At 69.1% G+C, this 55799-nt stretch carries 48 protein-coding genes (1 of these 48 running past the window's edge); 22 read left to right on the top strand and 26 right to left on the bottom strand.

Going from position 1 to position 55799, the window contains the following annotated elements; all coding sequences use genetic code 11:
* Positions 1–1038, bottom strand: partial view of a Sau3AI family type II restriction endonuclease gene (locus B5F84_RS06870; protein WP_087322149.1) — the 5' portion only. 297 nt of this gene lie to the left of the window's left edge; the window shows 1038 of its 1335 coding nt (coding positions 1–1038); it begins with the start codon at positions 1036–1038; its stop codon lies off the left edge, out of view.
* A 173-nt stretch (positions 1039–1211) separates the two neighbouring features.
* On the opposite strand from B5F84_RS06870, the gene B5F84_RS06865 reads away from it, so the two are divergent.
* Positions 1212–1829 carry an HAD family phosphatase gene (locus tag B5F84_RS06865; RefSeq protein WP_087322147.1) on the top strand — a complete coding sequence of 206 codons (618 nt, stop codon included), beginning with the start codon at positions 1212–1214 and terminating at the stop codon, positions 1827–1829.
* 96 nt (positions 1830–1925) lie between these two features.
* On the opposite strand, the gene B5F84_RS06860 is transcribed toward B5F84_RS06865, so the two are convergent.
* From B5F84_RS06860 to B5F84_RS06850, 3 genes are all read right to left on the bottom strand, one after another.
* Positions 1926–3179 carry a serine/threonine-protein kinase gene (locus tag B5F84_RS06860; RefSeq protein WP_087322145.1) on the bottom strand — a complete coding sequence of 418 codons (1254 nt, stop codon included), beginning with the start codon at positions 3177–3179 and terminating at the stop codon, positions 1926–1928.
* Between the two features lie 129 nt (positions 3180–3308).
* The gene (locus tag B5F84_RS06855; RefSeq protein WP_087322143.1) at positions 3309–3728 is read right to left on the bottom strand and encodes a helix-turn-helix domain-containing protein; all 420 of its coding nucleotides are present in this window, start codon (positions 3726–3728) and stop codon (positions 3309–3311) included.
* Positions 3729–3782: 54 nt separating this feature from the next.
* The gene (locus tag B5F84_RS06850) at positions 3783–4301 is read right to left on the bottom strand and encodes a DUF5067 domain-containing protein (protein WP_087322141.1); all 519 of its coding nucleotides are present in this window, start codon (positions 4299–4301) and stop codon (positions 3783–3785) included.
* A 144-nt stretch (positions 4302–4445) separates the two neighbouring features.
* Between B5F84_RS06850 and B5F84_RS06845 the strand changes: the two genes are divergently transcribed.
* Positions 4446–5639, top strand: a complete 1194-nt coding sequence (locus B5F84_RS06845; protein WP_087322139.1) for a Wadjet anti-phage system protein JetD domain-containing protein — start codon at positions 4446–4448, stop codon at positions 5637–5639.
* Positions 5640–5760: 121 nt separating this feature from the next.
* On the opposite strand, the gene asnS is transcribed toward B5F84_RS06845, so the two are convergent.
* The gene (gene asnS / locus B5F84_RS06840) at positions 5761–7164 is read right to left on the bottom strand and encodes an asparagine--tRNA ligase (protein WP_087322137.1); all 1404 of its coding nucleotides are present in this window, start codon (positions 7162–7164) and stop codon (positions 5761–5763) included.
* A 156-nt stretch (positions 7165–7320) separates the two neighbouring features.
* Here asnS and pyrE point away from each other — a divergent pair, with 156 nt between their 5' ends.
* Entirely contained in the window at positions 7321–7983 is a 663-nt protein-coding gene (pyrE, locus tag B5F84_RS06835) for an orotate phosphoribosyltransferase (RefSeq protein WP_087322135.1), read from the top strand.
* A 318-nt stretch (positions 7984–8301) separates the two neighbouring features.
* On the opposite strand, the gene B5F84_RS06830 is transcribed toward pyrE, so the two are convergent.
* Positions 8302–9561, bottom strand: coding sequence for a polysaccharide deacetylase family protein (locus B5F84_RS06830; protein WP_087322133.1), 1260 nt, complete (start codon positions 9559–9561; stop codon positions 8302–8304).
* Positions 9562–9690: 129 nt separating this feature from the next.
* Positions 9691–10206 carry a nitroreductase family protein gene (locus B5F84_RS06825; RefSeq protein WP_087322131.1) on the bottom strand — a complete coding sequence of 172 codons (516 nt, stop codon included), beginning with the start codon at positions 10204–10206 and terminating at the stop codon, positions 9691–9693.
* A gap of 340 nt (positions 10207–10546) precedes the next feature.
* On the opposite strand from B5F84_RS06825, the gene B5F84_RS06820 reads away from it, so the two are divergent.
* The 5 genes from B5F84_RS06820 (at position 10547) to yihA (ending at position 18944) form a co-directional block, all read left to right on the top strand.
* Entirely contained in the window at positions 10547–13159 is a 2613-nt protein-coding gene (locus B5F84_RS06820; RefSeq protein WP_087322129.1) for a DEAD/DEAH box helicase, read from the top strand.
* Between the two features lie 109 nt (positions 13160–13268).
* Positions 13269–15386: a UvrD-helicase domain-containing protein gene (locus B5F84_RS06815; protein ID WP_087322127.1), complete on the top strand. Its 2118-nt coding sequence runs from the start codon at positions 13269–13271 to the stop codon at positions 15384–15386.
* 165 nt (positions 15387–15551) lie between these two features.
* Positions 15552–16793, top strand: a complete 1242-nt coding sequence (locus B5F84_RS06810) for an ATP-binding protein (protein ID WP_158094506.1) — start codon at positions 15552–15554, stop codon at positions 16791–16793.
* Between the two features lie 121 nt (positions 16794–16914).
* Entirely contained in the window at positions 16915–18111 is a 1197-nt protein-coding gene (locus tag B5F84_RS06805) for an MFS transporter (RefSeq protein WP_087322123.1), read from the top strand.
* A 242-nt stretch (positions 18112–18353) separates the two neighbouring features.
* Positions 18354–18944, top strand: coding sequence for a ribosome biogenesis GTP-binding protein YihA/YsxC (gene yihA / locus B5F84_RS06800; protein ID WP_087322121.1), 591 nt, complete (start codon positions 18354–18356; stop codon positions 18942–18944).
* A gap of 52 nt (positions 18945–18996) precedes the next feature.
* On the opposite strand, the gene B5F84_RS06795 is transcribed toward yihA, so the two are convergent.
* Complete coding sequence (locus B5F84_RS06795; protein ID WP_087322119.1) at positions 18997–19569, bottom strand: manganese efflux pump MntP family protein; 573 nt, start codon at positions 19567–19569, stop codon at positions 18997–18999.
* Positions 19570–19899: 330 nt separating this feature from the next.
* Here B5F84_RS06795 and B5F84_RS06790 point away from each other — a divergent pair, with 330 nt between their 5' ends.
* From B5F84_RS06790 to B5F84_RS06780, 3 genes are read left to right on the top strand one after another with little or no spacing between them, the layout of a single operon-like run.
* Positions 19900–20754 carry a transporter substrate-binding domain-containing protein gene (locus B5F84_RS06790; protein WP_087322116.1) on the top strand — a complete coding sequence of 285 codons (855 nt, stop codon included), beginning with the start codon at positions 19900–19902 and terminating at the stop codon, positions 20752–20754.
* Positions 20755–20812: 58 nt separating this feature from the next.
* Positions 20813–21451 carry an amino acid ABC transporter permease gene (locus tag B5F84_RS06785; RefSeq protein WP_087322161.1) on the top strand — a complete coding sequence of 213 codons (639 nt, stop codon included), beginning with the start codon at positions 20813–20815 and terminating at the stop codon, positions 21449–21451.
* On the top strand, positions 21444–22205 hold the full coding sequence (locus B5F84_RS06780; protein WP_087322114.1) for an amino acid ABC transporter ATP-binding protein: 762 nt from the start codon (positions 21444–21446) through the stop codon (positions 22203–22205). Before B5F84_RS06785 ends, B5F84_RS06780 begins: the two co-directional genes overlap by 8 nt.
* A gap of 110 nt (positions 22206–22315) precedes the next feature.
* Here B5F84_RS06780 and B5F84_RS06775 read toward each other — a convergent pair whose 3' ends face one another.
* Together B5F84_RS06775 and B5F84_RS06770 are read right to left on the bottom strand one after the other, a co-directional pair.
* Positions 22316–25885 carry an FtsX-like permease family protein gene (locus B5F84_RS06775; protein ID WP_239378301.1) on the bottom strand — a complete coding sequence of 1190 codons (3570 nt, stop codon included), beginning with the start codon at positions 25883–25885 and terminating at the stop codon, positions 22316–22318.
* 47 nt (positions 25886–25932) lie between these two features.
* Entirely contained in the window at positions 25933–26634 is a 702-nt protein-coding gene (locus B5F84_RS06770) for an ABC transporter ATP-binding protein (RefSeq protein ID WP_087322110.1), read from the bottom strand.
* A 162-nt stretch (positions 26635–26796) separates the two neighbouring features.
* Between B5F84_RS06770 and B5F84_RS06765 the strand changes: the two genes are divergently transcribed.
* Positions 26797–27342 (top strand): TetR/AcrR family transcriptional regulator, encoded by a 546-nt coding sequence (locus B5F84_RS06765; RefSeq protein ID WP_087322108.1) that lies wholly within the window; start codon positions 26797–26799, stop codon positions 27340–27342.
* On the opposite strand, the gene B5F84_RS06760 is transcribed toward B5F84_RS06765, so the two are convergent.
* The 7 genes from B5F84_RS06760 to B5F84_RS06730 all read right to left on the bottom strand — a co-directional run bounded on the left by B5F84_RS06760 (position 27330) and on the right by B5F84_RS06730 (position 33656).
* Positions 27330–28247 (bottom strand): HAMP domain-containing sensor histidine kinase, encoded by a 918-nt coding sequence (locus B5F84_RS06760; RefSeq protein WP_143786069.1) that lies wholly within the window; start codon positions 28245–28247, stop codon positions 27330–27332. The two genes, B5F84_RS06765 and B5F84_RS06760, sit on opposite strands and share 13 nt — an antisense overlap.
* A 2-nt stretch (positions 28248–28249) precedes the next feature.
* Positions 28250–29020 (bottom strand): hypothetical protein, encoded by a 771-nt coding sequence (locus B5F84_RS06755; protein WP_087322104.1) that lies wholly within the window; start codon positions 29018–29020, stop codon positions 28250–28252.
* A 10-nt stretch (positions 29021–29030) separates the two neighbouring features.
* Positions 29031–29786, bottom strand: coding sequence for a hypothetical protein (locus B5F84_RS06750; protein WP_087322102.1), 756 nt, complete (start codon positions 29784–29786; stop codon positions 29031–29033).
* Positions 29787–29791: 5 nt separating this feature from the next.
* Positions 29792–30772: an ABC transporter ATP-binding protein gene (locus B5F84_RS06745; RefSeq protein ID WP_087322100.1), complete on the bottom strand. Its 981-nt coding sequence runs from the start codon at positions 30770–30772 to the stop codon at positions 29792–29794.
* Positions 30773–30971: 199 nt separating this feature from the next.
* Positions 30972–31688 carry a response regulator transcription factor gene (locus B5F84_RS06740; RefSeq protein WP_087322098.1) on the bottom strand — a complete coding sequence of 239 codons (717 nt, stop codon included), beginning with the start codon at positions 31686–31688 and terminating at the stop codon, positions 30972–30974.
* A 358-nt stretch (positions 31689–32046) separates the two neighbouring features.
* Complete coding sequence (locus tag B5F84_RS06735) at positions 32047–32868, bottom strand: HAD family hydrolase (protein WP_087322097.1); 822 nt, start codon at positions 32866–32868, stop codon at positions 32047–32049.
* Complete coding sequence (locus B5F84_RS06730) at positions 32865–33656, bottom strand: DeoR/GlpR family DNA-binding transcription regulator (RefSeq protein ID WP_087322095.1); 792 nt, start codon at positions 33654–33656, stop codon at positions 32865–32867. Before B5F84_RS06730 ends, B5F84_RS06735 begins: the two co-directional genes overlap by 4 nt.
* A 351-nt stretch (positions 33657–34007) precedes the next feature.
* Between B5F84_RS06730 and B5F84_RS06725 the strand changes: the two genes are divergently transcribed.
* Positions 34008–34859: a class II fructose-bisphosphate aldolase gene (locus B5F84_RS06725; protein ID WP_087322093.1), complete on the top strand. Its 852-nt coding sequence runs from the start codon at positions 34008–34010 to the stop codon at positions 34857–34859.
* Positions 34860–35200: 341 nt separating this feature from the next.
* On the opposite strand, the gene B5F84_RS06720 is transcribed toward B5F84_RS06725, so the two are convergent.
* Both B5F84_RS06720 and B5F84_RS06715 read right to left on the bottom strand, forming a co-directional pair.
* Entirely contained in the window at positions 35201–35662 is a 462-nt protein-coding gene (locus B5F84_RS06720; protein WP_087322091.1) for a fructose PTS transporter subunit IIA, read from the bottom strand.
* A 99-nt stretch (positions 35663–35761) separates the two neighbouring features.
* Entirely contained in the window at positions 35762–36715 is a 954-nt protein-coding gene (locus tag B5F84_RS06715) for an ROK family protein (RefSeq protein WP_087322090.1), read from the bottom strand.
* A gap of 264 nt (positions 36716–36979) precedes the next feature.
* Here B5F84_RS06715 and B5F84_RS06710 point away from each other — a divergent pair, with 264 nt between their 5' ends.
* From B5F84_RS06710 to mscL, 3 genes are all read left to right on the top strand, one after another.
* Positions 36980–38524: a carboxypeptidase M32 gene (locus tag B5F84_RS06710; RefSeq protein WP_087322088.1), complete on the top strand. Its 1545-nt coding sequence runs from the start codon at positions 36980–36982 to the stop codon at positions 38522–38524.
* Positions 38525–38617: 93 nt separating this feature from the next.
* Entirely contained in the window at positions 38618–39091 is a 474-nt protein-coding gene (gene dtd, locus B5F84_RS06705; RefSeq protein WP_087322085.1) for a D-aminoacyl-tRNA deacylase, read from the top strand.
* Positions 39092–39154: 63 nt separating this feature from the next.
* Positions 39155–39640: a large conductance mechanosensitive channel protein MscL gene (gene mscL / locus B5F84_RS06700; protein WP_087322084.1), complete on the top strand. Its 486-nt coding sequence runs from the start codon at positions 39155–39157 to the stop codon at positions 39638–39640.
* A gap of 173 nt (positions 39641–39813) precedes the next feature.
* Here mscL and B5F84_RS06695 read toward each other — a convergent pair whose 3' ends face one another.
* Complete coding sequence (locus tag B5F84_RS06695) at positions 39814–40800, bottom strand: GH32 C-terminal domain-containing protein (RefSeq protein WP_087322082.1); 987 nt, start codon at positions 40798–40800, stop codon at positions 39814–39816.
* A 362-nt stretch (positions 40801–41162) separates the two neighbouring features.
* Positions 41163–42602: a PTS transporter subunit EIIC gene (locus tag B5F84_RS06685; RefSeq protein ID WP_204205523.1), complete on the bottom strand. Its 1440-nt coding sequence runs from the start codon at positions 42600–42602 to the stop codon at positions 41163–41165.
* Positions 42603–42888: 286 nt separating this feature from the next.
* On the opposite strand from B5F84_RS06685, the gene B5F84_RS06680 reads away from it, so the two are divergent.
* The 3 genes from B5F84_RS06680 (at position 42889) to B5F84_RS06670 (ending at position 47373) form a co-directional block, all read left to right on the top strand.
* Positions 42889–43896 carry a LacI family DNA-binding transcriptional regulator gene (locus B5F84_RS06680; protein ID WP_087322081.1) on the top strand — a complete coding sequence of 336 codons (1008 nt, stop codon included), beginning with the start codon at positions 42889–42891 and terminating at the stop codon, positions 43894–43896.
* Positions 43897–44301: 405 nt separating this feature from the next.
* Positions 44302–46449, top strand: a complete 2148-nt coding sequence (locus B5F84_RS06675) for a PTS transporter subunit IIABC (protein WP_087322079.1) — start codon at positions 44302–44304, stop codon at positions 46447–46449.
* A gap of 78 nt (positions 46450–46527) precedes the next feature.
* Positions 46528–47373 carry a PRD domain-containing protein gene (locus B5F84_RS06670; RefSeq protein WP_087322077.1) on the top strand — a complete coding sequence of 282 codons (846 nt, stop codon included), beginning with the start codon at positions 46528–46530 and terminating at the stop codon, positions 47371–47373.
* 34 nt (positions 47374–47407) lie between these two features.
* Here B5F84_RS06670 and B5F84_RS06665 read toward each other — a convergent pair whose 3' ends face one another.
* From B5F84_RS06665 to B5F84_RS06655, 3 genes are all read right to left on the bottom strand, one after another.
* On the bottom strand, positions 47408–47653 hold the full coding sequence (locus B5F84_RS06665) for a hypothetical protein (protein ID WP_087322072.1): 246 nt from the start codon (positions 47651–47653) through the stop codon (positions 47408–47410).
* A gap of 87 nt (positions 47654–47740) precedes the next feature.
* The gene (locus tag B5F84_RS06660) at positions 47741–49501 is read right to left on the bottom strand and encodes an MFS transporter (protein WP_239378300.1); all 1761 of its coding nucleotides are present in this window, start codon (positions 49499–49501) and stop codon (positions 47741–47743) included.
* Between the two features lie 144 nt (positions 49502–49645).
* Positions 49646–50725, bottom strand: coding sequence for a serine hydrolase (locus tag B5F84_RS06655; RefSeq protein WP_143786068.1), 1080 nt, complete (start codon positions 50723–50725; stop codon positions 49646–49648).
* Positions 50726–51480: 755 nt separating this feature from the next.
* Here B5F84_RS06655 and B5F84_RS06650 point away from each other — a divergent pair.
* The 3 genes from B5F84_RS06650 (at position 51481) to B5F84_RS06640 (ending at position 54029) form a co-directional block, all read left to right on the top strand.
* Positions 51481–52740, top strand: coding sequence for a site-specific integrase (locus B5F84_RS06650; protein WP_087322068.1), 1260 nt, complete (start codon positions 51481–51483; stop codon positions 52738–52740).
* A 554-nt stretch (positions 52741–53294) separates the two neighbouring features.
* On the top strand, positions 53295–53705 hold the full coding sequence (locus B5F84_RS06645; RefSeq protein WP_087322067.1) for a plasmid mobilization relaxosome protein MobC: 411 nt from the start codon (positions 53295–53297) through the stop codon (positions 53703–53705).
* Between the two features lie 18 nt (positions 53706–53723).
* Positions 53724–54029: a hypothetical protein gene (locus B5F84_RS06640; protein ID WP_087322065.1), complete on the top strand. Its 306-nt coding sequence runs from the start codon at positions 53724–53726 to the stop codon at positions 54027–54029.
* A 94-nt stretch (positions 54030–54123) separates the two neighbouring features.
* On the opposite strand, the gene B5F84_RS06635 is transcribed toward B5F84_RS06640, so the two are convergent.
* Complete coding sequence (locus B5F84_RS06635) at positions 54124–55227, bottom strand: hypothetical protein (protein ID WP_143786067.1); 1104 nt, start codon at positions 55225–55227, stop codon at positions 54124–54126.
* A gap of 23 nt (positions 55228–55250) precedes the next feature.
* Positions 55251–55691 (bottom strand): hypothetical protein, encoded by a 441-nt coding sequence (locus B5F84_RS06630; protein ID WP_087322062.1) that lies wholly within the window; start codon positions 55689–55691, stop codon positions 55251–55253.
* Positions 55692–55799 lie beyond the last annotated feature (108 nt).

Below are 55799 nucleotides of genomic sequence, written 5' to 3'. Positions count from 1 at the left end.
GAGCACGAAGAGATACTTCTGCGTGAGGTACCCAAGAAGGTCGGACTCTTCGAAGTCCCTCTCGGCAAGGCCATAGTAGTCGAAGGCCGGGAAGGACAGCGCCTCCTTGGGTCGCCCGCCCCTTTTGAGACGCAGGGTCTTGGGAACGATCCCCGCCTTGACGAACTCCTCAATCTGGGCGTCCTCGGCCACGCCAAGGATCTTCCTCGTGATGCGGGCGCAGCGGCTCTTGGACCGGGAGACGTCAAAGCGCGCGGCGAGCTCGTCCTCGGTCATGCCAAGGTAGGGGGCAAACCTCTTTCGCAGGAGCTCGAGGAGGTCGAGGTCCTTCTCGCCCTGCGCGCGGGGGATGCGCTCGAGCTCGTCGAGGATGCGACGCTGGACGGCGGTCATGTACGAGGCCTTGAGCGCCCACGCCCGCGGCTTGGCCGGGACGTCGGAGAAGGGCTGGGCGGTTCTCACGGAGGAGTCCCTAGCCTTGGTGCACGCCTCGAGGTAGAGCGTGTCGCTTCCCGAGATGTCCTCGGCATGGCCCGCGCGAACCTTGCCCACGACCGTCTCCCAGTCACGCTTGATCTGCGGGAGGTCTTCCTCGGGAAAGCCCCAGCGGACCACGGACTGGACGACGTAGTCGAGCGGGCTCGCGTCGGGCTCGTAGAGGTACGACACGAGCAGGATGCTTGCGGCCTTCTCCATGAGATGGCTGTGCTCGAAGTTCTCGTTCACAACGCTCATGTAGTTGATCTGCGAGATGACCAGGCGCTCCTTGGCAACCAGCTCGCCCTTGCGGGTGCGCCTGAGCGGGGTCGACTTGAGCTCGAGGCCAGCGCCGTCAAAGTCCGCGGTAGGCCGGCTGTTTGCGGCGAGGCCGAAGTAGGCCTCCTCGAGCGCGTTGCCGAACGCGCCGCGCCGTCGGTGCGGGTCATCGATGGAGTCCATGCCCGTCGCCTCTCGGAGGGTCTTCCCGGTAAGCCGACCCGCGTACTCGAGAATCGAGTCGGGGTCGTTCGCGTCAAAGTCGAGCCATCTTTCGTCCATGCGCGCCACCTCCCTTCCGCCACGCCGATGCCCTGACTTTACCCGATGGGCGTCCGGAAGTTTCGGGGGCGCGCCCACGGGGGCGGGCAGGGCCCCGGCCCGAACGGTCGCGGGAGCGGGCGGGGGCGGGCAGCCCCTTCGGGCTATACTCACCTCAGTCGAGAGGAGCCCTCATGGACCGCAGCGCACACACCGTCAGAAACGTCATCTTTGACATGGGCAACGTGCTCATGACGTTTGACGGGCCCGCCTTTGCCGCGCAGTTCACGGACACGTCGGAGGACGCCGCGCTGCTCCAGCGCGCGCTCTTCGGCTCGACCATGTGGAGCCTGCTCGACTCGGGCACCATCGGTCACGAGACCATGGCGCGCTACGCCCGCGCCCACCTGCCCGAGCGCCTGCACCCCAACCTCGCCGCGTGCATCGCGCGCTGGCCCGAGTGCTCCCGGCCCCTCGAGGAGGTCAACGAGCTCGGCATTCGCCTCAAGCGCGAGGGCTACGGCATCTACGTGCTCACCAACGCCAACACGCGCGTCATGGAGCAACTGGGCCACGCGCCGGTCCTGCCGTTTGTGGACGGCTACCTGGTCTCCGCCCAGGAGCGCCTCATGAAGCCCGACCCCGCAATCTTCCGGCTGCTCTGCGAGCGCTTTGGCCTCACGCCCGCCGAGTGCCTCTTCGTGGACGACAACGCGGACAACTGCGAGGGGGCCCGGGTCGCCGGGCTGCACGCGTTCCACTTCACCGGTGACGTCGCCGCACTCGCAAGGGAGGTCGAGGCCCTGGGCTGACCGGCCGGCCGCCACGGCGCCCGGGGCCAAGCCGCCCCCGGGGACGCGCCACCTTGGGCAGGGCCCTGCCGCTCGGCGAAAGGCCCGCCTTGCCCCTTACGCCAGCGCGACCACAGAAACGCACGCCCAGAGCGCAAGCAGGCCGAGCATGACGCGCAGCCCCACGCCCGTCTCGCGTGCCACGGTGACCCCCGCGAGCGCGGGGACGCGCCGACGGAGCGGCCTTCGGTCGAGCAGCAGGAAGACGCCAACGAGAAACACCGGGGCCAGAAATCCGAGGTAGGAGAAGGCAAGGTACCACGTAGGCCACCGGGCGTTCTCCGGCGTCGGGTTGGCCACCGCCCATAGGCAGCCGGCAACGAGCAGCGCCCCGACAAGCAGCACAACCGCGTTCCAGACCACCCCGACCCACCCCGGCACGCGGCCGAGCAGCACGGAGACGGCGCGCCGCACTCCGCCCAGCCGGGCGCGGGCGGCTCGCGGCTCGCGCGGCCACTCGAGCACGGGCGGGACGGGCGGGGCGGGTCGCTCGCACGGAACCTGCGCGAGCGCCTCGAGAAGCGCCGCCCCAAGCTCCCGCACCGAGGGGAAGCGCTCGGCGGGGTCGAGCCTCGTCGCGCGCGCCATGACCGCGCGGAGCGGCTCGGGCACGCCGGTGCCCGCAAAGCCCTCCTCGCGGTCGCGCGCCGTCGGCTCCCGCCCCGTCAGGCAGAAGAAGAGCAGCATCCCCAGGGCGTAGACGTCGCTCGTCACGCCGGTCTGCCCAAACCCAAACTGCTCGGGCGGGGCGTAGGCGCGCGTGCCAAAGTGCGCGGTGTCCTGCTGGGCCCCCTCCTTGTACGTCCGCGCGATGCCCAGGTCAATGAGGGTGACGCCCGAGGGCCCCACCATCACGTTGCCCGGCTTGAGGTCGCGGTGGATGATGGGCGGGGACAGGCGCTCGTGGAGCTCGCACACGGCATCGCAGAGCTCGGGAAACGCGCGGCGCACCAGGTCCAGGCGCGCCGCGGGCGAGCACAGGCCCCGCACGGCCGTCTCGAGCGTCTCTCCCCCGACGTGCTCCATCACCACGACGAGCCGGTCTCCCTGCCGGGAGCACTCGAGCAGGCGCGGGAGGTGCGGCAGGCGGACCCCGCGGCGCTGCGCTTCGAACAGCTCCTGGTAGGCCCCGCCGATCCCGGCCTCGGTCGCGATGAGCTTGCGCACAAAGGGGCCCAGCTCGGCACCGTTCTCCCCCACAAAGAAGACGCGCTCGGTGGTCTCCAGGCGCCCCTCCTTGAGGGTTGCGTCCACCCGATAGCACGACGCGCGCTCGAGCGCGCTCAGATAGTTTGAGAGCTCATCCTCCATGCGCTCATCCTAGCAAAGAGCTACTCGACGGACCCGCAAAAAAGTGCCCAACACTCGCATGTCGTGCATCCGCCAACTGGCAAAACACACAAAAACGCGCGAGTGTTGGGCGCTTTTCACAACAGTTTTCTAACAGATGGTCTGCTCCCCGAATCGGTAGAGCTCCTCGTTGACCTTCTGGAGCGAGCAGCCGCGGTCCAGGCAGAAGATGATGATCGCGTCACGCCGGTCCTTGCAGTACAGCTCGCTTGCCCCGCCCGCCGTGAGCGCGCGGTTGGTCTCGCGCAGCGAGAGCGCCATCGCAAACGCTATCTGGAGAATCTTGTCCCTGCTCGGGCGGCGCGTGCCCTGGAAGATCTGGTAGCCGAACGTGTCGTTGAGGTTGGCCATCCTCACCACGCGCGAGCGCTCGAGACCCTTCTCGGCCAGCAGCTGCCGAAGGTACTCCGCGAGCGAGGGGCTGTGGGGGTCATGCGCCTCCAGGTAGTCGTCGATGCTCGACGTTGAGAGGAGCTCGTCAAGCAGCTCCTCGGTCAGCGGCTCGCCCATGTGCCTTCCCTTCCCTCTGGGCTCCGACTCAATCCTACCGCTCGGGGCGCTCCGCTACGCAACGGAGAAGGTGGCCTCGGCGAGCAGCGCGTCGTCAAGCGAGAAGAGCTCCTCGACCTCGACGGTGATGTCGGACTCGTCGCTCAGGCTATAGGCGAGCCGCGCCGTGGTGGAGGCGCCGGGCTTGATCTCGGCCATGTAGCCGTTGCCCAGGTCGTCGGTGGTGATGGCTGTCTCAAGCTGGACGCCGTTCTGGAACACCTTGGGCGAGCACGCCACCGCAAACGACGTCGCCTTCTCCGAGTTGTTGGTGAAGGTGTAGTCCACGATCACGGCAGGGGCGCCCTGGTAGTCCGTCGTGAGCGTGGTGCCGTCGATGCTCACCGCATACTCGGACTGCACGGCCTCCGGCTCGGCCTGCGTGGCCTCCGGCTCGGCCTGCCCCGCCTGCTCGGCAGCCGCGTCGTCGGCAGACGAGCTCCCGCACCCCACGAGCGTCATCGGCGTCAGGGCCGCGGCGGCAACGGCGAGCACGACAAGCGCACGGCGCCCGACCATGATCGACTTCTTCATTTTTCATCCAATCTCTCGTTTGAAGCCCAACGAGAGCAGCCTATCAACTCCCCCCAGGCCCTTTCATTAGCTCCCAGCTAATACCCCCTCCCCGAGCCCCGGGCGCGGTATCCTGTGAGGGACATCCCCCACAGAAAGGCAACCATGGCTCAGAAACTCACCGAGCAGGAGCACGCCGCGGTCCTCTCGCTCGCCAAGGTGCTCGGCCGCCGCCTGCCCGCCGCGCAGCGCAGCGTCTCGGGCGGCATCGCCAGCAGGCTCGTCCGCCTCCGCAAGAGCCCCCTCAGCGAGAAGGACGTCGACGCCGTGCTCAGGAAGTACGACGCAGGGGACGAGACCCGTCGCGCCCTCGTCGACCTCGGGGTCCTCACGCCCGTCCCCGACGGGGGCTACGCCCTGAGCGTCAACCCGACCGTCCCCGAGGGCCCCGAGGAGGAGACCCCCGCGGCGAGCGCCCGGCCGCTCGCCCGGCGCGACGCCCGCACGCTCGCCTCGCTCGACACCGTCCGCAAGCAGACTCCCGAGCTGAACGACGTCCGTCGCCGGATCATCGACCTCGACCCGCGCCTCTGGATCAACGGCTGGCTGCTCAGCACCCCGGACGCCTTCCTCCGATACGAGCGCGAGCTCACCGCCCTCGACGGCGCGCTCGCGGGCGGCTCGGCCGTGGGCGACGGCACCCTCAGCCTGCGCGAGCTCTCCTACCAGCTCTTCGGTGACGAGAAGTTCCTCTCGCCCGACTCCGACGGCCGCAAGCTCCTGCACCTCATGGGGCTCTCCGACGCGCTCAGCACGCGCCCGCCGGTCAGGCTCGAGCTCCTCCACCACATCCCCCGCCATCACCGGCACATGCGCATCGTGGTCTCGGAGAACCTCGACCCATGGGTCAACATGCGCGCGGCCCTGTTCCTCGAGGGGCGCAAGCGCCTCTTCGGCGAGCGCGTGCACGGCGTCGTCTTTGGCAACGGCTACATCGTGGACGACCCCCACAAGCTGCCCGACCTCATCGACTCGCTCGGGGCCGAGGAGACGAGTGTGCTCTACTGGGGCGACCTCGACCGCGCGGGCCTCGCCATCCTGGACCGGCTCTCGGTCATGGCGGAGGGCCGCTTCGAGGTGACCCCGTTCGTGGCCGCCTATCGGCTCATGCTCAAGCGTGCGATGCGGCGCTTCCCCGACCCGCTGGAGAACGAGATGACCGACCAGCGGGACGTGCCCGTCCGCGGCCTTGAGCTCCTGGAGCCCCACCTCAAGGAGCGCGAGAGGGACTACCTGCGCGCCGTGCTTGACGCGGCCCGCCTCATCCCCCAGGAGATCCTCACCGTCCACGACCTCTGAGCGCCACGGCCCATCGGGACCGACAAGGTCGACGGGGCGGGCCCCATGAACCAGAGTGGCACATGACAGCCCGCCCCGTCGCCCCTTGCCCGTTATCTGGCCTGGGGGTCCCGCCGGGTCGCTAGAAGTCGGCGTTGCCCACGGTGCGCGGGTGCGGGATGACGTCGCGGATGTTGTCCACGCCGGTGAGGTACATCACCATGCGCTCGAAGCCCAGGCCAAAGCCCGCGTGCTGGCAGCCGCCATAGCGGCGCAGGTCAAGGTAGTACTTGTACTGCTCGGGCTCCATGCCGAGCTCCGCGATGCGGCGCTCGAGCACGTCCAGGCGCTCCTCGCGCTGGGAGCCGCCCACGATCTCGCCGATGCCGGGCACGAGGCAGTCCACGGCGGCCACGGTCTTGCCGTCGTCGTTCAGGCGCATGTAGAAGGCCTTGATCGCGGCCGGGTAGTCCGTCACGAAGGTCGGGCGGCGGAAGTGCTCCTCGGTGAGGTAGCGCTCGTGCTCGGTCTGGAGGTCCGAGCCCCAGTCCACCGGATACTCGAAGACGTGGCCCGCGGCCTGCGCGGCCTTCAGGACCTCAATCGCCTCGGTGTAGCTCACGCGCACAAAGTCCGAGGTGGCCACATGCGTGAGGCGCTCGACGAGGCCCTTGCCCACGAACTTGTTGAAGAACTCCATCTCGTCCGGGCAGTGCTCCATCACATAGGTGATCACGTACTTGAGCATGGCCTCGGCGCAGTCCATGTCACCGGCGAGGTCGCAGAAGGCCATCTCCGGCTCCACCATCCAGAACTCGGCCGCGTGACGGCGCGTGTTGGAGTTCTCGGCGCGGAAGGTGGGGCCAAAGGTGTAGACGTCGCCAAAGGCGAGCGCAAAGTTCTCAGCCTGGAGCTGGCCGGAGACGGTGAGGTTGGCGGAGCAGCCGAAGAAGTCCTGGGACCAGTCGACGGCACCGCTCTCGGTGCGCGGGGGGTTCTCCACGTCGAGCGTGGTCACGCGGAACATCTCGCCCGCGCCCTCGGCGTCGGAGGTGGTGATGATCGGGGTGTTCACGTAGACGAAGCCCCGCTCCTGGAAGAAGCGGTGGATGGCGTAGGCCGCCACGGAGCGCACGCGGAAGACCGCGCGGAAGAGGTTGGTGCGGCTGCGGAGGTGCTGCTGGGTGCGCAGGAACTCGCGAGTCTGGCGCTTCTTCTGCATGGGGTAGTCCGGCGCGGAGGCGCCCTCCACGCGAATCTCGGCCGCCTGGAGCTCGAAGGGCTGCGGGCGCTCGGGCGTGAGCGCAAGCGTGCCCGTGACCACGAGAGAGGCGCCCACGCCCGCCGCCGCGACCTCGTCGTAGTTGGCGAGCTCGTCGCGCTTCATGACAACCTGCAGGTCCTTGAAGCAGGAGCCGTCGTTCAGCATGACGAAGCCGAAGTTCTTCATGTCGCGGACCGAGCGGACCCAGCCGGCCACCGTGACGGTGGTGCCACCGAGCTCGTCCATGTCCGCGAAGAGCCGAGAGATATGGGTGCGTTCCACGTCTTCTCCTTTGCGTTGCGAGGGAGCATTCCTCTCGCGGTCTTTTGCCGGTCTAACTCTACCGCAACGGCCGCGCCCTCGCACGAACTCTGGCGTGCGCGCGAGCGCAGTCGGCTAGAATCATCTCAGACGCACATCGCCCTCGGAAGGAGCCCCATGGAAGCCTACAAGCGCGAGTTCATCGAGTTCATGGTCGAGTCGAACGTCCTCAAGTTCGGCGACTTCACGCTCAAGAGCGGCCGCAAGTCCCCGTTCTTCATGAACGCCGGCGCCTACGTGACGGGTCCCCAGCTCAAGCGCCTGGGCGAGTACTACGCCCGCGCCATCAACGACAACTTTGGCCTGGACTTCGACGTGCTCTTCGGGCCGGCCTACAAGGGCATCCCCCTGGCCGTCACGACCGCCATGGCGCTCCACGAGCTCTTTGGCAAGGAGGTCCGCTACTGCTCCGACCGCAAGGAGGAGAAAGATCACGGCGCGGACAAGGGCGGCTTCCTCGGCGCCGCGCTCGCCGACGGCGACCGCGTGGTCATGATCGAGGACGTCACCACCTCCGGCAAGTCCATCGACGAGACCTACCCCAAGGTGACGGGCGCGGCCAACGTGGAGGTCAAGGGCCTCATCGTCTCGCTGAACCGCATGGAGGTCGGCAAGGGCGGCAAGGTGACCGCCCAGCAGGAGATCCAGGAGAGGTACGGCTTCCCCGTGGCGAGCATCGTCAGCATGGCCGACGTGGTCGAGGCGCTGGACGGCACCGTCATCACGCCCGAGCTCAAGGCCGCCATTGACGCCTACTACGAGCAGTACGGCGTCAGGTAGCGCTCACGGGAGGGCCAACGCCAGGGCGCCCTACCGGCCGCGCAGGCCGGCGGGGCGCCTCATTTTCTGATGGGGCGCGGCCCTGGCGCCCCCTCCCGCAAGTGTTGGGCACTTTTTTCGGGCCTGCTCAAGTACTGCCTCTGCAGTGCCATTTTTCTACCTGCGGCTTTCCGAGCGAAAAATGTTGGGTACTCGCTAAGGCCGCAAAAAAGTACCCAACACTCGCAAGGGGGGTCGCCGAGCACCCCCAGAGCCGCAGGGCGCCTGCCGGCAGGCAGGCTGGCGGCCCCGACAGGGGGCGCCAGCGGGCGCTGGGCCCTAGGCGCCCGCGACGGTGGACGCCCAGACGAAGCCCTCGGGGATCGTGGCGGTGCCGGCGGCGACCTCGGGCGGAATGCGCTCGTCGGACGCCATGAGCTCGGACACCGTGACAAACTGGTAGCCCTCGCCCTGGAGCTGCTCGATGATCTTGGGCAGGGCCTCGAGGTCCTGGTCACGGTTGCCGCCACCATCGTGCATGAGGATGATGCTGCCGTTGAAGGCCCCGCTCGTGCAGTTGTGCACGATGGTGTCCGCGCCGGGGCGCTTCCAGTCGAGGCTGTCGAGGTTCCAGATCACGGACGAGGAGAGGGTGCCGGCCGAGTTGGCCCAGGACTCGGTGTTGAACGAGCCGTAGGGGGGCCTGATCACCGTGGTGGTGCCGCCGCCCGCCGTTGAGATGGCCTCGAACGCCTCTGTGATCTCCGTCTGGAGCGTGGCCGCGTCCACGGCCGTGAGCTGCTGGTGGTTCTGGGTGTGCGAGGCGACCTGCGAGCCCTGGGCCACGATGGCCTGGACGAGGCCCGGGTTTGCCGCCGCGGCAGAGCCGAGGCAGAAAAACGTCGCGTGCACGCCGTACTTGCTGAGGATGTCAAGGTAGCGCTGGGTGTACGAGCTCGGGCCGTCGTCAAAGGTGAGGGCGATGAGCTTGCGGCCGTCGCTCGGCTTGGGGTTGATGCTCTCGATCCTCACGTTCTGGGCCTCCTGGAGGACCTCGCCGGCAACCTCCTCGCCCGAGACCTCGCCAATGCGAAAGACCTGGCGGCCGACCCTGCCGTACTGCGCCACAAAGGTGACCGACCCCACGCCCGCGGGCGGCTCGAGCTGGGGCTGGACCTCGCGCTCCTCCTCGCGGGAGGGCTCGGTCACGTCCTCGCCGTCGCCGATGACGATCTGCTCGTCACCGCGCGCGCGGAAGGACTCCGTGCCCGCGCCGTCAAGCTCCCGGCCGTTGACGGTGGCCGTGAACGCCGTGCCGCCGCCCTCCTCGAGAACGTTTCCGCCCACCGAGACGAGGTTGCCCGGCTTGGGGCCGAGCCCCTTGGCGGCGATGATGTCCGTGAGGGTCGAGTCGATCTTCACGTCGGCGCGCGAGCCGTTGAGGCTCACGCTGACGCTGCGGTTGAACCACAGCCACACGCCGCCGCCCACGATCGCGGCGACGACGAGCAGGCCCACGACGGTGGAGGCGCGCCCGCGGCGACGCGGGCGCTCGGGGTGCGGGGTGGCAAAGTGCCGGGAGGTTGCGTTCCTGTCCATGGTGACATCCGTTCGGACGCTGGGGTCAGATATGGCGCCGGGGGCGCTCCCCTCAAGCCTATCAGCCGGACCGGGCAATGTCCGTGACGGCTCCGTCACTCAACCTCCGGGAAAGCTCCTCGAAACAGCCTAGACCCAGTCCACGAGCTCCGAGACCGGCAGACGCTCGAGGTGCTTGGGCGAAGGGGCGTCCCCCTCGGCGGGATAGCCCAGCGGGAAGAGCGCTATGAGGTCGTAGCCCTCGGTCTCGGGGAAGGCCTCCCGAACGGCGTTGACGTCAAAGTGGCCGACCCACGTGGTCCCAAGGCCAAGGTCGTGCGCCGCAAGCATGAGGTGGGTCCCCGCGATGGAGGCGTCGACGTCGGCAAAGGCGCGCCCGTCGTACTTGCGCACCCAGGAGCGCGCGGGGTCGGCCCCCAGCATGACGATCACGCGGGCGTCAAAGTGAAACCGGGTGCAGGCCGCAAGGCGCGCGACGGCCTCGGGCGTCTCCACGACCCAGGCGTGCCAGGGCTGCCGGTCCACGGCCGTGGGGGCGGCGACGGCGGCCTCGAGGAGCGCGTCGATCTTCTCACGCTCGACGGGTCGCTCGGAGAAGGCACGGCAGGAGTAGCGGTCGTGCGCAAGCTGCAGGAAATCGGTCATAGGGTCTCCCTTCCTGGTCCTGGCTCGAGTATACCGGGCGCGCGACGCGGCGGCGCCGGCGCGCCCGCAGGCGGCAGGGGCGACCCGGGGTCACCGGGCCGCCTCGGGGAGGGGGCTTCGCGCCCGGCCGGGACCGGGAAAGGAGGGAGGAGGGCACGGCCGTTGGGGGCGGCATGCGGCGCGAGGAGCCCCTTGCTGGCAACAGAGTACGGCCCCGGAAAGGCCCGCGGCCAACCTGTCGCAAGCCGCACGTTTTCCGGCACGTTCTGCAGGACGCGCCGCCCAGCCGGACCGCGCTAGAATGGAGGGCCCGCACGCGACCCCTTCCCGAGGAGGGCCCATGTCCGATCAGACCGTCACCGCCGCCGTCGACGAGGGACCCAACGCACCCGGCTCGCTCGGCCGCCTCATCCCCTGGCCGGACGACGAGACCTACCCCAACATCGCCGCCGAGGAGGCGCTCGACCTCTTCCTCGGCTGGGTGGAGTCGCGCGGGATCGAGCTCTGGCCGCACCAGGAGGAGGCGCTGCTGTCCCTTGCCGCCGGCGACCACCTCATCCTGGGCACGCCCACGGGCTCGGGCAAGTCGATGGTGGCCCTGGGCATGTGCTTCATGAGCGTCTGCACGGACCGGCGCGCCTACTACACCGCACCGATCAAGGCGCTGGTGAGCGAGAAGTTCTTTGACCTCGTGGAGCTCTTTGGCCGCGAGAACGTGGGCATGATCACCGGCGACGCCTCCATCAACGCGAGCGCCCCCATCATCTGCTGCACGGCGGAGATCCTTGCCAACGAGGCGCTGCGCGAGGGGGCGGGCGCCGACGTGGGCTGCGTGGCCATGGACGAGTTCCACTTCTACGCGGACCCCGACCGCGGCTGGGCGTGGCAGGTGCCGCTGCTCGCGCTGCCGCGCGCGCAGTTCCTCCTCATGAGCGCCACGCTCGGCGACACCACCGCCATCGCAGAGTCGCTCTCCCGCCACACGGGCGGCCGCACGGTGGACACGATCGCCGACGCACCGCGCCCGGTGCCGCTCTCCTACGAGTTCGTGGACACGGCGCTCGAGGGCACGGTCGAGCTCGCCCTGCGCGCGGGCGAGGCGCCGATCTACGTGGTGCACTTCTCGCAGGACGCGGCCCTCGCGAGCGCGCAGAGCCTGGCCAGCTACGGCGTCTCCACCAAGGAGCAGCGCGAGGCGATCAAGGAGGCCATCAAGGGGACGCGCTTCACCACCACCTTTGGCAAGACGCTCCAGCGCCTGCTCGGCTGCGGCGTGGGCGTGCACCACGCCGGCATGCTGCCGCGCTACCGGCTTCTGGTGGAGAAGCTCGCGCAGCAGGGCCTCCTGCCCGTCATCTGCGGCACGGACACGCTGGGCGTGGGCATCAACGTGCCCATTCACACCGTCGTGCTCACCGCGCTCTCCAAGTTCGACGGGCGGCGGATGCGCCACCTGAACGCCCGTGAGTTCCACCAGATCGTGGGCCGGGCGGGGCGCGCCGGCTTTGACACCGAGGGCCACGTCATCGCCGAGGCCACCGAGTACGACATCGAGAACGCGCGCGCCCTCGCCAAGGCGGGCGGCGACCCCAAGAAGGCCCGCAAGATCAAAACCAAGAAGCCGCCCGAGGGCTTTGTGGGCTGGAACAAGCAGACCTTCGAGCGGCTCATTGCCGCCACCCCGGAGCCGCTGCGCCCGCGCATGAAGGTCACGCACTCGATGGTGCTCGCCGAGGTGGAGCAGGGCGGCGACGCCTGGGCGCGCGTGCACGCGCTCGTGGAGGAGTCCGCCCAGCCCGAGGCCGAGAAGGCCGCGCTCGCCACGCGCGCGGACGAGATCTTTGCCACGCTGCTCGACGCGGGCGTGGTCTGCCGCGAGGAGGGCCCGAGCGGCGACGAGTGGCACACGACCGTGGACCTCCCGGACGACTTTGCGCTCGACCAGCCGCTCTCGCCGTTCCTGCTAGCGGCGCTCGAGCTCCTTGACCCGGAGTCCGAGACCTACGCCCTCGACGTCATCTCCATGGCCGAGGCCACGCTCGAGGACCCGTGGCAGATCCTGCGCGCCCAGCAGCGCGTGGCGCGCGACCGCGCGATGTCCGAGATGAAGGCCGAGGGCATAGACTACGACGAGCGCATGGAGCGCCTGCAGGAGGTCACCTGGCCCAAGCCCCTCGAGGAGCTGCTTGACGCGGCCTTTGCCGAGTACTGCGAGAAGGTCCCCTGGGCGAGCGACTTTGCCCTCTCCCCCAAGTCGGTCCTACGCGACATGGTGGAGACCGCGAGCGACTTCAAGGAGTACGTGGGCCGCTACAACATCGCGCGCTCGGAGGGACTGCTCCTGCGCTACCTCTCCGAGGCGTTCCGCGCCCTCGACCGCACCGTGCCCGTTGACAAGCGAGACGAGCGCCTGCGCGACATCGTCGCCTGGCTGGGCCTTGTGGTGCGCACCGTTGACTCCTCGCTCGTGGACGAGTGGTCCGCCGCCGGCGAGGGCTCCTCGGAGGGGCTCGACGCCGCGCCGCCCGCCGCGGACGAGGTCGTGCGCGACCGGCGCGGCCTCACGCTGCTCGTGCGCAACGCGCTCTTCCTGCGCGTGCGCCTGGCCGCGACGGGGAGCGTGGACGAGCTCGGCAAGCTCGACGCCGAGTGGGGCTGGCGCGCGCCCGTCTGGCAGCGCGCGCTCGACCGCTTCTTCGAGGAGCACGATGAGATCTGGCTGGGAGCGGACGCCCGCAGCGCCGCGTACTTCTCGATAGACGAGAAGGACGAGAAGTCCGCCCACGTCTGGCACGTGCACCAGGTCTTCCGCGACTCCGACGACGACCACGACTTTGGCATCTGGGCGGACGTCGACCTCGACGCCACCCAGGACGAGGGCGCCGTGGTCTTCTCGTCCTACCGCGTCGGCTTTGTGGACGACGAGCCGGGGATGGGCCACCGGCAGGGCTGACGGGCCAGGGCCCAGGCCCCCAGGGGCGGGCCCTTTTTCGGCCCCGCCGGCCCCGTGATGGCGTAGTATGGATAGCTCGTAACCTTGCGCGAACGGCGGGAGGAGACCGATGCCGGAGCAGACGAACGCCCAGCACGACGACCCCATCTTCCAGCAGGAGCAGGCCCACCTCTCCGAGCTCTACGCCAAGCTCCTCGAGATGCGCGACGCCATCGCGGAGGACCTGGAGAGCAACCACGCCGGCGCCAGACAGGACCTCATCGCCATGAGCGAGGAGGTGCGCCTGGACTTTGGCGGCGCGGACGAGACCATCGAGACGCTCGCCGCCATCGAGACGCTCAACTCCGTCATCGACGCCTACAACCAGTACCACGACTTCAACGTGGACAAGCTCCGCCGGCTCCTGCTGCTCCTGCGGCAGCCCTACTTTGCCAAGGTCACGCTCGAGATGCGCCCGGGGCGCCCCCCACGCGACGTCTACATAGGCGCCGCGGGCATGACCGACGAGCGCAGCCGCCCGCTCGTGGTGGACTGGCGCTCCCCCGTCGCCGAGACCTACTACAACCAGCAGATGGGCCCCACGTCCTACGACGTCGACGGCAGGACCCGCACCGTGAACCTCACGCTGCGCCGCCAGTTCGACATCGTGCGCGACCGGCTGAACATGTACTTCGACACCACGGTCGCGATCGAGGACTCGCTTTTGCTCGGCGCCCTCAAGCGCCACCACACCGAGAAGCTCCAGGCCATCACGGCCACCATCCAGCGCGAGCAGAACGAGGTGGTGCGCCACGAGGACGTGCCCGTCCTTCTTGTCAACGGCATCGCGGGCTCGGGGAAGACCTCGGTCCTGCTCCAGCGCATCGCCTACCTGCTCTACCGCGAGCGCAAGACGCTCTCCCCCGACCAGGTCTGGCTCTTCACGCCCAACGACGTCTTCGAGCACTACATCGACACGGTCCTGCCCTCCATGGGCGAGGCCAACCCCAAGACCTTCACCTGGCGCGCGTTCGTCGAGGCGCAGGGCGCCGGCGGGCGCGACCTGGGCCTCTCCACGCCGCCCTCGTCGCTCGTCCGCCTGGGCGAGGCCGTGGCGCAGACGGAGCTCGAGCCGGACGACCTGCGCGAGATTCGCCTTGGCGACGACGTCCTGCTCAAGCTCGGCCAGGTCCAGGGGGCCGTGCAGAAGTTCGCGCAGTTCCCCATCGGCCCGCGCTTCACCGCCCTCGTGAAAGACGAGCTGCACGACCGCCTCGAGCGGCGCTTTGGCCAGCTCTCCCGCAGCGACGAGCTTCAGGAGGAGCTGCTCGGCATGGACGTGGAGCGCCAGGTCGAGATCTTCGGGGAGACCATCTCCCCCGAGGGCGAGGACGAGGTCGCCGAGTACGCGCGGCGCCTCGTCGAGGCGCGCTACGCGGGCGCGCACGACCTCATCGAGCAGCTGGCCTGGCTGCGCTTCGACCGCATCGGCATGCGGCTGCTCGGCCAGGACGCCCTCTCGGCGACGGAGTGGCTCTACCTCAGGCTGCTCTTCACGGGCACGGGCGAGAAGAGCGCCCGCTTCGTCATGGTCGACGAGGTGCAGGACTACAGCGAGGCGCAGCTCATGGTGCTCGCGAGGTTCTTCTCGCGCGCGCACTTCCTGCTTCTGGGCGACGAGCACCAGGCCATCTTCGAGGGGACGGCCTCCTTTGGCCGCATCGCCGAGATCTTCCGCGCGAGCCACGGCAGCGTGGACGAGTGCCGCCTGCTCACGAGCTACCGCTCCTCGCCGGAGATCACGGCCCTCTTCTGCGGCCTGCTCGAGCGCGACGAGCGACTGCGCCTCACCTCCGTGCAGCGGGCCGGCATCGAGCCCACGATCCGCGCGTTTGACGAGAAGGACGCGTACCTCGCGGCCCTTCGCGAGGCCGTGGCGGACCCGGGCGAGGGCCTCACGGCCGTCGTCGCGGAGAGCGACGCGCGCGTGAGCTGGCTTGCCAAGCAGCTCGGCGACAGCGTGACGGTGCTCGGCAAAAGCTCGGCGCTTCCGCGCGAGGGCGTGGTGCTGCTCTCCCTGCGCGTGGCAAAGGGGCTCGAGTTTGACCACGTCATCATCCCCGACGCGCAGGCCGAGGTCTACCCGGACACCCCGCTCGCGCGCCGGCGCCTCTACACCGCGCTCTCGCGCGCGATGCACCGCGTGACCGTGCTCGCCCAGGGGCCGCTCACGCCGATGCTGAACTAGCCGTGGGGCAGCCGTGCAATGGGGACAGTCACTTTTGCACGCTACGATGTAGCGTGCAAAAGTGACTGTCCCCATTGCACGGCTGCCCCCGCTGCACGGCTCGAACGTGCTACGCTGCTGGTGACCGGCTTCATCGGCAGATCGCCGCCATCGCTTGGAGGCCCCATGTTCAGCCCGTTTCGCGATAGGCAGGGCGCGCCCAAGGCGCTCGCGGACGTGGAGTACGCCGACCTCGTGCAGCTCGCGGACTACGAGGAGGGCTTCGCCCTGGAGTTCAAGCAGTCCTTCTCGCCGAGCGTGCGCCGCAAGGTCCCCAAGATCGTGGCCTCGTTTGCCAACTCGCGCGGCGGCTGGCTCGTCATTGGCGTGTCCGACGCCGAGAAGGACGTCTGCCCGGTCCCGCGCCCCAAGGCCGACGTCAGCCAGACGATCGGCGAGCTCTGCCGGCGCCACGTCTCCCCCGCCCCGCGCTTTGACGCGCGCTTCGTGCCGGACCCCGCCGCGCCCGGACAGGGCGTCATCCTCGTGCAGGTCTTCGAGGGGGACTTTCCGCCCTACGTGGCGGACGGCATCGTGGAGATCCGCGAGGGCTCCACGTCCGGGCCCGCCGCCGGCACCGCGCTCGTCGACCTCTACGACAAGGCCACGCGCCGCCGCCTCGAGGTGCGGATGTTCTGCAAGCGGACCGTCCACTACCCCATGGGCGGCGAGGACCTGCCGCTCTTCAACCTCTACCTCTTCCGCATGGGGCGCACGACCGGAGAGTCCTTCTCGCGCGAGCGCGACGGCGAGCACGCGCGCGCCATGGGCGCCGCCTTCACCCAGCAGGGACTCGAGTGCCGCGTCCAGCATGCGCACGACAGCCTCGTCTTTCGCATCCCGGCACGCGACGAGACGGTGGTCCCGCACTCCGCGATCGAGCTCTTCCCTGACGAGTCGATGAAGCTCTCGGTGCCCGCGGTCCTGCTCGGCGGGGACGAGCGGGCCCGCGCCATCGACGTCCTGGCCGCGCGCGCCCTCTTCCCGCCCGCCGCGGACGCCCAGCTCATCGACGCGCCCGCGACCCTCGGCCGCGTGACGCGGATGGCGTCGCTGCTCGACCGCTACGCGCGCGCCCGGGGCATTGGGTGGCGCGAGTACGCCGTGGCCTACGAGCTGGAGAACATGGCGGGCGTTACCCTGTGGTCGGACGACCCGGTCTACCTCTCCTACGCCGAGCGGCACGGCGTGCTCTACTGCGCCACGACCGACTGCCTCTCCCGCGTGCGCTACCTCGACGACGGCGCGCACGACACGTTCCGGGCGCGCCAGTTTGCCGGCAGCCACTTCTTCGAGGCGTGCGGCCTGCCGCTGGGCTCGCCGGACCCGGAGGACAACGAGCTCGTCGACGCCCTCCTCAGGACCTGACAGGCCCCATAAAGATGGCGGGGTAAACTGTCATGAAGCCAAAGCCCCATGGCAGCTTACCCCGTCCGCCCGTCAACCCCGTCACGCTTGCCGGGCTCGGCCCCGCAGGAAAGGCACGCACATGAACAGAGAGCAGCGAAAGGTCGTCGTCACGCTGGGGTTCTGCGGTCTCGTGTCGGCCGCCGACAACTGGTTCGTCTCGCCGGCGCTCCCCGCGATCGCGCAGACGCTCGCCGTGGCGCCGTCCGTCGCCGCCGTGGTGCTGACGGCCTACCTCGTCCCCTATGGCATGCTGCAGCCGGTCTGCGGCGCGCTCGGCGACCGCGTGGGCCGACAGAGGCTGCTGCGCGTCATCGTGCTCGGCCTTGCCGTCAGCACCGTCGTCTGCGCGCTCGCGCCCACGCTCGAGCTGCTTGTGGCCGCGCGCATCCTCACCGGCTGCTTTGCCGCGGGGATCATCTCGGTCTCGCAGGCCCTCGTGGGCGACGTCATGGGACCCGAGGGCCGCGCGGGCGCCGTGAGCCTGCTCATGGGCATCACCTTCACGGGCCAGGGCCTCTCCGCGGGCCTCGGCGGCATCATCACGGACCTCGTGGGGTGGCGCATGGCGTTTGTCTCCTTCGGCGCGCTCGGTCTTCTCGCCTGGCTCGGGCTGCTGCGCCTGCGCGGGGTCGTCGAGCAGCTCCCGGCCGCGGACGAGGCGCGCCTCTCCCCGCTCGGCGCGGCGGGCGCCTTCCTCTCCCAGGCCCTGCGCACCTTCTTTGGGCGCGGACGCGCGGTCTTTCTCACGGCCTGCTCGACGGGCATCGTCTTTCTGGGCGTCTACGGGTTCATGGGCACGTTCCTCTCCGAGCGCTGCGGGCTCGCGCCCACGCCCGCCGGGCTGCTCATGATGTTCTACGGCCTGGCCTGCCTTGCGGGCGGGACGATCTCCGGGCGCATCGGGGCCGCACACGGGCTTGCGCGCGTGATCCAGGTGGGCGAGGCCTCCGGGCTTCTTGCCATCGCGGCGCTCGGGGTCTCCACGCTCACCGGGTCCTGGGTCCCCGCGCTCGTGGCGGCGGCGTGCCTCGGGCTCGGCTACATCCTCGTGCAGCCCACCCTCGTCTCGCTCTCCATGGACGCGGACCCCGCGCGAACCGGCCTCTGCACGGGACTTGTGGGGCTGGGCGTCTTTGCGGGCGGCGGCGTGGGCTCCACCCTCGGGCAGCTCGCCATCGGGGCCGGCGGCTACGCGCTGCTGTGGGCGTGCGCCGCGGTGGTCCTTCTCGCCCAGGCCGTCCTGAGCTCCCGCGCCCTCGCGTCGCGGCAGAGGTGAGCGGGAAGCCGTCGCGGAACTCGCCGGAGCCTGCCGCCGCACCGGCGCGGTGCCCGACGGGCGAGAAGGACGATCCGCGGCGGAATAGCATACATATTTGGGCTCGAAACTGAAAAAACCGGCTTTTTGCGGGCAACTTTGTATGGTAGCGCCCGGCGCCCCGCCCCGCGCCGCCCGCGCCGCGCCGCCCCCGCCGCGCAGCCGGTACAATGTGAGGGCGGAACAGACGAGAAAGGACCCCCATGGCCGGCAGCATCAACTACCAGACCGCTCGCTTCGAGGCGTCGTACGGCACCGTGGCGCAGCTTCCCGAGTCGACCACGCCCGAGGTCGCGGTTGCCGGCCGCTCCAACGTGGGCAAGTCGTCCCTGCTCAACAAGCTCTTCAACCGCAAGGGGCTCGTCAAGGTCTCCGCCACGCCCGGCAAGACGGCCAACATCAACTTCTTCGAGGTGGACGGCATCCGCTTCGTGGACCTGCCGGGATACGGGTTCGCGCGCGTCTCCCAGAAGGAGAAGCAGCGCTGGGCCAACCTCATCTCCGGCTACTTTGCCCAGGAGCGCAGCTTCAACCTCGTGATCGCCCTTGTCGACATCCGCCACGACGCGCAGCGCCTGGACCACGAGATGGTGGGATTCCTGCGCGAGAGCGGCCTCCCCTTTGTGGTGGCGCTCACCAAGGCGGACAAGCTCGGCCGCTCCAAGCAGGCCCAGCAGGCGGCGACCATCGCGCGCCAGCTGGGCATCGACCGCGAGCAGGTCGTGACCACCTCCTCGGAGACCGGCCAGGGCATCGACGAGCTGCGCCGCCGCATCGCCGAGGCCTGCCTGTAGACCCATCTCCAGCCATCCTCGCGGTTATGTGAATCGGGGACCGCCCCCCGGCCTACAGGACGCCGAGGTGCTCGAGAAGGACCTTGAGGCCGATCAAGATCAGCACGACGCCGCCCACGACACCCGCGGGCTTCTCGTAGCGCGCGCCGAAGAAGTGCCCCACGGCCACGCCCGCCAGCGAGAGGCAGAACGTGATGACGCCGATGAGCGTCACCGTGGGGACGATGTCCACGGAGAGCGCCGCGAACGAGATGCCCGCCGCCAGCGCGTCGATCGAGGTGGCCACCGCCAGCACGAGAAACTCCCGCAGGTCAACGTGGCTCGTGTCCTCGCAGTCGCAACAGCCCTCCTCCTCGTGGAACGCCTCCCAGAGCATCTTCCCGCCAATGAACGCGAGCAGGGCAAACGCCACCCAATGGTCGACCGGCGCGATGACCCCCATGAACTGGCTGCCGAGCGCCCAGCCGGCAAGCGGCATGAGCCCCTGGAAGCCCCCCAGGAAAAGCGCGAGCACCGCGGCCGTGCGCAGGTTGAGCCGGCGCATGCCGAGCCCCCGACAGATCGAGACGGCAAACGCGTCCATCGACAGCCCCACGGCAATGAGCAGCAGCTCCGCGATCCCCATAGCGTCCCCTCTCCCGCGCCGGTCCTGCGCAAAAAAAAGACCCGCGACCGGGTCTCCCCGTGCCGCGAGTCTCGTTGATTAAGGCGCGCCAGGCCCAGGGCCAGCATGTTGACGCGCCGCACGCCCGCTCGGCGTGCCACTACTCCCTCGTGGGTGTGGATGATACCACAGCCGCGCCCCTCTGTTTCGAGCCGGAAAACCGGCCCTCCCCCTCCTTGCGCCCCATCATGCTAAAGCGTATATTCGTCACCACGCTTTAGCGCAATAAAGTACCAGCGCCCGGGCGGCACCTCCGCGCCGGCCAAGAAGAACCTCGTGGAAGGAACTCCCATGGACAGAAGGTCTTTCATCCTCTCCTCCCTCACCGCGGCGGCACTTGCCGCCACCACGCTCGCCGGCTGCGGCGGCGCCCCCGCCGCGAGCGACGCCACCGAGCCCGCCGCTGAGGCCGGGACCGGCGCCGCGGAGACCGGCACGCTCATCGTGGGCTTTGACTCCGCCTACCCGCCCTACGGCTATGTGGGTGACGACGGCGAGTACACCGGCTTTGACCTCGAGCTCGCCCAGGAGGTCGCGGCGCGCAACGACTGGGAGGTCCAGCTCGAGCCCGTGGACTGGGACGCCAAGGACACCCTGCTCGACAGCGGCGCCATCAACTGCATCTGGAACGGATTCACCATGGAGGGCCGCGAGGGCGACTACACCTTCTCCGAGCCCTACATGCTCAACGCCCAGGTTGTCGTCGTGCGAGCCGACTCCGACATCAAGGGCCTCGACGACCTCGCCGGCAAGGCCGTGATCACGCAGGTCGACTCCGCCGCCTACAACGTGCTCGCCGGAGAGGACGCCGCGCAGGCGGAGCTTGCCGCCTCCTTCGGCAGCCTCGAGACCATCGGCGACTACAACACCGCCTTCATGCAGCTCGAGTCCGGCGCCGTGGACGCCGTGGCCTGCGACCTCTCCATCGCGGCGTACCAGCTCGCGGCCAAGCCCGACGCCTACGTCCAGATCGACGAGCCCCTCTCCGAGGAGCACTACGCCGTGGGCTTCAAGAAGGGCGACGACGCCACCGCCCAGAAGGTCACCGAGACCCTGCGCGCCATGGACGAGGACGGCTTTGTCCAGGAGCTCTGCGAGAAGTACGCGGACCAGGGCATCTCCTACGAGAACTGGTGCCTCGAGTAGCGACCCCAAGGGGCCGCGCGCTCTTGGACCCGAAAGGAGCCGTGTGGACACGCTCACCATGACGGGGATGCTCGGCGAGGGCTTCCTCGTGAGCCTTCAGATCTTCCTCCTCACCCTCGTGGGGTCGCTTCCGCTGGGGATGCTCGTCGCCTTTGCGCGCATGAGCTCGTTCAGGCCGCTCGCCCTTCTCGCCCGGCTCTACATCTCCCTCATGCGCGGCACCCCGCTCATGCTGCAGATGTTTGCCATCTACTTCGTGCCGTACTACGTCTTTGGCATCGGCCTCACCACGGACAGCAAGTGGCAGGCCACGATCGTGGCGTTCATCGTCAACTACGCCGCCTACTTCGCGGAGATCTACCGCTCGGGCATCCAGTCCATCCCGCGCGGCCAGCACGAGGCGGCCGAGGTGCTGGGGTACTCCCGCACGCAGACCTTCTGCCGCATCGTGCTGCCCCAGGTGGTCAAGCGCATCATGCCCTCCATGACCAACGAGGTGATCACGCTGGTCAAGGACACCTCGCTCGCCTTCTCCATCGGCGTCATCGAGATGTTCACCGTGGCCAAGCAGCTCGTGGCGAGCCAGGTCTCCATGCTGCCCTTTGCCATCGCGGCCGCGTTCTACTGGGTCTTCAACCTGCTCATCGACTTCGTCGCCGGGCGCATCGAGAGAAAGCTGGGCTACTACCATGACTAGCGGCACCGAAAGCGTCGTCTCCCTCGAGCACGCGCGGAAGAGCTTCGGCGACACCCCGGTGCTGCGCGACATCTCGCTCTCCGTGGCGCCTGGCGAGGTCGTGGCCGTGATCGGCCCCTCGGGCGGCGGCAAGTCCACGCTGCTGCGCTGCCTCACGCTCCTCGAGCGGCTCGACGACGGCAGCCTCTCCTACGGCGGGCTCAACGTGGCCTCGGGCGGGTCCTATGGCGAGAAGAACGTGCTCGCGCAGGCCCGCCAGCGCTTTGGCCTGGTGTTCCAGAACTACAACCTCTTCCCGCACTTTTCGGTCCTGAGAAACGTCATGGACGCGCCGGTGGTGGTGCAGGGCCGCCCGCGCGACGAGGCGGAGGCCGAGGCCCGGGCGCTCCTCGCCAAGATGGGGCTCGCGGGGAGCGAGGACAAGGTCCCCTGCCAGCTCTCCGGCGGCCAGCAGCAGCGCGCGAGCATCGCGCGGGCGCTGGCGCTCCACCCCAAGATCGTCTACTTTGACGAGCCCACGAGCGCCCTTGACCCCGAGCTCACGGCCGAGGTCCTGCGCGTCATCAAGGGCCTCGCGGCAGAGAGGATGACCATGGTCATCGTCACGCACGAGATGGGCTTTGCGCGCGAGGTCGCCGACCGCGTGGTCTTCATGGACGGCGGCGTCATCGTGGAGGAGGGGCCGGCCGAGCAGGTCATGGAGCACCCGCGCGAGGAGCGCACCCGTGCGTTCCTCCGCCAGCGCGAAGCGTAGGGGCGTGCAGAGGCGTGCAGGGGGGACAGGCACTTTTGCACGGACCTGCCGTGCAAAAGTGCCTGTCCCCCCTGAACGCCCCCCTGCACGCCTCTGCACGCCTTGCGCGCTCACTCCGCCGACTTGAGCGCCCCCACCATGTCCACGCGGTCAAGCGCGCGGTTGGTGACCACGTTCACGATGAGCGTGAAGACGAAGGCCAGTGACGCCGAGAGCACGTAGGTCAGCGGCTCGACCACCACGTCGAAGTAGAGCGACGGCATCCGCAAGATCCACGTGAGGCTGCGCGCGAGCGCGTATCCCATCGGCAGGCCCGCCGCTATGCCGATCCCCGTGAGGATGAGCGTCTCCTTGTTGATGTAGCGGTGCACCTCGGGGCGCTTGAAGCCAAGGACCTTGATCGTGGCGAGCTCGCGCTCGCGCTCGGAGATGTTGGTGTTGGAGAGCGTGAAGACCACCGTGAGCGAGAGCGCCGCCGCCAGGATGATGACCACGTACACCACGGTGTTGATGAGCGTGAACGCGCTCGAGAAGTCCCGCACGAGCTTCTGCGTGGAGAGGACGGAGAGCAGCCTGCCGTCCTGGGTGAGGCGCTCGGAGAGCGCGATCTGCTCGTCGGGGGTGCCCGAGAGGTGCGCGAGGAGCCCGTTGGCCTCGAACGCCCGGCCAAAGGCCTCCTCGTAGGCCCCCTGCGTCATGAAGATCGTGTTGCTCAGGTAGTTAAGGACGACCCCGCCCACGGCCACGGCGCCCTCGGCGAGCGTGGAGTCCTGAAGGCCCAGCTCGTCGCCCACGGCAAAGCCCATGACCTGCTCGGCGTTCTTGGTGATGAGGGCGGCGTCCCCGGGCAGGGAGAGCTCGGCGCCCGCCTCGTCGGTCAGGCGGACGTAGTCGGAGAGGCGGCTGGCCTCGCCCTCGGGCACCACCATGAGCTGCATGGTCTCCCGTCGGTCCCCAAAGCTCACCGTGAGGCTGTCGGTGTAGACGGCGAGGACGTCTTCCACCTCGGGGTCCGCGACGAGGTCGTCCGAGACGGCGGGCAGGTCGTCTGCGGAGGACACGACCATGAGGTCGTAGCGCGTCACGCCCCCGTCGCCGTACTGGCGGCCGGAGAGCGAGAGCACGGTGTCGCGGATGCCAAAGCCCGTGACGAGGAGCGCCACGCACCCGGCGATGCCAAACACCGTCATGAGGAAGCGGCGCTTGTAGCGGAAGATGTTGCGCGCCGTAACCTTGTTGAGGAAGCTCAGGCGCCGCCACACGGGCCCCACGTGCTCCAGGAAGATGCGCGACCCGGCCTTGGGCGCCTTGGGGCGCATGAGCTCGGCGGGAGACTCGTGAAGCTCGCGCCAGCAGGTGAACAGCGTCGCGCCCACGATCCCGGCGGCAAAGAGGGCCGAGGAGGCGAGCGCCCAGAGCGGGTCGAACCCAAAGGAGAACGCGGGCAGCGCGTACATGGTCGAGAAGAACGTGAAGAGGATGGCGGGCAGGGCCACGAAGCCGAGCGCGTTGCCCACGACGCCGCCGAGGGCGCAGGCGGCCAGCGCATAGAGCGCGTACTTGGACAGGACCTTGCCGCGACCGTAGCCGAGCGCCTTGTAGACGCCGATGAGCCCGCGCTCCTCCTCGACCATGCGCGTCATGGTGGTGAGGCTGATGAGCACCGCGACGGCAAAGAACACCACCGGAATCACGGCGCCGAGGGCCTCGATGGAGGAGGCGTCCGAGTCGACGGAGGCGTAGCTCGAGAGGCTCGAGCAATCCTGCACGTACCAGGTGGCGTCCGGGATGTCGGAGACCTCGGCGCGCGCGTCGGCGATCTGGGCGAGGGCGTCCTCGCGCTCCCGCTCGAGGGACTCGCGCCCCTCTTCGAGCTCCGCCTGGCCCGCGTCGAGCTCGGCGCGCCCTCCCTCGATCTGGTCCCAGCCGTCGGCGATCTGGGCGAGGGCGCTCGCGCGCTCGGAGGAGAGCTGGCTCGCGCCCGCGTCGAGCTCGGCGCGCCCCGCCTCGACCTGCTCCCAGCCGTCGGCGATCTGGTCGCGGGCCGCGGCAAGCCGGTCGTAGCCGGACCGCGCCTCGGCGAGCTGGGCCTCCCCGGACACGACCTGCGCCATGCCCGGAGCGAGCTGCGTGAGCTGCGCGACCATGTCGCGCACGCTCTGGAGCGTACCCGCCATCTGATCGGGCGTGACCGAGAGGACCTGGCGCAGCGCGTCCTGGACGCCCTCGGGCGCCTCGGCGATGAGCCCCTCGATCCGCGCGCGCACCTCCTCGGGCAGCCGTTCCCACGCGTCCTCGTAGCGCCCCATCGCCTCCTCGAACTCAGGCGAGCGGAGATAGGCCACGATCGCGTCGATCGAGGACGTCGCCTCGGCGACGAAGGGGTCGATGACGGCGCTCACCTCGGCGGCCGCGGCCTCGGCGTCGGAGGCGGTCGTGGCGGAGGAGAGGCGCGCCCAGGCGTCCGCCGGCCAGGCGCCCGCCGCCACGCCCGCGAGCATGGAGGCGCTCGCCTCGATGCTCGCGCGCGAGGAGACGAGCTGGTCGTGCGCGGACGAGAGCGCGGCGGGAATGCCGTCGACCGAGCAGCCGAGCCCCGCCGCGATCTGGGCGAGGCCGTCCGCGACCTGCGCCTCGCTCGCGCGGAGCTCGGCCTCGGCGGCGTCGAGCTCGGAGCGGCCGTTGTCGATCTGGGTCTGCGCGTCCCTCAGCTGGCGGTGCGCCTCGGCCTCCTGGGAGGAGAGCTCGGCCTCGGCGGCGTCGAGCTCGGAGCGGCCGTCGTCGATCTGGGCCTGCGCGTCCCTCAGCTCGTCCTCGGCCGCCCCGAGCTCGGAGAGGGCGTCGGCCTCCGCCTCGTCCACCTGCGCCGTGGCGTCCGCGCGCAGCCCCTCGCCGCGCGCCCGCTCCCGCTCGGCGCGGGCGTCCTCGACGCGCTGCTTCACCGCGTCCACGGTCGCCTCGTAGCCCGCCGCGTAGCACAGCGGCTCCTCCGCCCCCTCCACGCGCACGTAGGCCACGGTGTAGGCCTCCGCCGTCACGCAGTCGGGCAGGACGAAGAACGAGTACTGCGAGCTCCCCCCGGAGCGGAAGGACATCGTGCCCTCGCCCGCGTTGATCTCCATCGGGTCCAGCACGGACGCGATGATGGTGTACTCCTTGCGCTCGAAGACCTCCGCGGACGCGCCCTCGCCGGACACGTCGAGGTCCTTCTCGTCATCTGGCGCGCCGTCCCCGGAGGCGTCGTCGGCACCGCGGAAGGTGACGGTGTCCCCCAGGCAGAGGCCCGACTCCTTGAGGAAGCGCTCCGTGACGGCGACCTGGTCGTCGCGCGTGGGGAGGTGCCCCTCCAGGACCACGGGCTCGTTCAGCCCGTTGGGCGAGAGCGCCTTGACGTCGACCTTCTCGGCCGAGGACCCCACCTGGGTGTAGCAGGTCTCCGTCCAGCCTCCCTCCGCGCTCTCCACGCCCGGCAGCGCCGCGAGCGCGGCCACGTCCTCGTCCGTGAGGCCGAGCGTGGACTGCACCCGCACGTCAAAGAGCTGCTGGGCGTCAAAGAACGCGTCGGCGGACTCGCGCAGGTCGGCGCAGGCGGCGCGCAGGCCCACGAGCATGGTCACGCCAAGGGCGGTGATGGTCACCAGGGCGAAGAAGCGCTTGAGGCTCCCGAGCACCGTTCGCACGGCGCCCCTGGCAAAGGCGGATGAGATGTGGCGCCGGCCGCGCACGGCTACCACTCGATCTGGGCGATCGGGGTGGGGTCGGGGTTGACCGTCATGTCCGTCACGCGGCCGCTCTTAAAGCGGATGAGGCGGTCGGCCATGTCCGCGAGCGCCGCGTTGTGCGTCACAATGACCACCGTGATCTTCTCGGTGCGGCACATGTCCTGGAGGAGCTGGAGGATCTGCTTGCCCGTCTGGTAGTCGAGGGCGCCCGTGGGCTCGTCGCACAGCAGCAGCTTGGGGTTCTTGGCCAGCGCGCGCGCGATGGAGACGCGCTGCTGCTCGCCGCCGGAGAGTTGGGCCGGGAAGTTGTTCAGGCGCTCGGCGAGGCCCACCTTGGCCAGGGTCTCGGCCGGGTCGAGCGAGTCCGGGCAGATCTGGGTGGCCAGCTCCACGTTCTCGAGCGCCGTGAGGTTGGGCACGAGGTTGTAGAACTGAAAGACAAAGCCCACGTCCGCGCGACGATAGAGCACGAGCTCGGACTCGGTGGCGGTGCTGATGTCGCGCCCGCCCACGACCACGGTGCCCGACGTGGCGGAGTCCATGCCGCCGAGGATGTTGAGGGCCGTGGTCTTGCCCGCGCCCGACGCGCCCAGAATCACGGCGAGCTCGCCCTGCTCCACGACAAAGCTCGCGCCGTCGAGCGCGTTGATCTTGGCGCCGCCCTCGCCATAGGTGCGCACGACATCGGTGAACTCGATGTAGGGCATCGCGTCTCCCCTCCCGCCGGGCGCCCTCCGGGCGCATTGCTCGACAGCGTGTTGTCTAACAAGAAGTATACTGACGGTGGGGGCGCGGCGAGCCATCCGCTCGACACGAGGCGCGCAAGTGTCGCGCGCTCCTTGGGACCGTCACAGAGCTTGGGGGCAGGCATGAGGAAGCAGCCGCAGGTCACGGAGCAGACGCGGGCCAACCTTCGCCAGGCGTTCTGGGAGCTCTACGAGGAGCGGCCGCTGGAGAGGATCTCCGTGCGCGAGATCACGGACCGGGCCGGCTACAACCGCGCGACCTTCTACCTCTACTACCACGACGTCTACGAGCTGCTCGAGGAGATCGAGGGGCGGGTGCTCGGCGTGATCGAGCACCTGGTCAACGAGCGCCTGCTCAAGGGGGAGCGCCTCGAGTTCTCCCAGCACATGGGGCTCATCCTGCGCCTCGCCCAGAAGTCGCGCCGCTTCACCAAGGTGCTCCTGGGCGAGCACGGCGACCCCGCCTTCACGCGGCGGCTCAAGGAGATCATCTCCCCGCTCGTCGACCGCTTCTTCCTGCCGGAGGAGCCCCTCGGCGAGCAGGCGGAGCTCGTGGTCCGCGAGTTCTACCTCTCCGGCGTGGTGTCCACCATCCGCACCTGGACCGCGGAGGACGACCCCATGCCCATCGACCAGCTCATCAACCTGCTCGTGCGCTACGTGCTGTAGGCGGCGGCCGGAGCCTCGCCGAGGCTTGCCGGTGCCGGTGCCGGTGCGCCCGCCGGGCGCAGCTCAAGGCGTGCCGAGAAGAGCGGGGCGTCCCCGTCGCTCACCCCCACCAAGAGCGAGCCGCCCATGGCCTCCGCAAGCGCGCGGGCGACGGCGAGGCCGAGCCCGGTGCCGCCGGAGGCGCGCGAGGCGTCGCCCTGGTAGAAGCGCTCGGTGAGGCGCGCGGGGTCGAGCCGGGCGGCGTCCGCCGGCGCGACGGGGTTCCTCACCGTGAGCGCCGTGCCCGCCACGTGCACGAGCGGCGCGCCGGAGCCGTGCGCAAGGGCGTTTTCCAACAGGTTGTCGATCACGCGCGCAAGGGCGTCCGGTGCGGCGAGCGCAGGCGAGGTCCGGTCAAGGCGCACGTCCGGCTCCCAGCCGCGCTCGCCGAAGGCCTCGTAGCGGGCGGCAAGCGCGTCGGCAACGACCAGGGCGAGGTCGCAGGGCTTGAGCTCCGGCCGCCAGGACGGGTCTGCCGCGCGGGCGTAGGCGAAGAGGTCATCGGTGAGCGCGCGCATGGCGGCAAGGCGCTCCTCCACGCCGTCAAGGTAGCGCGCGACGCGCCCGGGGTCCGTCGTGCGACGAGCGAGCTGCAGGTAGCCCTGGGCGCCCGCGAGCGGCGTGCGGATGTCGTGGGAGAGCGCGGCGAGCTGCTCTCGGAAGCGCTCGTCGGCGCGGCGGCGAGCGAGGTCGCGCTCGAGGTCCGCGTCGAGGTGACGGTCGATCGCGCGGGCGAGCCCGGCCACGGCGGGGTCTGCGGACGTGAGGCGCGCCCGGGCGGCCGGGGCCACGGCCGCCCGGTCGAGCAGCTCTGAGAGAGCCGCGAGGTCGCGCCGCGCCGATGGCGCGAGAGGCCGGTCGCGCATGGTCACACCGCCCGCCTTGCCATGAGGGCGCGGGCCAGGGCAAAGAGGGCCGCGAGCCACACGAGCGGGACCAGGCACCCGCCCATGAACCCAACGGGCTGGACGCCCCCGGGGAACGTGACCGTGGTCACGAACGCCTGCATGGGCAGGATGTTCCTGAGCACGTCCATGACCGCCGCGACGTCGAGGTGCGGGGCGTCCAAGACGGAGAGGCACTTCGCAACGACGAGCAGGAGGGTCATGGAGAGGCGGGGGATCCCCAGCAGGAGCGCGACGAGCAGCGAGACGGCGGCCCTTCTTGCCGCCAGCCCCACAAGAAGGACGAGCTCCGCGTATGCCAGGACGGAGAGGTACTGGGCGAGCAGGCGCGAGGGCGCGTGCATGGCCGGCGCCGACACCACGAGCGAGAGCTCCGGGTGCCCCACCGCGGCCATCGCCAGGTCGGCGAGCAGCGTGACCGCAAAGACGAGCGCCGTGGAGACGGCGACGGCCAGAAAGCGCGCGGCCACGTAGCGCGCGCGGCCGTCCTGCGCGCAGGTCGCCGACCGCAGGCCGCAGGCCGCGTCGTCCTCCGCCGTCACGCCCACAGCGGCAAAGCAGCAGATGAAGGGGGTCGCAAAGAGCCCGATCAGCGAGTCCTGGCCGCCAAAGCTCGCGCCGTGCGCGCCCAGCCACGCGACGCACGCCTCCTGGGCGAGCACGAGCAGCAGGGCTATGAGGAGATAGACGTTGCGACGGAGCAGGTAGAGGGCGGACCTGATCTGGTTTGCCATGCTGATCACCTCACGCATCGCTGCGCATCACGCGCAGGTAGAAGAGGGCGGACGAAGCGGCGAGATAGACGAGGGGAAGGGCGAAGAAGCGCACGGGGTCGGTGATGGCAAAGCTCTCCACGAGGCCATGGAGCATGAGGGGGTCGAGAAGCGCCTCCGTGACGTCCACGCGCGCAAAGCCGGTGACGAGGAAGAGCACCCACTTGAGCGTGCTGCCCAGGGCGCCCCGCGTGATGAGGTAGGTCACGACGATCGTCCACCCCAGGCCGCGCCCGCCGACAGAAAAGACCAGGCAGACGACAGCGAACGCCCAGCCCACGAGCAGGCGCACAAACGTGAGGGCAAAAAGCTCGGGCAGCGGCGTCCCGTCAAAGGCGACGCCCGGCACGACCGCCACGACAAGCCCCAAAAGGCACGCCCAGAGAGTCAGGGCACAGGCGAGGACGCCCGCCAGAATGACATGGGACGCCACAAAGCCCGCGCGCCCGCCCTCGGCCACGACGCTCGCGCGCCAGCCGTGATGGTCCCACCCGTGCTGGAGCAGGCCGCTCACGGCAAACGCGGTGCCAAAGACGACGGCCGTGTCGAGGAGCCCGGCGAACGTGTACTCAAAGGTGACGGTGACGTAGCCCCTCCCCCCATCCCAGGCGTGCATGACGAGCGTGGGCAGGAGCATGAGCGCCGGCAGCGCGAGCGCGCCCTTCACGTAGGCGTCGCGCGAGGCAAGGTAGAGCGTGGCGCGGAGCTGGTTTCCGAGAGCGGTCATGGGACTCACCGGTCCTTCTCGCCCGGCGCGCCGTCGATGGCGCGCACGAGCTCGGCCTCGAGGTCGGGCCGGGAGACGGAGAGCTCCGTCACGGCGATGCCCGCGGCAAGCAGGACCTGGGAGAGCACGGCGCGGTCCGGCTCGCCGCCGCCCGGCGCGCTCACGCGCAGGGCGTCGTCGGGCAGCACGCGCACCGTGAGGCCGGGGAGCTCCTCGGCAAGCACGGCCACCGCCCGCTCCGGCGCGTCCACGCGCAGCATGAGATAGGTGGCGCAGGCGTCGGCCAGCTCTTCGGCGGTGAGGGTGCGCGTGAGGGCGCCGCCGCGCATGATGCCGTAGTGCGTGCAGATGCGCTCGAGGTGCGAGAGGACGTGCGAGCTCACGACGACGGTCACGCCGCGCTCGCGGCTGAGGCGGGCGAACAGGTCGCGCAGCTCGGCAGCCCCGGCGGGGTCGATCCCGTTGAGCGGCTCGTCCAGGAGCAGCACCTCGGGGCTGCCAAGCAGCGCCAGGGCAACGCCGAGTCGCTGGCGCTGTCCGGAGGAGAGGTCGTCCACGTAGGTGCCGCGGGGCCAGAGGAGGCGGCGACGGCCGTCTCCGGCCGTGCGCTCGTCGAGCCCGACGGCGGCGAGGGCCTCCCTGCAGGCCCGGTGCGGGTCCGGCAGGCCCAGGACCAAGGCGCGGTTCATGAGGTTCTCGAAGGCGTCGAGCCGGCCGTAAACGCCGGGCGCCTCCACGAGCACCCCGAGCCGCGGGTCGGACTCGCAGGGGCGCAGCTGGCGCCCGAGCACGCTCACGGTGCCGGCGTCCTGGCGCATGAGGCCGGAGATGAGCTTGAGCAGGGTTGACTTGCCGGCGCCGTTCTTGCCGACGAGGCCAAAGACCGAGCCCGCGGGCACCTCGAGGCTCACGTCGCGCACGGCGCGGACCGCCCCGCGTCCAAAGGACTTGCTAAGACCGGACGTCTTGATTGCGCTTGCTGCCATGGCGCCCCCCTTCCTCAGGTTGTAATCAGCGTACCCGGGAAGTGTGGGCAAACCCTTCAGAGACCTACAAGACTTCGACAAGAAGCGCGGGTGTGCAAGGGGTGTGCAGGGGGTGTGCAAGGGGGACAGTCACTTTTGCACGCGTTTCCAGCGTGCAAAAGTGACTGTCCCCCTTGCACACCGCCCCCCTTGCACAGCGCTACGCGGAGAGCTTGAAGCCGATGCCCCAGACGGTCTGAAGGTAGGCGTCGGTACCGGAGGGACGCAGCTTGGCGCGCAGGTTGCTCACGTGCGTGGCGATGGTGCGCTCCTCGGAAAGGGCCTCCTCGCCGGCAACCAGCTCAAAGAGCGCCCGCTTGGTAAAGACGCGCCCGGGCTCGGACATCATGGCGGCAAGGATGCCAAACTCGGTGCGGGTGAGCCGCAGCGGCGCGCCGTCAACGGCAAACGCTCGCGCCGCAGGGTCGAGCTCCCACCTGCCAAAGCGCAGCGTTGCGGAGCCCCGCGCGGGCGCTCCCTCGCCCCGCCCGCGCAGCTGCACCTCCACGCGAGCCAGGAGCTCGTCAAGGTCGAAGGGCTTGACCAGGTAGTCGCTCGCGCCCAGGCGCAGAAGGCCCACGCGGTCGGTCACGGCAGACTTTGCCGAGGTCACGATCACCGGCGCGCCCATGCCCGCGTCCCGCAGCCGCCCGACGAGCTCCTCGCCGGGGACGCCCGGCAACATGAGGTCCAAGATCACGAGGTCAAAGGGCTGGCTCTTCTCGCCTGCGCGCTCGGCGAGCAGCAGGGCCTCGGTGCCGGAGAACGCCGGCACGCAGGCGTAGCCCTCCCCTCCGAGAAAGTCGCAGACCACCTCGGAGAGCGCGGCGTCATCCTCGACCACGAGGACGCGGGGGCTGTCGGCGCGCGTGTCCATGGGGACAGTATAGACCCGGCCGCGCCGGGTGACGCACGGGCCGGCGGCCGAACCGTCGGGCCTCCGGGGCCGAATCGGGCGCCGCGACCGCCCCCGAAGGCTACCCGGACGAGTGTTGTGCACTTTTTTGCGGCATCCGCGAGTACCCAACTTTTTTAGGGCTCTGTTTGAGCAGGTAGAGAAATGACACCTCCCAGGCAGTACTTAAGAGGTGCCCGAAAAAGTACCCAACAGTTCATAGTGGCGGCAAAAGAGCGGCCCCGCGCGGCACCCGCGGGCCGAGCGCTGGCAATGGCGCCCGAGGAAGCCGGGCAGCTCCGCCGCGCGGGCGTGCCTGCCGCGCCGCGGGACGCGCGGGCTAGTGGTCGAACGGCCATCCGCCCGACGCAAGGGTCTCGATCGCGGCGGCGACGGCGTCGTCCTCGCAGGCGCCGACGTGCCAGCGCGCGGCGGCGGCCGCCTCGGGCGTGGCGCCCTCAACTGCCACCGCGTGCCACGCCGCTGAGAACATGGGCAGGTCGTTGTCGGCATCACCAAAGACCACGACCTCGTCAAGCCCCACGCCCAGGCGCTCGGCCACCCACCTCACCGCGGCGCCCTTGTTCCAGGCATGCGGCATGATGTTGGAGTAGGTGGGCATCGCGCGGTCCACGTCGAGCTCGGGCACCTCGGCGTTGAGGCGCGCAACGAGCTCGGCCGCGGCCGCCTCCCCCGCGCCCGTGAAGACGTTGGCCTTCACCACGGGAAAGTCGGGAAGCTCGCGCGTCACGCGGCAGCGCTCGGCGTAGGCCGGGAAGTGCGCGGCGAGCACGTCGAGCGAGCCCTCGACGAGCAGCGGCGTCGCGTCGTCAAAGCAGACCAGGCCCGCGCCCGGCGTGCCCGCCACGATGGCGCGCAGGCGCTCGAGGGCGCCCGGATCGAGCGTGCGCTCGAGCACGCACTCGCCACCCAGATAGACCTGCATGCCGTTGGTCGCGAGCGCCGTGGCGCAGCACGCCGCGTCCCCGCCAAAGAACTCCGGAATCCACGGGTAGCCGCGGCCGCTTGCGGGACCCACGTAGATGCCCGCATCGAGCGCCGCGTGAAACGCCGCCACGGTGCGCTCGGAGACCCGACGCTGGCCGCGCGACAGGATGGTGCCGTCGATGTCCGTGAGGATGAGCCGTACCGGCGCGCTCATGCCGTCCCCTCCCCCATGCCGCAGATGACGTGGCACCCAAGCTCGGACGCGTCCGCGCCCACGAGCCCCTCCGGGTCCGCGTCCATGATAACCGCCTCGACCTCCGCGAGCGTGCCAAACCAGAGGAGTCCCGGCGCGCCCACCTTGCTCCGGTCCATGAGCACGTAGGCCCTTGTCGCGCACCCCAGAAAAGCACGCTTGAGCTCGGCCATGTCCTGGTTGTTGGTCATGAGGCCGCGCCCGGGCACGTAGGAGGTGGGCGTGACGAAGGCCTTGTCCGGGTGCAGCTGCTCGAGCGTGCGCAGGGCGAGCGGGCCCGCCGTGTAGCGATGCCCCTTGCGAAGGCTCCCGCCCAGCATGATGACGTCGAGCGAGGGTGCCGAGCGGTCCACGTAGTCGGCGATCGTGAAGTCGTCCGTGACCACGGTGACCCCGCGCCGCCCCGAGATGGCGCGAACGAGCTCGAGGGCCGTCGTGCCCGAGTCCACGAGCACGGCGTCCCCGTCCTCCACAAGCGGGGCCGCAAGTCGTGCGATGGCGCGCTTGGCCTCGGCGTTCACGTTGACGCGCCGGTCCTGGACGGACACCGTGAGCGTCTTGGAGAGCGACACGGCGCCGCCGTGGGTGCGGCGGAGCTTGCCGTCGCGGGCCAGGGCGTCGAGGTCGCCGCGCACGGTGACGCGGCTCACGCCAAAGGCGTCGGCAAGCTGCGTGACCTGCACGGACGTCGCCCGGTCGAGCATGTCAAGGATGGCGGCGCGCCGTTCCTCCGGTGAGGTCGCGTCCATCGGGCCTCCGTTCTTCTTGTGCGTGGAAAGGGGACTGTCACTTTTCCACGCTCCGCAGGAGTTGTGCACGAATTGTGTTGTCTTTTCTTTCCTTTTAGACAAAATATCACAGCGTCTTTTCTTGCGTTTTGGCAAATCGTAACGTCGCGCCCGGCGCTCTCCCTCGCCGAGGGCACTCACGCGCGGCCCGTCGGGGAAAACGGCCTGCGCTTCCTTTCCTTCTGCGCCCGGCAGACCGCCGCCTGCCGCCGCTCACGCGCGCACGGAGCCGCAAACGCTCGTACAATAGGGCCTGACATGCGGTTTGAGCCGAGAGGCACCGGGCCTGTCGGCGTGTGGAAGGGAGAGCAGATGCTCGTCACCACGAAGGAAATGCTTCTTGACGCCCAGGCCAACCACTATGCGGTCGGCGCCTTCAACATCGAGAGCCTCGAGTTCGTCATGGCCGTGCTCGCGGCCGCCGAGGAGACCAAGTCCCCGGTGATCATGCAGACCACGCCCGGCACCGTGAAGTTTGCCGGCCTGGACTACTTCTACGGCATGGTCAAGGCTGCGGCCGAGCGCGCGAGCGTGCCGGTGGCCCTGCACCTCGACCACGGCGACGGCTATGACCGCTGCATGCAGGCCCTGCGCACGGGCTACACCTCCGTCATGATCGACGGCTCCCACGAGACCTTCGAGGACAACATCGCCCTCACCAAGCTCGTCGCCGACGCCGGCCGCGCCATGGGCGTGCCCGTCGAGGCCGAGCTCGGCAAGGTCGGCGGCAAGGAGGACGACGGCCCGGCGGTCGAGGGCGAGAACCCCTACACCGACCCCGACGAGGCCCGCGAGTTCGTCGAGCGCACCGGCTGCACGTCGCTCGCCATTGGCGTGGGCACCGCGCACGGCGTCTACACTGAGACCCCGCACATCGAGCAGGAGGTCGTGAAGGCCATCCGCGCCGCCGTCGACGTGCCGCTCGTGCTCCACGGCACCTCCGGCGTGCCCGACGAGCAGGTCGCCGAGGCCGTCAAGAACGGCATCTGCAAGGTCAACTACGCCACCGAGCTGCGTCAGGCCTACATGCGCGGCTTCATGGGCTACATGGCCGAGAACCCCGGCGCCTTCGATCCCAAGAAGCCGGCCAAGCCGGGCATGGCCGAGATCACCAAGATTGTCAAGATCCGCATGGAGAACCTCGGTTCTGTGGGCCGCGCGTAGCCTGAGCTCGCATCGTGCATGGGCCCCGCGGCTGCGCGGGGCCCTTTTTTGTGGCCGGCGGGCGTGCCGGGCGGGCCGGACGGGCGCGGCGGGAGAGAGGGGCGCCGGGGCACGGGCGGGAACCGCTGGCGGCGGGGGTTCTTCTCGGCCGGACCCCTGATTAACGCACAAAATCTGACTTTTCCGTAATGGCAACCTGCGGATATGTGAAACGAAAGCAGATTATGTGCGTTAATCGCAAGCGCGCGGCCCGCCGGCCACGCACCCACGCGCTCACGCGAGGGGCCCGGCGCGTCGGCGCGCCGGGCCCCGGGACGTGCGGGCATGTGGCCGCTCGGCCGCTAGGCGTTCTTCTCGAGCGCCTCGTTGAGGAGCCGCGCGATCTCTGCGGCGTCGGAGGCCGCGGAGAGCTGGTCGCGGACGGACTCGTCCATGAGCATGACCGCGACGCGCGAGAGCAGCTGGAGGTGCGTGGTCCCGGCCTGGGAGGCGGGAGTGAGCAGCGCGATGGCGCAGGTGATGGGCTTGCCGTCCATGGAGGACCAGCTCACGCCCGCCGGGAAGCGCGCCACGAGGACGCCCGCCTCACGGATGGCGTCCGACTTGGCGTGCGGGATGGCGAAGCCGCCCATGAGGCCCGTGGTGCCCTCGGCCTCGCGCGCCTTGAAGGCGTCGACGAGAGCGGCGGCATCGTCGGCGAACCCCGCCGAGACGGCCTTCTCCGCAAGGGCGGCGAGGGCCTCGTCGACCGTGGTGGCCGGGCACTCGAGCATGACGTTGGACTCGGAGACGAACGCGCTCATGATGACTCCTTACTCTGCGGCCTCTTCGCCGCGGCCTCGCGAGGCGCCGTGCCCCGCGGGAGCGTCGGACTTTCAGGAACAGGATACCACCGACGGCCCCTAGCCGACGCTCTCCCCGCGCAGGCGAAGCGCCTCGTACGCACAGCCGTACATGGCCGCCCGGTTGCCGAGGCTCGCGGCCTCGATCCTCACGTCCTTGCAGGTGGGAAGCGCATAGGCGGAGAAGCGCTCGCGCAGCTCCGGCGCGAAGGTCGCAAACGCGCCGGCCACGCCGCCGCCGATGAGGTACATGGCCGGGTCGACCACGCAGGAGATCTGGGCCATCGCCTGGGCAAGGTAGTCGCACATCTGCTGAACGGCGATGCGCGCGCACTCGTCGCCGCCCGCGAGCGCGCGGAAGACGGAGAGGGTGTCGGTGGCGTGCTCGACCTCGACGGGGGTGACGCCGCGGCGCGCGCACTCGTCAAGGTAGAGGCGCACGATGCCCTTGGCGGAGGCGTACTGCTCGAGGCAGCCGTGCCGCCCGCAGCCGCAGGTGAGCGGCTCCTCGCGGTTCACGGTGATGTGGCCGATCTCGCCGCCCGCGCCAAAGGCGCCCGCCACCAGCTTGCCGTTGGCGACGACGCCGCCGCCCACGCCCGTCCCCAGCGCGATGAGCACGTAGCTCGAGACCTCGGTGGCCACGCCCGCCCACATCTCGCCGAGGGCGGCCGCGTTGGCGTCGTTGACAAAGGCCACCGTCGCGCGCGGGAAGACCGAGCTGACCGCGCTCACGAGGCCCTCGGGGTCGAGCTGGATGTTGGGCAGGAAGCCCACCGTGCCGTCATCGGCCACGGGGCCCGGGATGTCCAGGCCGCACGCGATGACGTCCTCCGGCACGGCGTCGTGCGCCGCAAGGATCCGGGCGATGCCCCCGGTCACCGTGGCGTAGGCAGCCTCGCTGACGAGCGCGGGCGTGGGGATCTTGCGCTCCTCGAGGAGTTCGCCCTCGGGCGTGAACAGCCCTGCCTTGATGCTCGTCCCGCCAACGTCGATACCCAGAACCATGTCCATGAGAAGCCTCCTTCGTGCCCTCGCGCCTTGGGTGCGCACCACGCGTGTACGCCGCGCGCGTACCGCACACGCGCCGCCTGCGCCCCGCGCGCGGCGCGCACCTCGGGCGAGCCTGAACCTGTCATGCTCCGATGATACGTTTCCGCAGGCGAGCTGTGGGCGTTTTAGGCGCAGAATGCGGGTCTGGGGCCCCAGCCGGTCGGACGGGTACACTTTTGGGAGAACCCGCCGCGCGAACCCCGCGCGCCCGACGAAGGAGGAGCCATGGCAGACACCCCGGAAACGACGCTCAACGCCGCGCTCGCCAACCCCCGCGCGGACATGGAGGCGCTCGACGCGCTCGAGCGCACGCTCTTCTCGCTCTCCTATGCCTCGGGCGAGGTGGGGTCGCTCGGCTCCGTGATCGACCCGCCCAAGGCCACCGCCCAGCGCGGCAAGGCGCTCTCCTGCCTGCAGGAGCTCTCCGTGCGCACGCTCTGCGACCCGGCCGTCGGCCCCCTCCTCGACCGGCTCGAGAAGGAGCCCGAGCTCGTGGGCGAGCAGCGCCTCGCGCAGATCCGCGTGCTCCGGCGCGACCGGGCGTCGCTGCTTGACGTGCCCGCCGAGGAGCAGGCCGCCTTCAGCCTCCTCACCGTCGAGGCCGAGGACGTCTGGCACCGCGCCAAGGCCGCCGGCGACTGGGAGAGCTTCGCGCCCTACGTGGACCGCATCGTCGAGGCCATGCGCCGCATGGCCGGGTACAAGAACGCCGAGAAGGACCCCTACGACGTCTGGCTCAACGAGTTCGAGTGGGGGACGGACCGCGCCTTCTACGACCGGTTCTTCTCGCACGTGAAGGAGTGCGTGGTCCCGCTTTTGGCCGACTGCATGGCCAGCCGGCGCAAGCCGAGCCGCGACTGCGTGGCGGGAACCTTTGACGAGGAGCGCCAGTGGCGCCTGGCCGCGGACCTCGCGCGGCTCGAGGGGCTCGACGAGGGCGCGCTCTGGATCGGGCGCGCCGAGCACCCGTTCACCTCGGGCATCTCGCGCGACTTTGTCGTGGTGACCGGGCACGCCTACGCCGACAACGTGCTCTCCAACGTCTTCTCCATCCTGCACGAGGGCGGCCACGCCCTCTACGAGCAGAACGTCGACGCGGCCTACGCGGGCACCTCGCTTGCCGGGGGCACCTCGATGGGCATGCACGAGGCGCAGTCGCGCTTCTTCGAGAACATCGTGGGACGCTCGGAGGCCTTTGCCGAGCCGCTCCTGGCCCAGCTGCGCCGCCACTTCCCCGGCCAGTTTGGCCGCGTAACCGCCCACCAGCTCTACGGCGCCGAGAACTGCGTCGAGCCCGGGCTCGTGCGGACGGAGGCCGACGAGCTCACCTACCCGCTCCACATCCTCGTGCGCTACGAGATCGAGCAGCTGCTCTTTGCGGGCGAGGCCACCGCGGCCGACGTCCCCGGCCTCTGGGCCCAGAAGTACCGCGACTACCTCGGCGTCACCGTGCCCAACCACACCCTCGGCGCGCTCCAAGACGTGCACTGGTCCGGCGGCTCCTTCGGCTACTTCCCCACCTACGCGCTTGGCTCGGCCTTTGGCTCCCAGCTCAAGGTTGCCATGGTGCGCGACGGCGTGGACGTTGACGGGGCGTGCGCGGCGGGGGAGCTCGCCCCCGTGCGCGCGTGGCTGTGCGAGCACATCTGGCGCTGGGGTCGCGCCAAGGACTCCGGCGAGCTCATCGAGGCCGCGTGCGGCGAGCCGTTCTCCCCCGTCTACTACACCGACTACCTCACCGAGAAGTTCTCCGCCCTCTATCGCCTGTAATTTGTGTAATTTGGTAATTTGGGGGTAATTTGGGGACGTGTTTTTTCTCTCAGAGAAAACGGGACAGGTTAGAGGAGACGACGGGAGGGGCGCATGAGGGCACTGATTCAGCGCGTTGAGCGCGCGCAGGTCGAGGTGGAGGGCTCCGTGGTGGGCAGCTGCGGCGAGGGCTACCTCATCCTGCTCGGCGTGGCGCCCACCGACGACGAGGCGCTGACCGAGCGGCTCTGGCGCAAGGTCTCCGCCCTGCGCATCTGCGAGGACGAGGAGGGCAGGACCAACCGCTCGCTCGTGGACACCGGCGGCGACGTGCTCGTGGTGAGCCAGTTCACGCTCTATGCCGACGCCCGGCGCGGCAACCGGCCCTCCTTCACCGGCGCCGCGCGGCCCGAGCTCGCCGAGCGCCTCTACGTGCGGTTCTGCGAGCTCGCGGAGGCCGAGCTGGGAGCCGAGCGCGTGGGTCGCGGGGTCTTTGGCGCGCACATGCGCGTGAGCCTGGTGAACCACGGGCCCTTCACCGTGCTGCTTGACACCGACGAGCTTGGCTGGGCCTCATCTGGCGTTTGAGGCAACGCTACGTCGCCCTGATATGATTGCTGGGTTTTGCAGGCAAGGCAGAAAGGCCCGTCCATGAAGATCGTTGATGAGTTCAAGGAGTTCATCGCCCGCGGCAACGTGATGGACATGGCCGTCGGCATCATCGTCGGCGGCGCGTTCACCGCGATCGTGAACTCGCTCGTGACCAACCTGATCACCCCCGGCATCCACGCCATCACCGCCATCACCAGCTCCGCCACCGGCGGCGCGGCAGACCAGGCCGGCAACGTCATCGCCGGCCTCAAGTGGATGGTCCCCGGCACCGAGGCCGCTCCCGAGTACATTGACCTCGGCACGTTCATTGGCGCCATTATCAACTTCCTGATCATTGCCTTCGTGGTCTTCTGCATGGTCAAGGCGCTCAACACCATGCGCGAGCGCATGGACGCCGTGGCCAAGAAGGTCGCCGCCGAGGAGGCTGCAGAGGAGGCCGCCGCGCCGCACTGCCCGTACTGCCTCGAGGAGGTCAAGGCCGGCGCCACCCGCTGCCCGCACTGCGGCGAGAAGATCGAGGCCTAGTCCCGACGCGCCTGACAAAGGCGACAGGACAGATGCTCATGAGCGCCGCCCGGCATTGCGTCGGGCGGCGCCTTCTTTGCGTCAATGCCGTGCGGTGCGCGCCGTCCTTCTCGCAAGGCCAAAGGTGGCGAGAAGGACGCCGCGCAGAACGCCGGGGGTTTCGAGCGGGCGGCCTACCCCTCGACCGTGAACCCGCGCATCGGCCAGAACGTTCCCGTTCCGTCCAGCCGCACCACGCGGACCTCGTCGCCCGCGCCGAAGAGGCGGCTCGTCATGGTGGCCCAGCCGTCGTTGACAAAGACCTCGAGCGTGGTGTCGTCCACGAAGGCCTGCAGCCGCGTGAGCTCGCCCAGCAGCATCCGACGCTCGTCGCGCCCCGCGCCGCAGACAGGGCCCATGCGCAGCACGAGCTCGCCCGAGTCCGGGTCGTACGTGAGCGCGCAGTCCTCGCGCAGCCGCAGCTCGAGGGGCGTCCCCGGCTCAACCTCAACGTCCAGCTCGACGTGGCGGCCACGGAAGGACGCCGCGCCCGAGAAGGCCGTCCCCTCCCCGCGCAGCCGCGCCATCTCACGGACCGGCCGCTGGTAGATGCGCCCGTTCTCCCACGAGAGCTCGCGCGGCATCGCGATGACCTGATCCCAACCGTCCGCGCGGCTCGGCGTGGTGCCGTAGGCGGTCTCCGCCATGCCCAGCCAGCCGATGAGCAGCGTCCGGTCCGCGCCCTTGAGCGTGCGCGCCGCGTAGAGGTCGAAGCCAAAGTCCCACTGCCGGAACTCCCCCACCGCGGCGTCGCTCGCAAAGTCGCCGTCCAGCGCAAAGTAGCCGCACTGGTGCGCGTTCTGGAAGCGGTGGGCCTCGTGCGGGATGCCCTGCGGGCAGCAGAGCAGGAAGTCGTGCCCGCCAAGCGTCACCAGGTCCGGGCACTCCCACATGTAGCCGAACTTCTCGGCCGTCTCCAGCGTGTTCGCGAGCGAGAAGTGCGCGAGGTCGTCGCCGCGATAGACCAGCACGCAGCCCACGTCCTCGCGCGTCCGCGCGCCGAGCAGCATACACGTTGCCCCGTCGCGCTCGATCACCTGCGGGTCGCGCACGTGCTGGGTCATCGAGGCCGGGAAGTCGTCGTTGGTCATGAGCAGGCGCTTCTCGCCAAAGCGCGTCATCTCGGCGTCCAGGCTCGCGGTGCCAGCGCACGAAGTCGCGCGTGGTCCAGTGCGCCCACACGCAGGGCGTGCGCCCCTCGACCTCGCAGGCGAGCGGGCTCTCGATGTGCATCACGTGGTAGGTGTCCCCCACCTGGACAAGGCCGTTGGGGTCGGCGAGCGTGCCGGCGGTCGGCGTCAGGTGAAAGGTCGGGCGGGCCACCTCGCGCGCCGCCATGCGCGCGCGGGCGTCCGCGGCCCGCTCTGCGTATCCGGGGTTCTCCATGGTTTCCTCCCAGGGACATTCTGATGCAGGGAGGCGCCCCTCCTCCGGCAGGAGGGGCGCCCGTGCGGCGTGGAAAAGGGACTGTCACTTTTCCACGCTAGGCCTTGCGCTCGGTCACCTTGCCAAAGACGACGGTGAGCACGAGACCGATGCCCAGCGCGATGACGTGGGCGATGATGTAGTTCACGTAGCCGTTGGAGCCAAAGATGCCGTTGCTCACCGGGTCGCAGATCGCAAGGCCGGGCAGGGCCGTGGTGCCAAAGCCGAGGGCCGTGACGCCGGAGAGGAAGACGTAGGCGCCAGCCACCGCGCCACCGATGCAGCCGGCCACGAGCGGGAACTTCCAGCGGAGGTTGACGCCGAAGATGGCGGGCTCGGAGATGCCAAAGAGCGTGGAGATGAAGGACGGGATGCAGAGCTCCTTGGTCTTGGCGCTCTTGATGTGCAGGACCATGTAGCCGAGGACGGCGCCGCCCTGGCCCATGAGAGCCACGGACATGAGCGGGTTCAGGAAGTCGTTGCCGATGGCCGGGTCGGCGAGCAGCGTGGCCTCCACGGCGCCGAACATGTGGTGCAGGCCGGTGATGACGATGAGCTGCTGGACGCCGGCGAAGATCATGTAGCCGAGCAGGCCGACGTTCTGGGTAAGCCAGAGGAGGCCATAGGTGAGGCCGTTGGAGAGCGCGCGGCCGATGGGGCCGATGACCAGGAACAGCGGGAACGTGGAGATGAGCACCGTGCACATGGGCGAGAAGAGCAGCTTCACCACGTCGGGGATGACCTTCTCGAAGAACTTGTCGAGCTTTGCCACCACGAAGCCCATCATGAGGGCGATGATAATGCCGCCCTGGAAGCCCACGAGCTCGACGTTGAAGCCAAACAGGCTGATGGTCTCCACGTCGACGGTGCCCTGCGCGGCGGCGTAGGCGTCGGCCAGGCTGTTGGAGAGCATGATGGCGCCCATCACGAGGCCCAGGATCGGACGTCCGCCATAGCGCTTGCACGCGGAGTAGGTGACGGCGAGCGGCAGGATGGAGAAGACGCCGCTCGAGGCCAGGCTCACGAGGCGGTTGATGCCGGCGAGCGTGGCGTTGCTCTCGACGACGTCCCACTGGGAGAGGACGCCCGTGAGGCCGGAGAGCAGGGCCGCGGCGAGGATGCCGGGCATGATCTCGATGAAGACGTCACTGAGCGACTTGATGACCGCCTGGACGGGGTTCATCTTCTGGGCCGCGACCTCCTTGACCTCGGCCATGGACTTGCCGGCCGTCCCGGTGTAGTCCGCAAAGACCTCGTAGATCTCGTTCACGAGGCCCGCGCCAAAGATGATCTGGAGCTGGTTGCCCGCAAAGAAGGCGCCCTTGGCCATGTCCACGTTGTCAAAGTCGTCCGTGTTGATGCCGTCGTAGTCCTTGAGGACCACGCACAGGCGCGTCGCGCAGTGCATGGAGGCCTGGATGTTCTCCTTGCCGCCCACGAGCTCCACGATCCGCTTGGTGATCGCCAGGTATCTCTCCTGTTTGCTCTGATCTGCCACGTTCTTCTCGCTTACCTCGTCCTCTTTCTTGAAACCGGTTTTACTAGAACCGGTTCTATTTACAGCATCACTATAGAATCGCGTCACCGAATGAACCGCGTTTTACCGGCGAACGGTGCAAAGCTCAACGTGTACGGAATCGGTTCCGCATATAGTTGAGAAATACGGAAAGCAGGGCGCCCGATGGGATAGAAACGGTGAATCAGCTCGCTGGATGCGGCGGCAAACCCGCGTTCTGTCATAATCATCTCTCGAAGAACCGATTCGAGCGAACACGGCGAGGGACATGGGCAAGCGGGCGACGATCAACGACGTGGCACGGATGGCGGGCGTCTCAAAGAGCACCGTCTCGCGCTTCCTCAACGGCAGCCCCGTCCGCGAGGAGACCGCCAAGAGCATCAGGCGCGCCATCCGCCACTACCGCTACGAGTCCAACCAGTTCGCCCGCCTCAACGCCAAGCAGAGCAACATCATGGGCATCATCCTGCCCGGCTTTGACTCCACGGTCACGCCGCGCGTCATGACGGCCATGGACAAGTACCTGCGCACCAAGGGCTACACGCCGCTCATCATCAACACCGAGGGCGACCTCGACCTCGAGGTGGCGAGCATCACCAACCTGGCCGCGATGAACGTGGACGGCATCGTGATCATCTCCACCTACATCACCGACGCGCACCGCGAGGCCGTGGAGAGCATCGACAAGCCCGTGGTCTTCATGGGCCAGGTCTTTGAGCACGGCGTCTCCGTCCTCGACGACAACCAGAGCGCCGGGCGGGCGCTCGGCGCCTATGTGGCGGAGCGCGGCATCCGCTCGGCGGGCCTGCTCTGGGTGGACGAGCGCGACGTGGCCGTGGGCCAGACCCGCCGCGACGCCGTAGCCGAGGGGCTGCGCGCGGGCGGCGTGGACGACGTCCGCGTCTACACGGCCGACTTCACCTACCCCACCGCCTACGCGGTCGCGCGGCGCGTCCTGGGCGAGAAGGACCGGCCCGAGGCGCTGCTGTGCGCCACGGACCGCATCGCCTACGGCGTCTACAAGGCGGCGCGCGAGCTGGGCGTGCGCATCCCGGAGGACGTCTCGGTCACGGGCTTTGGCGCCTACGACACCTCCGAGGTGGTCACGCCGCCGCTCACCACGGTCCGCTTTGACGTGGAGTCCGCCGCCTGCGTGTGCGCGGACACCGTGCTCCGGATGCGCGCCGGCGAGCCCGTGAGCAAGACGCAGCTCATCGGCTACACCTTCGTCGAGGGCGAGAGCGTCCGCGACGCCGGAAAGGCCGCCGGGCGCTGAGGCTCGACCGTGAGCCCGCGCATCTCCCAGAGCGAGCCCGTCGACCCGGGCGCCTCCACGCGGACCTCGTCGCCCGCGCCGAAGAGCGTGGAAAAGGGACTGTCCCCTTTCCACAATCTGCCGCTCACGGACCTGGACCGACCGTTTGCCGCCCCGCGCAAGACAGGCGGGGCACGTCACGAGAAAATAGCGGCCGAATCGCATAGACAGGGCGTGTTACTGGTAGGCAGGCACTAACCTTCGGCTCGTACGGCGGCGCTGGGTGCGCCGCGGGACGCATGTCGGTGGTCGGTGCTTTTTTCATGCCCGGGCACGCACTCCCCCACCACGCCTCCCCGAGCCGCGCGACAGGGGCCTTCGGGCCGACGACGGCACCCGAGAGGGTGCGAGAACAAGGAGGCGTTCATGAAGGACAAGATTTTCGGCATCCTTCAGCGCGTGGGGCGCTCGTTCATGCTCCCCATCGCGGTGCTGCCCGTGGCAGGCCTGCTCATGGGCCTGGGCAGCTCGTTCACCAACGAGACCACGCTCGCCACGTACAACCTGCTCGGCCTCATGGGACCCGGGACCATCCCCTGGGACATCTTCACGGTCCTCTCTGCCTGCGGCGGCGTGATCTTTGACAACCTCCCGCTCATCTTCGCCGTGGGCGTGGCCATTGGCATGGCGCGCGCCGAGAAGGAGGTTGCCGCGCTCTCGGCCGCCGTGGCGTTTCTTGTCATGCACTCGGCCATATCGGCCATGATCGACGTCACGGGCGGCGTCGAGCAGTTCATGGAGGGCGCCACGGCAAGCGTGCTCGGCATCACGTCCCTGCAGATGGGCGCCTTCGGCGGCATCATCGTGGGCCTGGGCACCTCCGCGCTCCACAACCGCTTCTACAAGATCGAGCTGCCGCAGGCGCTCTCCTTCTTTGGCGGGTCGCGCTTCGTGCCCATCATCTCCACCGTCGTGTTCACCTTTGTGGGCATCGCCATGTTCTTCGTGTGGCAGCCGGTCCAGCAGGGCATCAACGCCCTCGGCTACGCCGTCTCCAGCGCCGGTCCCGTGGGCGTGTTCCTCTTTGGCATGATCAAGCGCCTGCTCATCCCCTTTGGCCTGCACCACGTCTTCTACCTCCCGTTCTGGCAGACCGCCGTGGGCGGCTCCATGGAGGTCGCCGGGCAGATGGTCTACGGCGCGCAGAACATCTTCTTCGCGCAGCTCGCCGACCCCACCGTGACGCACTTCTCGACGGCCGGCACCTGGTGCTTCACCGGTGAGTTCGTGCTCTACATCTTTGCGTTCCCGGGAGCTGCCCTCGCCATGTACCAGGCGGCCAAGAGCGACCGCAAGAAGGTCGTGGGCGGGCTCCTGCTCTCCGCGGCCCTGACGTCCATGCTCACCGGCATCACCGAGCCGCTCGAGTTCTCCTTCCTGTTTGTGGCGCCCCTGCTCTTTGGCATCTCCGCCGTCTTTGCGGGCCTTGCCTACATGCTCTGCTACCTGCTCAACATCACCGTGGGCCTCACCTTCTCCGGCGGGTTCCTCGACCTCTTCATGTTTGGCATCCTGCAGGGCAACGACAAGACGAGCTGGCTTCTGCTCATCCCGCTGGGCCTGGCGTTCTTTGCCGCGTACTACCTGCTGTTCCGCTTCCTCATCGCCCGCTTTGACTTCAAGACGCCCGGGCGCGAGGAGGGCGACGCCGAGACCAAGCTCTACACCAAGGCCGACTACAACGCCCGCAAGGAGGGCGCGGAGGCCGAGTCCGCGACGCCGGGCGGCGACGAGCGCTCCGCCGAGATCACGGCGGGCCTGGGCGGCGCGGCCAACATCCGCGACGTCGACTGCTGCGCGACGCGCCTGCGTGTGACCGTGCACGACGGCGCGCTCGTCAGCGAGGGTCGGCTCAAGGCCACCGGCGCCGCCGGCGTGATCCAGCGTGGCGAGGGCGTGCAGGTCGTCTACGGCCCGCAGGTCAACGTCATCAAGACCAACCTCGAGGCGTACCTCGCCACGCTCCCCGCGGACGCGGGGGCCCAGGCCGCGGCGGAAGCCCCCTCCAACGAGGACGCGCCCGCCGAGGGGCCGGAGCACGAGCCCGTCCGCACCGTCGTGCTGGGAAGCCCGCTCGCCGGCGAGGCGCTCTCCCTCGACGCCTGCCCCGACCCCGTCTTCGCGGGCAAGATGATGGGCGACGGCGCCTGCGTCGTCCCGGCCCGCGGCGAGCTCGTCGCGCCCTGCGACGCCACCGTCGGGTTTGTCTTTGAGACCAAGCACGCCGTGGGCCTGGCCCTCCCCGACGGCACCGAGCTTCTGCTCCACGTGGGAATCGACACCGTCAAGCTGGGCGGCGAGGGCTTTACCGCCCACGTGAGCGCGGGCGACGAGGTCAAGCGCGGTGATAGACTGTTGACGTTCGACCTCGACTTCATCCGCGAGCACGCGCCGAGCGTCTCCACGCCCGTGCTCGTGACCAGCGTCGACGAGACGCATCGGGTGCGCCAGCTGGCCTTTGGCCGGGTGAACGAGGGAGACGACCTGCTCGCCGTCGATATCTACGAGGCGTAGCGCCCAACGTTTTGCCGCCCCCGTCGGACTGGGACCCGACGGGGGCGGTCCCGCACGAACCCGCGCGAGGGAGGTCGCATGTTTCGCGTCACGAGGCCGCTCAACCACAACGCCCTGCTCGCCTTTGACATGGAGGACGGCCGCGAGTACCTGGTCGTCGGCCGGGGCGTGGGCTTTGGGCGCAAGCCGGGGGAGCGCGTGGGGCGCGAGGGCCTTGCCGGCGCGGGCGACCTCCAGCTCTACCTCCTCACGCAGCAGGTCGACGGCCGCGGCACCCCGCGCGAGCTCGTCGAGCGCATCGACCCGGCCGTCCTCGACGTGGCCGAGGGCATCCTCGAGGACGCGCGGGCGACCTTTGGGGCCGTCGACCCCAACATGCTGCTTCCCCTTGCCGACCACCTCGCCTTTGCCGTCACGCGCGTGCGCGACGGCGGGGCCCTCTCCAACCCGCTCACCGAGGACATCCGCGCGCTCTTCCCCCGCGAGTTCGAGACCGCGCGCCGCGGCGTCTCGGAGCTCGAGCGCCAGCTCGGCGTGACCCTGGGGGACGACGAGACGGGGCTCGTGGCCCTGCACGTCCACTCCGCGCTCGACTCCGGCCACGTCGAGCAGGCCATGCAGGTGGCCCAGCTCACGCGCGCGTGCATCGATGCGGTCGAGCGGCTCACCGGGGCCCCGATCGACGTCTCCTCGATGGACTACAACCGCCTCATGACCCACGTGAAGTACATGGTCACGCGCATCATGCGCGACGAGCGGCTCTCCATCGACGTCAACGAGATGATCCGCAGCGAGGCGCCCCAGAGCTACCGCACCGCCCAGGCGGTCTGCGCCGAGGTGGAGGTTCTTCTTGGGAAGGACGTGAGCGCGCTCGAGATTGGCTACCTGGCCATGCACGTGGCGCGCGTGGCCGGCGAGCGCTAGACCCCGGCGAGAAGAACCCCCGGGCCGCGCTCGCCTAGCGGACGGAGTCGTGGGGGCGACGGAACTGCTCGCAGACGTTGGACGTGCGGAGGTACTCCTCGCCGAAGGGGTCGACCGTGGGGACAAGCCCCTCGGGGGTCTCCGCGAAGTGGCACTCCGGGCTCACGCGGACGTGCGGGTTGGCGAGCGTGTAGCCGCGGCTGCACGCCCCCTGGTAGAGGCCCGACTCCTCGTGAAGCGAGAAGCTCGCAAAGACGCAGTCGCTACAGTGAAAGCCCATGTCGTTCCCTTCAGCCTTCGGCCCCATGGCCACCCTCCCCCAGATACTACCCCGATTCGAAGGGGCTGTCCCCCCGACGCATCTCGCCTAAAGGGGGGCGGCCCCCTTCTCGTCACCCCAGCGGATGGCCGGGGTCGTGAGCAGCCCGAGCAGGATGACAACAGCGCCGACCCCGTAGGCCGTGCGCGTCGCGTCAAAGCGGGCACGGGCCTGGATGCGCACGAGGGCGTTGCGCTCGGCATCGGTCATCTCGATGCCGGACAGCTGCCCCCTGAACTCCTCGTCGCTGCCCAGATTGACAGCGAGCTCGGAGACCTGCCGGGCCACCTGCGGGGTAATCGCACGGTCCGCCGCCGCGCCGGAGCGGACGGCCCCGCTGATTCCCAGGAGGAGCACGGCGCCCAGGAGCGCCACGCCCAGCGCCTGCCCCACGTTGCGCATGGTGCTCTGGATGCCACCGGACTGCGACGCATCACGGTCGCTCACGGCAAGCGCGACGACGTTGCTCGCGTGCGACGACACCGTGCCGGCCCCGACGCCGGCGAGAAACGCCCCCACGTAGACGCCCACCGCGTTGCTCCCCTCGATGGTGACGGAGAGCGCCATGACGAGCAGCGCCACCGCCATGGCCACATACCCCACCTGGATGACATGGCGCGGGTTGGCGCGCGGGGCGAGCCTGGGAATGCCCAGCGCGAGCGCAAAGGTGGGAAGGCCCGTCACGATGGAGATGACGCCCACCTGAACCGGCGACCATCCGGCAACGAGCTGCAGGTAGGGAGCCATGAGAATGGACTGGGCGCCCATGAAGAAGAACGTGAGCGCGCAGGCCGCAAGGCCCGCGAGGACCTGCGGCGTCCGAAGGAGGGACTGCGGCAGCAGGGCAATCCCCTTGTGCTCCTCGACGTTCTTCTCGACACGGACAAGAACCGCCAGGACGACGAGCACCGCGGCGGCCAGGGGAAGCGCGGGCGAGATTCCAAGGACCGTGAAGGGGCAGCCCGCAAGGGGCCTGACCAGGCCCCACGAGGAGATGCTCGAGAGGCCTGCGAGGAACAGGGACAGGCCGGCGGCGGAAAGCGCCACGCCGAGACCGTCGAACCCGAGCCGCTCGGCGGGACGCGCGAGGCGCGGGAGGCGCAGGGAGAGCGCGAGCACCACGAGAAAGTACGCCGCGAGGGAGAGAAACGTCGCGCGCAGGCCGCCATGCTCCATGACCTCGCCCAGAACGAGCGGTAGGAGCGCGGAGAGCCCCGAGGCGGCGCCGAGGCAGCCAAACGCAACGGCTCGGTTGGTCCCGTGGTAGAGCGGCGGAACGATCCCCAGGAGCGACGGCACGAGGAAGCTCGCCCCCAGCCCCACGAGCACGCGCGCGACCCAGATGACCACGGCCATGTTGGGCGCGAAGGCAAGCGCGACCTCGCCGAGCGCACACAGCGCCGCCCCGATCCGGAAGGTCCGCCCCCAGCCGACGATGGTCCCGACAAGGCCGTCGGCGATCATGAAGGCGCCTCCCATGAGCGGGTAGACCATGTTGGCGAGCTGAATGTCGGACGTCGTGGCGCCGAGGGTCCGGGTGAGCTCCTCGGCGGCAAGCGAGAGGGCGCCGTTGTCCCCCGTGACGCCCATCTGCGCAAGGATGAGAATCACGACGGGCAGGATGAGGAAGCGCTCGGGGGCGGCGTCCTTCTCGAGAGGGGCCTTTCCGGGGGCGGCGTCCTGCTCCGCGGCGGTCTTCGTGCACGCGGCGTCCTGCTCCGTGGCCGAGCCCGGAGCGGGCCGCCCGATGCCCGGGTCGTCTCCCCTGGCCGCTCGCTGCCCGCCGCGCGCGATGCCGGTGCTGTCCATCCTGGCGTCCTCTCCGTAAGATGCTGGGCCCGCGCACTGCGGGCGCCTCCCATGTTCCCCCTGAACTCGGACGGCGGAAGAAGCTCACGAGAAGGCCAGATGGTGTAAGGGGCACTGAATTTTGATTTGACTTTTTCTGAAAGGCTAGCTCGCGTCGGATGCGGGGAGCGCCTCAAAGAGCGCACGGATGACGCCCTCGAGCGCCTGCTCGCTCTGTGAGCAGGCGGGCATGTCCGAGAGGGCCACCACGAGGTAGCTCGACCCGTCGAGCTCCACGAGCCCGACGTCCGAGGTCGAGTTGTAGGTGGGGTCGTTCGCGTACCAGCCCGCCTTGTTGCGGACCTGGGCGCCCGTGTCCGCGAGCGCGGAGCGGATGAAGGAGGTGCCCGTCTGCGAGAGCAGCGAGTCGAGCCACGCGGCGGTCTCCGTCCCGCTCTCGAGATAGTCCGCGACAAACGACCAGGCCTGCGCCATGGTGCGCGCGCTCACGAACTGGTAGTAGCTCGCGGGCTCAAAGACCTCCTCGCCAAAGCGCTCGAGCATCCAGCTCGTATAGCCCAGCCGGTCGAGGTTTACGTGGAGGATGCGAAAGGCGTCGTTGTCCGACTCGGTGATGAGCGCCTCGAGCAGCGTGCCCAGATAGTAGGAGCGCCCCGGGACCCCATAGGTGCCGTCGTACTCGTCCCCCTCCAGAACGGGGCAGATCGTCTCCCGCGTGACCTGCCCGGACTCGATGAGCTCCGAGCAGACGTAGGCGGCGTAGACGGCCTTGAAGGTGCTCGCGGAGTAGACCGTGGTGTCCGTCCCGTAGGCGACGCCCGCGCCCGTCCCGCAGTCGAGCAGCAGCAGGCTCAGACTGCCGAGGCGCTCCGCATCCTGGATGGCGGCGCACAGGGAGGACGCGGGGTCAACGGGCGTCGCGTCCCCGTCCGCGAGCGAGAAGGACGTGGGCTCAGCTGCGGCGGGAATCGCGGAGAGGTCGAGGTCGGAGAGGGTGGTGGGAGCGGTGGCGGGGTCGGGACTGGCAGGGGCGCCAAGCACGGCGGGGGCGTCGGCCTCGGGGTCGGCGGGCCGCTCCTCGGCCGCGGCCCCACCGGACATGCCGGAGAGCGCGTCCCGACGGACCCGCTGGGCAAACGCGGCGGCCACCACCACAAGCGCGCACAGCACAACGGCCACGACGACCCACCGACGCCTAAGCCCACCAGCCGGTTGCGCGCCCATGCCTCAACCTCCCCTCACATCGTTCTCCCCCATCATAGCGTGAGGCAGGCCGTGCCGAGGTTCTTCTCGCCCGCCGAGCCGCCCGCCGAGCCGCCCGCCGCACGGACGGGCCCGCCCTTCGGTTACGTACATCTCCTCCGGTTACGTACACTTTTGCTGGTTACGTACACTTTTTTCGGTTACGTACACTCATGCACAAGGCGCTTACCTGCAAAAACACAAGACGCCCTCTCGAGAAGGACCTTTTCTTGTGTACGTAACCGGGAGAAGTGTACGTAACTGCCGGGAGTGTACGTAGCCGGAAGAGGTGTACGTAACCGGAGGGACGACTCGGGAGAATGGCAGGGATGGCCCCGGAGGGGGGCCTGCCGGGACGGGCATGGCGCCACGCTGTTACGTCAAACCTTGCCGAGCGTCTTTGCCCAGGCGGCCCCTGGCAAGCTTGGCAGCGCCGTGGACGCCCGTGCGCACGCGTGCACGTCCCTCTGACCTCAAAGAAAAAGCCCGAAGGCCGTTAAGCCTCCGGGCTGCAAGTTTATGGTCGCGGGGGCAGGATTTGAACCTACGACCTTCGGGTTATGAGAGGCCCATCCAGCCCAAACGCCTCCGGCACGCCTTGGCAGGGCAGGCACCGTTTGTCCCCCTGAGCAGGCAGAATCCGGCAGGGTCGGGCAAGGCCGTCGGCCGGCGTCTCGCTCCCGCTAACGTTGGTAGTACCGGTTTAGGACCCGTCTAGTACCAGCGGGAGGCAAACGATGCGGAGGGCATACACCCAGGGCTTTGTGTCGAAGCACGGCGGCAAGTGGCGCGCGGTGGTCAACTGGCAGGGCGAGGACGGGAGGCAGCATCGGCTCACTAAGACCACCGGCGTCCGGTGCTACCCGGACAGGGTCGACGAGGAGACGGGCGAGGTCACGCCCGACAACCGGGGCAAGGCGAGCGCCGAGACGGCCCTTCGCCGGTGGAGGGACGAGCTGGTCGCGTCCGAGGAGGAGCGCTCACGCCTGGAGGAGGCGTCGTGCGATACCTCCCTCGTCGAGTATGCTGAGCTGTACGTCATGCGCAAGGAGCTCTCTCGGGCGGTCCGTCCGGTGACGATAAGGGGATACCGCTCCCACATCTCCAAGATACGCGGAACCGAGATCGGCGATACGAGGCTGCGCGACGTCACCCCAAAGCTGATCGTCGCCTGGGAGCAGGGGATGGCCGCCGATGGCCTCAGCGGCACGACGCTCTCTCACATCCACGTGTTCGCGAAGCAGGTCTTCACGTATGCCTGCAAAATGGGGGACCTGATTCTCAACCCTTTCGATAGGGTTGACGCCCCCAGGCGAAGGGCGAAGCCCGTCAACGCCCTAAGCGCCCAGGAGGTAGCAAGGCTCAATCGGGCCCTCGTGGGATTTGGCCCGTCTCCCCTTGCGGTCGGAGTCCGCATCGCCCTGTCGACCGGAATGCGTCAGGGGGAGATATGCGCGTTGCGGTGGAGCGATGTCGATCTTGAGGGGCATAGCATCCGGGTCAGCCACTCTCTTTCGCGCTCTGCGGGCAGGTATGTGCTCAGCTCCCCCAAGACGGAGAGCTCCCTGAGAAACGTGCCGTTTGGGGAGGGACTCCTCCTGGTTCTTACGGAGCGCAGGCAAGCAATGATTGCGGACAGGGAGGAGTTTGGAATGGACTGGGATGACTCCCTGTTTGTGATTGGCTCACCAATCAACGGAACGTGGTACAGCCCGCAGGTCCTTGGTCACGAGTGGCATGCCCTGGCGAGGGCGGTGGGGCTCGTCGGGACGCAAGGGGTCCCACCTCGCTTCCACGACCTGAGGCACACCTTCGCGACCTTGGCGATCTCCTCCACATCGGGGAACCTGGACGTGAAAACCGTGAGCTCCATTCTCGGCCACAGCAATGCGGCCATGACGCTCAACGTGTACGCGGACGCCCTTGCTGACAGTAAGCGAGAAGGCATGGAAGCTATGGACCGAATCATGCTGAGCAATGGTGACGAGTCAGCATAGCCACGAGCAGACGCCTTGCTGTAAGCCTTACGAGGTAAGTCGTCTCTCGCGGATACCGTCAGAGCATTTTTCAAAAAAGCACGTACTTGCATCGCGGTCGCGTCGGGCGTTCATGGCGTCATGCTCGCGATTGGGCTCGTGCTCGTCTGTAGCGGCCTTTACGGTGTGTACCGCAATCACCATGTTCCTCTGTAGCGAGTGGCCTAACTTGTGGCGGGGAACCGGGCCTGTGTGTCCCTTTGCCCGGTGGCGTCACCGGGCAAAGGGACACACAGGCCCTCTCGCATCGGGCGAGCCGCTGCTCACGTTGCAAGATGTAGGAAGCGGGTACCCAATTCGCCTCTCTGCGGCGGCTGGGTACCCACTTCCATCTTGCGACTCGCGCGTTTCGGGGTCTCGCGTCCGGAGCCCCCCGTTCTTCGCGCGCCCGGTTTTTGCGGCCTGGGGGGCGCCGCCCCGCCGGGGGGCGTCCCCTCATCCCGCAAGTCACGCAGGGGCGGGCCGGCGGCGTCGCCGTTCACGGAAAGCGAAAAAAGAAAAACGGGAGGTTCGAGATGAGCGAGAGCAGGGTCCGGAACAAGCAGATCAAGGTGTACGTCACGGAGAGGGAGCGGGAGGAGCTCAGGCGGAAGGCGCGGAAATGCGGAATTCGCGTCAGCGACCTCGTCCGTGACGCCCTCATCTACTCCGACGATTTGAATATCGTCGTGATCGACTTCAAGCGCCTGCACCGCGCGTGGCTCGAGGTTCACAGGCAGGGGGTCAACCTGAACCAGATCGCCCACGCACTGAACTCTCGCGGGGCGGAAGGCTACGACCGAAGGGCGCTGGACCGGGCCCTCGAGCTTCAGCGCGACGCGACCCTCAGGATGATGTCCGCGCTCATCTCGCTCAGGGACGAAGCGAGGCGGCATCATGTCATCATAGACGTTGAGCCGCTCGACCTAGGCGACGACGAGGGGTAGAGAAGAGGGGGGGACGTTATGCGAGCAGACGCCGAGACGTCGCGGCCCGGTGTCGCCGCCGCCGACTGCACGATGGGTGCGTTTTGCGACTACAGTGCGGGCGCTTCCGCCGGGGCGCTGGGCGAGGAGGTCCGCGTGGCGCCGGCTCGGGCGAACCCCTCGCGCGCAACCGAGCTGCGGGAGGTTGGCGGTCCGCGCCGCTGGGTGCTGCTCGGGGAGCCCGAGGAGGACTGGTGGGCGGAAGTGGGCGCGTCTGGTGAGCGCCTCCCCGGGGAGTGGGAGTACGACAGGGCCGCCGGGTCCGTTGTGCGCTCGTGCGTATGAGCGTCTCCTCCGCGCCCCTTTGGACGAAATCGGCCCTCACTGGGACCGCTCGCTTGTCGCGGCCTCCAAACCGTCGGCTCGTATGAGCGGCGCACTACTTCGTCGCGCCGCACTCGGAGCACTTGTAGCCGGTGGTCACGGTCTCGTCCCACGCGGCGCTCACGAGGACCTGCTCGTCCCAAGCGGCGCTAGCAAGTACCTGCTCGTCCCACGCGGCCTGGACGACGACGGTCTTGATGCTGTAGGACCCACACCCGTTCAGGATGTTCGCCTTCATGTGGGCATCGACGTTGCCGGTTATGTCCGCCCCGCAGTTGTTGCAGATGGTTCGGTCCTCCGTCACCGCGTCGTGATGGACCGTCGTGTAGGTCGCGTCATGGTGCACGGTCTTATACACCGCGTCGTGATGCACGGTCGTGGTCTGCGCGACCCAGTTGTGGGTGTGCGTGGCGGAGGAAGAGGAGGACGACCCGGAGCCGCTTGAGCTGCTAGAGGTCGAGGAGGAGCCGCCGGTCGAGCCAGCCGAGCTGATGGAGGAGCTGCTGCCGGAGGACGACGAGGTGGAGCCGCCGGACGGGGACGCGGCACCTCCGGTGGAGGTCACGGAGCCTCCGTCCTGACCGGTCTGGGCGGCGGACTCGGCTCGGGATGCCTCCTCGGCCGCCTCCTCGACGGCCTCGGTGTCCACGCCGCCGTCCGCGACGGCCGCGCCCGGAGCCCCCTCCGCCTCGCCGCCGGATGGGTCGCCGCCAGGTGAGAGGGAGAGCGCGACGCCGCCGCAGGCCACCGCGAGCGCGAGGGCGCACCCCGCGCATATGGCCGCCACGGCCCTGCGCCCCGGACGCCTCGCCACGAACGGGTCGCTCCCCATGGTGAGCACGACGTTGCCGACGTCCTCGCTCACGCAGCGCTCGGCGAACGCATCGCGGGTCGGGGCGGTGCCGTCCTCCTCGTAGGCGTCGTAGAGGGCGTCGATGACGGGCGTCACGATGCCCGCGACGTCCCCGTCCGACAGCTCGGGGGAGACGGCTCCCGTCTCGCGCGCCTTCGCGACGGCGGCAAGAATGTCCCTCTGGGCCTTGTCCCTCGGGCGCACCACGACCTTGGGCGTCTTGCCTCCCGGCTTAGGCCCGCCGCCGACACCGGCGTCCTCCGGCCTGTTCAGGACCTCGGTCTCGTCCATCCTCGTCTCATCCATGTTTTTATAGTCCTTGTCCTTCATCATGCCTTCCGCGCAGCTCCCCTGGAGCGGGCGACGAGGGCTTTCGCCGCGTAAGCGAGGAGCACGGCGGCGGGGTAGATCAGGACCGCCATGCACAGCAGGTCGACCGGCGCGCTCCCGATGCTCGTGGTCTGCCTGAAGGTCGCGGCGAGGAGGAACGGGAGCATGGGGGCGGCGACGTACTTCATGACGAGCCACAGCAGCCGCGCCGTGGTGGCCAGGGCCACGAACAGCGGGCCGCCCCAAACCTCGAACCGCAGCCCTCCCTCCCTACCCTCGTCCCAGAGGCCGAGTCTGTAGCTGGCGAGGTAGACGAGGTGGTACCAGAGGACCGCCATGTCCCAGAGCAGGAGGAAGCCTCCGACCGGGCCGAGCGCGCCCCACGAGGGGGCCGCCGCGCCGCCCGCGGCGAGAGACTGGGCCAGGAGCAGGAGCAGCATGTGTTTGATAGCCTCCGTATTGCGGGTTTGAGCGCGGTGGTTTTTCGGGAATGAGCGCGAAAAAGTTTCGGGTCTGAGCGCGGGCACGCCGACCATCCCGTTCGGCCT

Source organism: Olsenella sp. An290 (genome assembly GCF_002159535.1).
Taxonomy (GTDB): domain Bacteria; phylum Actinomycetota; class Coriobacteriia; order Coriobacteriales; family Atopobiaceae; genus Thermophilibacter.
The sequence above is the reverse complement of the archived record's forward strand: the minus strand, read 5'-3'. Positions and strand labels throughout refer to the sequence as shown.

Bases quoted from the DNA above. Each gene is read 5' to 3' on its own strand.
- B5F84_RS06745 (WP_087322100.1), bottom strand. From the start codon at position 30,772: ATGGCAGCAAGCGCAATCAAGACGTCCGGTCTTAGCAAGTCCTTTGGA.
- B5F84_RS06695 (WP_087322082.1), bottom strand. From the start codon at position 40,800: ATGACGCGCTTTGGCGAGAAGCGCCTGCTCATGACCAACGACGACTTC.
- B5F84_RS06765 (WP_087322108.1), top strand. From the start codon at position 26,797: ATGAGGAAGCAGCCGCAGGTCACGGAGCAGACGCGGGCCAACCTTCGC.
- B5F84_RS06740 (WP_087322098.1), bottom strand. From the start codon at position 31,688: ATGGACACGCGCGCCGACAGCCCCCGCGTCCTCGTGGTCGAGGATGAC.
- B5F84_RS06820 (WP_087322129.1), top strand. From the start codon at position 10,547: ATGTCCGATCAGACCGTCACCGCCGCCGTCGACGAGGGACCCAACGCA.
- B5F84_RS06635 (WP_143786067.1), bottom strand. From the start codon at position 55,227: ATGGATGAGACGAGGATGGACGAGACCGAGGTCCTGAACAGGCCGGAG.
- B5F84_RS06660 (WP_239378300.1), bottom strand. From the start codon at position 49,501: ATGGACAGCACCGGCATCGCGCGCGGCGGGCAGCGAGCGGCCAGGGGA.
- B5F84_RS06845 (WP_087322139.1), top strand. From the start codon at position 4,446: ATGGCTCAGAAACTCACCGAGCAGGAGCACGCCGCGGTCCTCTCGCTC.
- B5F84_RS06860 (WP_087322145.1), bottom strand. From the start codon at position 3,179: ATGGAGGATGAGCTCTCAAACTATCTGAGCGCGCTCGAGCGCGCGTCG.
- B5F84_RS06750 (WP_087322102.1), bottom strand. From the start codon at position 29,786: ATGACCGCTCTCGGAAACCAGCTCCGCGCCACGCTCTACCTTGCCTCG.
- B5F84_RS06715 (WP_087322090.1), bottom strand. From the start codon at position 36,715: ATGGACATGGTTCTGGGTATCGACGTTGGCGGGACGAGCATCAAGGCA.
- yihA (WP_087322121.1), top strand. From the start codon at position 18,354: ATGGCCGGCAGCATCAACTACCAGACCGCTCGCTTCGAGGCGTCGTAC.
- B5F84_RS06780 (WP_087322114.1), top strand. From the start codon at position 21,444: ATGACTAGCGGCACCGAAAGCGTCGTCTCCCTCGAGCACGCGCGGAAG.
- B5F84_RS06795 (WP_087322119.1), bottom strand. From the start codon at position 19,569: ATGGGGATCGCGGAGCTGCTGCTCATTGCCGTGGGGCTGTCGATGGAC.
- B5F84_RS06645 (WP_087322067.1), top strand. From the start codon at position 53,295: ATGAGCGAGAGCAGGGTCCGGAACAAGCAGATCAAGGTGTACGTCACG.
- B5F84_RS06720 (WP_087322091.1), bottom strand. From the start codon at position 35,662: ATGAGCGCGTTCGTCTCCGAGTCCAACGTCATGCTCGAGTGCCCGGCC.
- B5F84_RS06755 (WP_087322104.1), bottom strand. From the start codon at position 29,020: ATGGCAAACCAGATCAGGTCCGCCCTCTACCTGCTCCGTCGCAACGTC.
- B5F84_RS06855 (WP_087322143.1), bottom strand. From the start codon at position 3,728: ATGGGCGAGCCGCTGACCGAGGAGCTGCTTGACGAGCTCCTCTCAACG.
- B5F84_RS06655 (WP_143786068.1), bottom strand. From the start codon at position 50,725: ATGGGCGCGCAACCGGCTGGTGGGCTTAGGCGTCGGTGGGTCGTCGTG.
- B5F84_RS06670 (WP_087322077.1), top strand. From the start codon at position 46,528: ATGTTTCGCGTCACGAGGCCGCTCAACCACAACGCCCTGCTCGCCTTT.
- B5F84_RS06665 (WP_087322072.1), bottom strand. From the start codon at position 47,653: ATGGGCTTTCACTGTAGCGACTGCGTCTTTGCGAGCTTCTCGCTTCAC.
- B5F84_RS06770 (WP_087322110.1), bottom strand. From the start codon at position 26,634: ATGCCCTACATCGAGTTCACCGATGTCGTGCGCACCTATGGCGAGGGC.
- B5F84_RS06730 (WP_087322095.1), bottom strand. From the start codon at position 33,656: ATGGACGCGACCTCACCGGAGGAACGGCGCGCCGCCATCCTTGACATG.
- B5F84_RS06785 (WP_087322161.1), top strand. From the start codon at position 20,813: ATGACGGGGATGCTCGGCGAGGGCTTCCTCGTGAGCCTTCAGATCTTC.
- B5F84_RS06725 (WP_087322093.1), top strand. From the start codon at position 34,008: ATGCTCGTCACCACGAAGGAAATGCTTCTTGACGCCCAGGCCAACCAC.
- B5F84_RS06680 (WP_087322081.1), top strand. From the start codon at position 42,889: ATGGGCAAGCGGGCGACGATCAACGACGTGGCACGGATGGCGGGCGTC.
- B5F84_RS06830 (WP_087322133.1), bottom strand. From the start codon at position 9,561: ATGGACAGGAACGCAACCTCCCGGCACTTTGCCACCCCGCACCCCGAG.
- B5F84_RS06815 (WP_087322127.1), top strand. From the start codon at position 13,269: ATGCCGGAGCAGACGAACGCCCAGCACGACGACCCCATCTTCCAGCAG.
- B5F84_RS06825 (WP_087322131.1), bottom strand. From the start codon at position 10,206: ATGACCGATTTCCTGCAGCTTGCGCACGACCGCTACTCCTGCCGTGCC.
- B5F84_RS06675 (WP_087322079.1), top strand. From the start codon at position 44,302: ATGAAGGACAAGATTTTCGGCATCCTTCAGCGCGTGGGGCGCTCGTTC.
- B5F84_RS06735 (WP_087322097.1), bottom strand. From the start codon at position 32,868: ATGAGCGCGCCGGTACGGCTCATCCTCACGGACATCGACGGCACCATC.
- B5F84_RS06865 (WP_087322147.1), top strand. From the start codon at position 1,212: ATGGACCGCAGCGCACACACCGTCAGAAACGTCATCTTTGACATGGGC.
- B5F84_RS06760 (WP_143786069.1), bottom strand. From the start codon at position 28,247: ATGCGCGACCGGCCTCTCGCGCCATCGGCGCGGCGCGACCTCGCGGCT.
- B5F84_RS06805 (WP_087322123.1), top strand. From the start codon at position 16,915: ATGAACAGAGAGCAGCGAAAGGTCGTCGTCACGCTGGGGTTCTGCGGT.
- B5F84_RS06850 (WP_087322141.1), bottom strand. From the start codon at position 4,301: ATGAAGAAGTCGATCATGGTCGGGCGCCGTGCGCTTGTCGTGCTCGCC.
- B5F84_RS06810 (WP_158094506.1), top strand. From the start codon at position 15,552: ATGTTCAGCCCGTTTCGCGATAGGCAGGGCGCGCCCAAGGCGCTCGCG.
- mscL (WP_087322084.1), top strand. From the start codon at position 39,155: ATGAAGATCGTTGATGAGTTCAAGGAGTTCATCGCCCGCGGCAACGTG.
- B5F84_RS06650 (WP_087322068.1), top strand. From the start codon at position 51,481: ATGCGGAGGGCATACACCCAGGGCTTTGTGTCGAAGCACGGCGGCAAG.
- B5F84_RS06790 (WP_087322116.1), top strand. From the start codon at position 19,900: ATGGACAGAAGGTCTTTCATCCTCTCCTCCCTCACCGCGGCGGCACTT.
- dtd (WP_087322085.1), top strand. From the start codon at position 38,618: ATGAGGGCACTGATTCAGCGCGTTGAGCGCGCGCAGGTCGAGGTGGAG.
- B5F84_RS06640 (WP_087322065.1), top strand. From the start codon at position 53,724: ATGCGAGCAGACGCCGAGACGTCGCGGCCCGGTGTCGCCGCCGCCGAC.
- B5F84_RS06630 (WP_087322062.1), bottom strand. From the start codon at position 55,691: ATGCTGCTCCTGCTCCTGGCCCAGTCTCTCGCCGCGGGCGGCGCGGCG.
- pyrE (WP_087322135.1), top strand. From the start codon at position 7,321: ATGGAAGCCTACAAGCGCGAGTTCATCGAGTTCATGGTCGAGTCGAAC.
- B5F84_RS06710 (WP_087322088.1), top strand. From the start codon at position 36,980: ATGGCAGACACCCCGGAAACGACGCTCAACGCCGCGCTCGCCAACCCC.